Here is a 57,671-nt window from a genome sequence, read left to right as displayed (position 1 = left end):
ATGATCCGTTTCTCGGTCAACATCATGCGCGGCTGCTTCGGCGGCTGCACCTTCTGCTCGATCACCGAGCACGAAGGCCGCATCATCCAGAGCCGTTCCGAGCCGTCGATCCTGCGCGAAATCGAGCACATCCGCGACAAGACCAAGGGCTTCACCGGCATTATTTCCGACCTGGGCGGCCCGACCGCGAATATGTATCGCCTGGCCTGCAAGGACAAGGAAATCGAGACCACCTGCCGCCGCCTGTCGTGCGTCTACCCGTCGATCTGCGTCAACCTGGGCACCAACCACAATCCGCTGATCAAGCTGTACCGTCGCGCGCGCGCCATTCCGGGCATCAAGAAGATTCTGATCCAGTCCGGCCTGCGTTACGACCTGGCGGTGCGTTCGCCCGAGTACGTCAAGGAACTGGTGACCCACCACGTCGGCGGCCTGCTGAAGATCGCGCCCGAGCACACCGAAAGCAATGTGCTGAGCAAGATGATGAAGCCGGGCATCGGCGCCTACGACGAGTTCAAGGCGCTGTTCGAGAAGTATTCGCTGGAAGCCGGCAAGAAGCAGTACCTGATTCCGTACTTCATCGCCGCCCACCCGGGCGCCACCGACGAGGACATGCTGAATCTGGCGCTGTGGCTGAAGAAGAACAACTTCCGCCTGGACCAGGTGCAGACCTTCATGCCGACGCCGATGGCCATGGCCAGCGCCATGTACCACTCGCGCCGCAACCCGCTGCACAAGGTCACCGAGGAATCGGAAGAAGTGTTCACCCCGCGCAGCCTCAAGCAGCGTCAGGCGCACAAGGCGTTCCTGCGCTATTACGATCCGAAGAACTGGCCGATCCTGCGCGACGCCCTGCGCAACATGGGCCGTGGCGATCTGATCGGCACCGGCGAACGTCATCTGATTCCGCCGTACACGGCGGGCGAAGAGAACTTCAAGGCGTCGCAAGGCAAGCGCGCGATGCCGATGCTGGCGCCGGGCGAAGGCCGTCGCGAGCGGGGTGCGCCGGTTGGCAGCCGCGGCAAGCCGAACGCGCTCACCGGTTCGCTGACGGCGCGCGCGACGGTCGAGAGCAAGGCCAAGCCGTCGATCCTGGACACCATCAAGATCAAGAAGGCGCCGCCGGCAGCGGCGCCGGCCAAGGGCGGACGTGGCGCGCCACCGCCGCGCGGCCGCAAATAAATCGACGCGAGTAAGCATACGGAAGTCAGCAAAAGCACCCCGCGGGGTGCTTTTTTTTGCACAAATTCTCAAAAGAAATGTTGTTGAATGACCGTATCGGCTTAATAACGTGGATAATTCAGTTCTGCTCGTGCGATCGTCGTCATATTGACGGGCTACACTATCGGCACCGCAGACCTTCTCTGTGAACTGGAAGACCATGAAAAACTTTAAATTCTCCTCCCTTCTGCTGGTGCCGCTGTTTGCCGTGCTGGCCGCGTGCGGTGGCGGCGGTGGCGGCGGCAGCAGCACGCCCGCCACCGTGACGCTGAAAAGCATCGCCGTTACCATGAATTCGACCACCATCCCGGTCACTACCTTCCAGGATGCAACCGCTACCGGCACCTATTCGGACGGCACCACCAAGGCGCTGACCGTGGCCGGCGGGCTGGCCTGGGCCACCAAGAGCGGCAACGCCAGCGTCGCGTCGGTGGCCACCGCCACCGGCCGCGTCACCGGCGTGACGGTCGGCACCGAAACCATCAACGCCACTCAGGACGGCGTGACCGGTTCGGTCGTCGTCACCGTGACGGCGCCGTGGAAAGAAGTCTCGGCCGGCGGTTTCCAGACCATCGCCCGCCGCGCCGATGGCAAGCTGTACGCCTGGGGCCAGAATATCTGGGGCCAACTGGGCGACAGCAGCACCAGTGACCGCACCGCACCGGTGGTGGTCAGCAATGGCGCCGCCGCCACCGCCTGGACCAAGATCGCTGTCGGCGAACAGTTCGCCGTCGGCCTGCGCGCCGGCAGCGGCACCGCCGCCGGCGGCACGCTGTGGGCATGGGGCCTGAACAGCAACGGCCAGCTGGGCCTGGGCGACCAGGTCAACCGTTCGGTGCCGACCCTGATCGGCAAGGACACCAACTGGGTCGGCGTCTGGGCCGGCAAATACCACGTGGTGGCGCTGAAGACGGACGGCACGCTGTGGGCCTGGGGCCGCAATGCGGAAGGCCAGCTGGGCGACACCTCGGTAGCGATCCGCATGGCGCCGGTCAAAGTTGGCGGCACGGACAAAACCAACACCAATACCTACATCTCGGCCAGCGCCGGCGGTACCCACACGCTGGCGATTCTGAAGGACGGCTCGCTGTACAGCTGGGGCGATAACACTAACGGCCAGCTGGGCAACGCGGCCACCAGCACCACGCCGGTATCGACACCAGCCAAAATCGGCAGTCTGAGTTATGTTGCCGTCTCGGCCGGCGGCAGCCATTCGCTGGCGATCGATACTACCGGCAAGCTGTGGGCCTGGGGTTCCAACAGCTCGGGTCAACTGGGCAATAATAGCATTGGCGGCACCGTCAACGCGCCGGCCCAGATCACCACCGACACCGACTGGACCCTGATCTCGGCCGGCGGCGCGCACAGCCTGGCGGTGCGCAGCAACGGCACGCTGTGGGCCTGGGGCGCCAACAGCGACGGCCAGCTGGGCGATGGCAGCGGCCTGGATCAGAGCATTCCTACCGCTGTCGGCGCCGACCGCACCTGGATCAGCATCAGCGCCGGCGGCGCCCATAGCGCCGGCCTGAAAGCGGACAACTCGCTGTGGACCTGGGGCCGTAACGCCAGTGGCCAGCTGGGCAACGGCAAGACGGTGACGTCGACGGTGCCAGTCAGCATCGCCAACCCGAACTAAGCAGTTTTGCGCCACGCGACGGACGGCAGGCATCAGCCTGGCCGTCCGTTGCTTTTTGTGCCGTTAGCTTGGCATAAAGCAGCGTTGGACCAGGGGAAGCGGCTACACTAGAGCCACTGCCTATCGTCCCGGGAACACTGTGACTGTGCGCTTTTCTGCCCTTGCCGCGCTGTGCGCCGCTGCCGCCTTGCTGCTGGCTGCGGTTCCGGCCTTGGCGCTGGAAAAAGTCACCCTGCAACTCAAGCACGTCCACCAGTTTCAGTTTGCCGGCTATTACGCCGCGCAGGAGCTGGGCTATTACCGCGAAGCCGGGCTGGATGTGCGGATTCTCGAAGGAACGGACGGCAACGCGCCCGAGCGCGATGTGATCGCCGGCAAGGCCGAATACGGCACCGGCAGCAGCAGCCTGCTGCTGGCGCGCATGGCCGGCAAGCCGGTGGTGGTGCTGGGCGTGATCTTCCAGCATTCGCCGTATGCGCTGGCGATGCGCCAGAGCGGCGCCGAGCCCGATATCCGCCGCCTGATCGGCAAGCGCGCCATGATCGGTTCTCTCACCGACGACCTTGGCAACGCCGACGAACTGCTGGCCTATCTGACCAAGGAGGGCGTGCCGGCCACCAGCTTCCAGCGCGTCGAGCACAGTTTCAATCCGGACGACCTGATCAATGGCAAGGTCGACGCCATGGCGATCTATACTACCAACGAGCCGGACACGTTCGACCGCCTCGGCTTTCCATATGATATTTACAGCCCGCGCTCGGTCGGCATCGACTTCTACGGCGACAACCTGTTCACCAGCGAGCAGGAACTGGCCAACCATCCGGTGCGCGTGAGCGCCTTCCGCGCCGCCAGCATGCGTGGCTGGCAGTGGGCCATGAGCCACCAGGAAGAGGCGGCGGATATGATACTCAGCAAGTATTCCCGCCGCAGCGACCGCCAGCACCTGCTGTACGAAGCGCGCCAGATGGTGCCGCTGGTGCAGCCGGTGCTGGTGGAGATCGGCTACATGAATCCGGACCGCTGGCAGCATATCGCCGAGGTCTACGCCGGACTGGGTATGATGCAGCGCCAAGCCCGCTTCGACGGCTTTATGTACCGCGTCGACACCAGCCGCACCAGCCTGGCGTGGCTGTACCGGCTGCTGGTGGCCGTGGTGCTGCTACTGGTGCTGGGCGCGGCCATCCACTTCAGTTTGCTGGCGCGCGAGCGCAAGCGCGCGCTGGAAACCATCCGCCATGGCGAGCAGCGCTTCCGCACCATGTTCGAGGCGTCGCCGCTGGGCATCGCGCTGATCGATTCGATCACCTACGAATACCGCGATATCAATGCACGTTATCAGGAGATACTGGGCCGTTCGCAGCACGAACTGCGGGCGCTGCGCTGGCTGGAAGTGGGCCATCCGGACGATGTGGTGCAGATCAAGGCCCAGATGGCGCTGCTGACCACGCAGCAGATCAGCAGCTTCAAGGCGCTCAGCCGGCTGTTCCGGCCGGACGGCACGGTGACCTGGATCGATGTCTCGGTCAACGCCATCGAGCCCGAAGCCGGCACCCATCCGCACCACCTGTGCATGATCGAGGACGTCACCGCCAAGAAGCAGAGCGAGACGCTGATCTGGCAGCAGGCCAATTTCGACACCCTGACCCAGCTGCCCAACCGCCGCATGTTCCTCGACCGGCTGGCGCACGACATGCTCAAGAGCCAGCGCGACCAGTCGCGCATCGCCGTGCTGTTCATCGACCTCGACCACTTCAAGGAAGTCAACGACACGCTCGGCCACCAGCAGGGCGACGTGCTGCTGATCGACGCCGCGCGCCGCATCAGCGCCTGCGTGCGCAAGTCGGACACGGTGGCGCGCCTGGGCGGTGACGAATTCACCGTCATCCTCACCGAGCTGGAAGCGCCGGACCACGTCGAACGCATCGCCCAGGCCATTCTCAACAGCTTGCTGAAGCCGTTCGACCTGGGCCAGGAGCAGGCGTTTGTCTCGGCCAGCATCGGCATCACGCTGTATCCGGACGACGCGCTGGATATCGACGACCTGCTCAAGCACGCCGACCAGGCCATGTACGCGGCCAAGGGCGCCGGCCGCAACCGCTACAGTTACTTCACGCCGACCTTGCAGGTGGCGGCGCTGAACCGCATGCGCCTGACCAACGACCTGCGCGGCGCGCTCAAGGGCCAGCAGTTCGCGCTGTATTTCCAGCCGATCGTGCACCTGGAAAGCGGCGCCATCCACAAGGCCGAGGCGCTGATACGCTGGAACCACCCGCAGCGCGGGCTGGTCAGTCCGCTGGAATTCATCCCGCTGGCCGAAGCGAGCGGGCTGATCGTCGACATCGGCGAGTGGGTGTTCCACGAATCGGCGCGCTGGGTGCAGCGCTGGCGGCAGCAGGTGTATGGCGAGTTCCAGGTCAGCCTCAACCAGTCGCCGCTGGAATTCCAGCGCGAGGGCAGTTCCTACCAGGGCTGGCTGGCGCATTTGCAATCGCTGGCGCTGCCCGGCCAGTCGCTGGTGGTGGAGATCACCGAAGGGCTGCTGCTGGACGCCAGCAGCGCCGTCAGCAACCGCCTGCTGCAATTGCGCGACGCCGGCATCCAGGTGGCGCTGGACGACTTCGGCACCGGCTACTCGTCGCTGTCCTACCTGAAAAAGTTCGACATCGACTACCTGAAAATCGACCGCTCCTTCACCCGCAACCTGGCGCCCGACTCCAGCGACATGGCCCTGTCGGAGGCGATCATCGTCATGGCCCACAAGCTGGGCCTTAAAGTCATCGCCGAGGGCGTGGAAACGCCCGAACAGCGCGACCTGCTGGCCGCCGCCGGCTGCGATTACGGCCAGGGATACCTGTTTGCCAAGCCGATGCCGGCCGACCAATTCGACGCCTTCCTGCGCGATAATGCTATGCCGCTTGCAGCGTCGATAGTCAAAGCCAATTGAAACTATTGGAACAATCAATTTTGCAAATGGCGTGAAAAGCCTTACACTGGCGTCTCAATGATTCACAACCCAACGAGGAAACCACAATGTCCCTGATCAATACCCAAGTCAAGCCATTCAATGCCACCGCTTATGTCGACGGCAAATTCATCGACCTGACCGAAGAGTCGCTGAAAGGCAAGTGGTCCGTTCTGATGTTCTACCCAGCCGACTTCACCTTCGTGTGCCCAACCGAACTGGAAGATCTGGCCGATTTCCAACCTGAATTCGCCAAACTGGGCGTAGACGTTTATGGCGTGTCGACCGACACCCACTTCGCCCACAAAGCATGGCACGACACCTCGGACGCGATCAAGAAAGTGAACTACCCACTGATCGGCGACCCAACCGGCAAACTGTCGCGTAACTTTGAAGTAATGATCGAAGAAGAAGGCCTGGCACTGCGCGGCACCTTCGTCATCAATCCAGAAGGCTTCATCAAAGTGATGGAAGTGCACGACAACGGCATCGGCCGCGACGCTTCGGAACTGCTGCGCAAAGTGAAAGCAGCTAAATACGTTGCCGAGCACCCAGGCCAGGTTTGCCCAGCTAAATGGACCGAAGGCGCAGCGACCCTGACCCCATCGCTGGACCTGGTTGGCAAGATCTAAGTCTTGAGCAACAAAGCAGCACACAAGTAGTTACCGCGATGCCGGACCGGGCGTCCGGCCCGGCATACGCCTAAATATTTGTAAAGGAAGAAAATCATGTTGGACGCTACCCTCAAAACCCAGTTAAAAGCCTACCTGGAAAAAGTGGTTTATCCACTGGAGCTGGTCGCCTCTCTCGATGACAGCGCCAAAGCCCGCGAGATGAAAGAACTGCTCCTCGAAATTTCCGAGTTGAGCGACAAAATCACGCTGGTCGAGCGCACCGAGGCGGGCGTGCGCGCACCGTCGTTCAGCATCAACCGTGCCGGTACCGATATCGCCGTGCGTTTCGCCGCGATTCCGATGGGCCACGAATTCACCTCGCTGGTGCTGGCGCTGCTGCAAGTCGGCGGCCACACCATCAAATTTGACGAAGCCGTGATCGAGCAGATCCGCAACCTGGATGGCGATTACGAATTCGAAACCTTCATGTCGCTGACCTGCCATAACTGCCCGGACGTGGTGCAGGCGCTGAACGCCATGTCGGTGATTAACCCGCGCATCAAAGTCACCACCATCGACGGCGGCCTGTTCGCCAAGGAAGTGGAAGAGCGCCAGATCCTGGCCGTGCCGATGATGTTCCTGAACGGCCAGCATTTCGGCCAGGGCCGTACTTCGGTCGAGGAAATCCTCGCCAAGCTGGACACCAATGCCGGCGTCCGCCAGGCAGCTGAACTGAGCAAGAAAGACGTGTTCGACGTGCTGATCGTCGGCGGTGGCCCTGCCGGCGCCGCAGCGGCCGTGTACGCCGCCCGCAAAGGCATCCGTACCGGTGTACTGGCCGAGCGTTTCGGCGGCCAGGTGCTGGACACGCTGGCGATCGAGAACTTTATCTCGGTCAAGGAAACCGACGGCCCGAAATTTGCCGTGGCGCTGGAGCAGCACGTCCGCGAATATGAAGTCGACATCATGAATACCCAGCGCGCCAACAAGCTGGTGCAGGTCGGCAAACTGACCGAAATACACACCGCCTCCGGCGCCGTGCTGAAAGCCAAGTCGGTGATCTTGTCGACCGGCGCCCGCTGGCGTGAGATCAACGTGCCGGGCGAGAAGGAATACCGCAACCACGGTGTGGCCTACTGCCCGCACTGCGACGGTCCGCTGTTCAAGGGCAAGCGCGTGTCGGTGATCGGCGGCGGTAACTCCGGCGTGGAAGCGGCGATCGACTTGGCCGGCCTGGTCAAGCACGTGACGCTGATCGAGTTCGGCGCCGAACTGCGCGCCGACGCGGTGCTGCAACGCAAGCTGCGCAGCCTGCCGAATGTCACCGTGATCACCTCGGCGCAAACCACCGAGATCCACGGCGACGGCAAGATCGTCAACGGCCTGAGCTACACCGACCGCAACACCAGCGTGTCGCACAAGGTCGAGCTGGAAGGCGTATTCGTGCAGATCGGCCTGGTGCCGAATACCGAGTGGCTGAAAGGCACGGTAGCCCTGTCGCGTCATGGCGAGATCGAAGTCGATGCGCGTGGCCAGACCTCGCTGCCGGGTGTGTTTGCCGCCGGCGACGTCACCACCGTGCCGTACAAGCAGATCATCATCGCCACCGGCGAAGGCGCGAAAGCGGCACTGTCGGCCTTCGATCACCTGATCCGCTCGGACGACGAGGAAGTCGTCGAAGAGTCGGCCGACAAGCACGCGATGACCGCGTAATTGACGGCTGCATCAAACCAGAACGGGAGCTTCGGCTCCCGTTTTTTTTATACCGTCAGGTCATGGCTGGCCTGCCTGGTGCGCAGGGCGATGGCGTTGCGATGGCGGGCGCGCAGGCGCGGGTCGGTAATCAGGCGACCCAGCGTTTCGCCGATCACCATCACCACGCCCAGCAAGGGCAGCACCAGCATCAGCCCGGCCACGCCGGCCACCGAGCCGCCGATGAAAATCATCAGCACGGTAATTAGCGGATGGATGTGCAGGCTGCGGCCCAGCGTCAGCGGCATGAAGACGAAATCGTCCAGCAGGCGCACCAGGATGAAGACGCCGATGGCCAGGTACGCCACCGACGGCTGCGCCGGCGCATCGGTCGACGCCACCATCACCACCAGCATGCAGCCGACGATCGAGCCGACGTATGGCACCCACGCCAGCAGCGCCGCAATCAGCCCCAGCACCAGCGGCGACGACACGCCGATCGCCCACAAGCCCAGGGCCAGCACCGCCGTATCGAGGATGGTCAGCCGGATCAGGCCCTTGAAGTAGCGGTGCGCGGTCTGGTCGACCTCGTGCAGCAGGCACAGCGTGCGTTCAAAGAAGGCGTTCGGCACCGCCCGCGCCAAAAACTTTTTAAAGCGCAGGCCGTCGCGCAAAAAGAAGAAGGTCAAAAACGGCGCCAGCAGCAGCGACGGCAGCCACTCCACCAGCGTGACCAGAATGTCGGTCAGGTGCGACTGGATAAAGTCGCCCGTGAATTCGCTCATGCGCTGGTTGACGGTGTCGGCCAGCGATACCTGTTTGAGCAAGGGGAACTGCTGCTCCATCGCCACCATCGTGTGGCGCACAAACTCCAGCCCGCCGGCCAGGTAGGTGCCCATCATTTGCTGCCACGAGGTGGTTGGCGCGGACTTCCAGTACACCGCCGCCAGCACCGCCAGCGCCACCAGCAGCAGGGACGCCGTGCCGACCAGGAAGGTGGCGGCGTTCTGGCTGAAGCCGGCGCGGATCAGACGCTGCGTCGGCGGTTGCAGAATGTAGTACAGCACGATGCCGAGCAGGAAAGGCACGGCCAGGAACAGCATCTGCTGCAACAGGAACAGCAGGCCGCAGGTGGCGGCGATGATGCCGCTCCATACCACCGGGCCGCCGCGCTGTTGCCTCGGCAGCAGATTCATAGGGCCTCCAGCTGCGGCTTGCCGGTCATCCAGTCGCGCAGGCGGCGGCCGACGTGGCGCGCCAGGGCCAGCGAGATCTTGTAGCCGATCACGGGATCGGTTTCCATCAGGCCCATGAAGTCGGCGCGGAAGAATACCGCCAGTTCGCAGTTCTCCAGCGCGCGCGTCTGGGCATTGCGCGGCGCGTTGTCCAGCAGCGCCAGGTCGCCGAAGAAGGAACCGGACGACAGTTCCGCCACCACTTCCCGTCCCGCTCCCAGCTGGCGGCTGATGATCACGCGGCCCGACGTCACCAGGTACAGCGCCTGGCCTTCCTCGCCTTCGTCGAAAATGATTTCGTCGGCCAGGTAGCGGCGCTCATGCATCAGGCCGTCGATGATCTTCAGTTCGAGCGGCGTCAGCGAATCGAACAGCGCCGAGTCTTTCAGGCGCAGCAAACGGGGTGACAGGGCGGGGGACTTGAACAGGCCAAACATGAGGCGAAACTCCTGCGGAAATAACGGGGCAGCATCCATTGTCGCCGGTTTTACGGCAGCTGCCGCCACCCAAAGGCAGTTGTTGCTAATTAATCACATGTTTGCCGCCGCCGGGGCGCTGTCAGGCGACGCTTAGAGCTGCACGGTCTGCACCAGCGGCAGTTGCGGTTCCAGATGGCTGGTCAGCAGGATGCACTGGCGCGCCAGCCGTTCCGGCGCGGCCAGTTGCTGGCGCAGGTAGGCGACCGCATCCACATCGAGACCATTGAAGGGTTCGTCAATCAGCAGCAACCGCACCGGCAGCGACAAGGCCAGCGACAGCTGCATCTTCTTGTGCTGGCCCAGCGACAGCGTGGTGACCGGCTGGTCCAGCGTCGGCAGCAGGTGGAAGGCGGCCAGCTCGGCGTTGAGCAACTCGGCATCGGCGCCGGCATACAGCGAGACGTGCATGTCCAGTACCTCGCGCACGGTCAGCCACGGCAGTTGCGGCGTGTCGCCGCCGCAGTAATAGCATTGCAGGCGATACGCCAGCGGCTGCGCCTGCAATTCGAGATCGTCCAGCCAGATGTGGCCGCCGTGCGGCGTCAGCGCACCACCGGCCAGTTTCATCAGCGTGGTCTTGCCGGCGCCATTTTCACCGCGCAGCCACGTGATGCCGTTGCCGAGTTGGAGATTGAACTGGCTGAACAGCGGGTGGCTGGCGTATTCAAAGCTGAGCTGTTCGATTCTTAATTCCATAATTCACTTCCGATTGCGGTCAAGATGAGAATGGCGCTGATCACCAGGCCGACGCGGCCGCGCACGCTGAGCTTGCGCAGCGCGACCACCGCCAGTTGCGCGACGGCGGCAACGCACAGCCAGACGGTGGCGACGGTGTGGCTGTAGCCGCCGGCGTTGCGGCCCAGCGTCAGCACGCCGAACCAGCCGAGCACGGCCATTCCAGGCAGCAGCGTCGCCAGCATGGCGAGGCGATATAACGATTCGGTACGCAGCGGCCAGCCGGCGGCGACCGGACGCAGCAGCGCGATTTGTTCGGTCACGGCCTTGTCGCCGCGGTCGGTCAGCAGCATGGTCATCAACGCGGCGCATGATCCCCACAGCGCGGGCGGCACCACGGGCGGATGCGCCATCCACACGCCGATACTGAGCAGCGCGCCGGCCAGCAACAAGGTTTGCTGTATGCCGATGACATTTTCCGCGCGCCAGAACGGCAGCCAGAACAGCTGATACCAGTAGCGCGCCATGCCACCGCGTTGCGCGATGTATTGAGTCGGTGCGGGCCGGGAGCGGCCTGGCTTGCGCGCGGCAGGCATGCGGTTGCGATGACGCAGTATGAGTGCTGACAACAGCCAGACCAGCAGCAGCGAGACAACAGTGAGCAGCAGTGCTTGCGCTGCGATCGGGCGCAGCCAGTCCGGCCACTGGAAAAACCAGATCGCGGTGGAAAGGGCGTAGACCAGGCTCAGCGGACCGACGATCAGACCGGCGACGGCGGCGTCGGCCTGCCATTTGCTGCGCGGCGAAATCGGCAGCGGCCGGCTCCATAGCATCACCGCCGCCGGATGCAGGCGCTTGCGCAACAGCCAGACCGGCAAGGCACCCAGCAGCGTCTGGCCGGCGAACAGGCTGAGCGCTTGCGGCCACGGCTGGCCGGCGGCAAACAGGCCGGGCAGGGCGATGACGGCGATCAGGCCAATCAGCACCGGGCCAAAGCCGAGCAAAATATATTCGAGGGAGCTTTTCAGGCTGGCGGCGAAATGCAGCAGCGCGTGCCGTGCCAGGCGTAGACGGAAATGGAGATAAGCATTTTTCATTGCCGATCAGCTTACATGCTAATTCTGAAATGCAAATGAAAAAAAGGCCCGATGCGAACATCGGGCCCTTCTTCTGAATATTGGCGGAGCGGACGGGACTCGAACCCGCGACCCCCGGCGTGACAGGCCGGTATTCTAACCAACTGAACTACCGCTCCAATTCGTTGTTTATAAGTTTAGCTGGTGGGTGCTGAGAGGCTCGAACTCCCGACCTACGCCTTGTAAGGGCGCCGCTCTACCAACTGAGCTAAGCACCCAGAAAACTTATCAGCCTTGTTTCATTTAACTGCGACAACTGCTGAACGAGGCCGTATTCTATAGGACGCCGATTCGGTTCCGCAAGGGGTTTTGTAAATAATTTAGAAAATTGTTTTAGCGTGGCGGCGGCAGCGCGTTGAGCAGCTCGCGGGTGCCGTCGGCGAATAACCGGTGCGAAATGTCGGCGCCGAGGTAGCGTTCGTAGAATGTCTGCATGGTGCCGTCGACCACAATCGAACGCAGTGCGTCGGCATAGCGTTGCAAGATGGGCTGCGGTACTTTCTTCGATACGTACAGGCCGACCATCATGCGCGGCGATTCGCTGACCGGGGTCGCGCTCATCTTGGCGGTCAGGCCGAACAGGCGCTGGTTCAGCAGGTGGATGGTGGCCGGGGCCAGCGTGCCTTCGGCGCGGCCGGCCTTGATCTTGCGGAACACCACGCCGAAATCGCTGACATATTCGAGCCGGCCTTGCTGCTGCAGCCGGTCCAGCTGACGCTGCGCGTCGGCGGTGTAGAAGATGCCGCGCGTGATGTTCAGGCGCGCGGTACTGTGCTCGACGAAGTCGGCCAGGCTGCGGAACTTGCCGGCGTCCGTTCCCAGCAGAACCAGTTCGAAGCGGGTCCAGGTGTAAGGCAGCCAGGTGCCGTAGCGGTCACGCTCGGCCGTGCGTAGCGAGGCGCCGGTCATTTCCAGTTCATTGCTTAAGAACAGCGCTTGCTGGCGGCTGCGCGGATACCAGCGCACGTTGAGCTGGCAGCCGCTGCGCAGCTGGATTTCGGCCAGCACGTCGATATTACTGCCGCGAATCACCGTGCCGTCGAGGTAGGATGAATAACCGAGATCGCTGACGCCAACCCGCGCCGGTGGGCAGGCAGGGTCCAGCGGCACCGCCTGCGCAGCAGTGAATGACAGCCATAAAGCTATCAACAAAGTGGACAGGCATCTGGTCATGCAACGAGTGTAGCATTGGCAACTTGCATGCCGGCGATTTTCGGTGGATACTGTACGTATTTACAGTATTATTTGTGTATTATGGCCGACACCGCGCGCCGCATTGCCCATATCGACATGGACGCTTTCTTTGCGTCAGTGGAGTTGTTGCGCTATCCGCAGCTGCGCGGCCAGCCGGTGGTAATCGGCGGCCGCGGCTACGATCCCGAGCAGCGTGACGATGGCTCGTACGTCTTCAAGCGCCTGCGCGATTACGTCGGCCGCGGCGTCATCACCACCGCCACCTACGAGGCGCGCGCGTTTGGTGTCGGTTCGGCGATGGGCATGATGAAGGCGGCCAAGCTGGCGCCGGACGCCATCCTGCTGCCGGCCAACTTTGACTCTTACCGCCATTATTCGCGCCTGTTCAAGCAGGCGGTGGCCAGCATCGCGCCGGATATCGAAGACCGCGGCATCGATGAAATCTTCGTCGACCTGACCCATGTGGATGGCGAGACGCAGGAGATCGGCGCCCGCATCAAGCAGGCGGTGCAGGACGCCACCGGTCTCACCTGTTCGGTCGGCATCACGCCCAACAAGCTGCTGTCGAAAATCTGTTCGGATCTGGACAAGCCGAACGGCCTGACGCTGCTGGGCTTTGACGATATTCCCACCCGCATCTGGCCGCTGGGCGTGCGCAAGGTCAACGGCATCGGCCCCAAGGCCACCGAAAAGCTGGCCTCGCTGGGCATCGAGACGGTGGGCCAGCTGGCGCAGGCCGACCAGGGCTTGTTGCAGGATTATTTCGGCGCGCATTACGCGGCGTGGCTGGCGCGGGTGGCGCAGGGGATTGACGAGCGCGAAATTTCCACCAGCCGCGAGAGCAAGTCGATGTCGCGCGAAACCACCTTCGAGCGCGACCTTCATGCGCGCCAGGACCGGGCCACCTTGTCCGGCATCCTGACGACGCTGTGCGAGCGGCTGGCGGACGATCTGAAGCGCAAGGATTACGTCAGCCGCACCATCAGCATCAAGCTGCGGTACGACGATTTCCAGATCGTCAGCCGCAACGTGACGCTGCCGCAGGCGGTGGCCGAACCGGCCGCGATCCTGCAGGCGGCGCGCGAATGCCTGAAGCGGGTGCCGCTGCAGCGCAAGCTGCGCCTGCTGGGCGTGCGTGCCAGCACGCTCGAACCTCCCGGCGCCATGGCCAGCGCGCAACAGCCGGTGCAGGGCGATCTATTCGCCTGAGACCAGGGCTGCGGCAGCGTGTAAAATGGCGCTCCTTTTGCAATTTCCGAAACAAGGCCAGTCAACTTTATGTGGTTCAAGAATCTACAGATTTACCGTCTGCCGGCCCCTTGGGCCTACACTCCCGAACAACTGGAAGAAGCGCTGTCGTCGAATGCGTTCACGCCGGCCAGCAGCAACGAGCTGCTGCGCCAGGGCTGGGACAAGCCCCGTCCTAACGGCGGCCTGGTGCACGTGGTCAACAAGCAGATGCTGATCGTGCTCGGCACCGAAAAAAAATTGCTGCCGTCCAGCGTCATCAACCAAGTCGCTAAGGCGCGCGCCGCCGAAATGGAAGAAGCCCAGGGCTTTGCGCCGGGCAAGAAGGCCATGAAGGAACTGAAGGAGCGCGTGGCCGACGAACTGCTGCCGCGCGCGTTCTCGATCCGCGGCAACGTCTGGACCTGGATCGACCCGGTCAACGGCTGGCTGGTGGTGGATGCCGCCAGCCCGGCCAAGGCCGACGAAGTCATCAAGCTGCTGTTGAAAGCGGTCGACCGCATGCCGCTGGAAAGCCTGCGCGTGCAGCGCTCGCCGGTGGGCGTGATGACCGAATGGCTGCAAACCGATGAAGCGCCGGCCGGTTTCACGGTCGACATGGACACCGAACTGCGCGCCACCGGCGAGAGCAAGGCGGCGGTACGTTACGTCAAGCATTCGCTGGACCCGGAAGAAGTGCGCCGCCACATCGCCGCCGGCAAGCAGTGCACCCGCCTGGCCATGACCTGGGACAGCAAGATTTCCTTCGTGCTGACCGAATCGCTGGCGATCAAGGGCGTCAAGCCACTCGACGTGCTGAGCGAAAAAGACGCCGGCGTGCGCAATGACGACGAGCGCTTCGACGGCGATTTCATGCTGATGACCGGCGAACTGGCCAAGCTGATGGCCGACGTGGTGGAAGCACTGGGCGGCGAAGCCAAGGCGTAAGCCCTTTTCCTTGCCTTTTAGTTACAAATGCCGCGAAGTCGTTGATTTCGCGGCATTTTTTAGTTGATAAATACGAAAAATATGTGCATTGCCGTGAGGAAAGTACGACAAATTCTGCTATAGTGAAAAGTCTTATCAAAAGAGGAACTTCCTATGAGCGGCCCTGTCGGATTGACCACACTGCAGATCGCCAATCTGACCTCGCAGCAGGTGGCGGCGTGGACCACGGCGGACATCGCCGAGCTCACGCTGGCGCAACTGCCGGCGCTGCGCCCGGCCGTGCTGAATGCCGCCGGCGCCGCCAGCACCGCGCTGATGGCGGCCTTGAGTGCGGACCAGATCGCCGCACTGAGCGTGGTGCAGGTGGCGGCGCTGGGCACGCGCGCCTTCACCAGCCTGGCGCCGGGCGCGATCGCCTCTTTTGAAACCGCCGATATCGCCGCGCTGAGCACGGCCAACATCGCTTCGCTGCAAGCAGCCGACATCGCGCTGATGCAGGCGACCCAATTTGCCGCGCTGAGCGGCGCGCAACTGAACACGTTCTCCACCGCCGACGTGCGCGCCATCAGCGAGGCCGGTTTTGCGCTGCTGACCACGCAGGCCATGGCGGTGCTGGGCAGCACCCAGGTCGCCGCCCTGACCGCCGACCAGACGGTGGCCCTGACCACGCGCCAGGCCGCCACGTGGAATTCGGCCCAGCTGGCCGCCTTGTCGAGCGCCAACCTGGCGGTGCTGCAAGCGGCCGACCTGCGCGCGATGAAAACGTCCGCCATCGCCGGCCTGTCGAGCAGCCAGATGGCGTTGCTGTCGGCCGACCAGCTGGACGGCATGACCACGGCGCAGTTTGCCGCACTGAGCACCGCCCAGGTCGCCGCGCTGAGCAATGCCGCGCTGGCCGGCCTGTCCGGCGCCGACCTGGCCGCACTGAGCACCAGTGCCACTTCTCAGCTGGCCACGGCCTTGCTGGCGCAACTGAGCACCGAACAGCTGGCCGCCTTGACCACCCGCCAGATCGTCGCGCTCAGCAGCGCCCAGTTTGCCGGCCTGACGCCCGAGCAGGTCAGCCATTTGCGCACCGCGCAGCTGGCGGTGCTGGGGTCGCGCCAGCTGGCCGGCCTGTCCAACGCCGATATTGCCGCGCTCGATAGTGGCGACCTGCCATACCTGAACGCGGTAGCGATCGGCGCGCTGACGTCGGCGCAGTTCAGCGTGCTGGGCGGCGACGATTTCAGCGCCATCGCCAGCCTCACCACGGCGCAGATCGGCGCGTTGCGCACCGCCGCGCTGGTGGCGCTGACGGCCGGCCAGGCGGCCGCGCTGAGCACGCGCCAGGTGGCGGCGCTGACCAGCGCACAGGTCAGCGTACTGTCGGTCAACGCCATCCAGGCCTTGCCGGCTGCCGATGTCAGCGCGTTGCGCACCAACGCGATCACCGCCCTGTCGACCCAGCAACTGGCGGTGCTGAGCAGCGAACAGTTCGCCGCCTTCACCACGGCGCAGTTGTCGGCCATGAACAGCCGCCAGTTGGCGGCCATCAGCGACGATACGCTGGCGGGCTTGTCCAGTGGTGCCTTGGCGGCCTTGTCGACCAGTGTGATTTCACATCTGAGCCCGTCGCTGCTGGCGGCGCTCAGCATGACGCAGCTGGCCGGTCTCAGTTCGCGCCAGATTTTCGCGCTGAGCACGGCGCAAGTGGCGGCCTTCGATGCGGCGCAGCTGGCGTCGCTGAGCACCGCGCAGATCGCCGGTCTCAACAGCACGCAGGTGAGCGCACTGAGCGAAGATGATCTGACCACCCTCAGCACCCGCGCGTTGCGGGCGCTGAGCACCGGCGTGATGGCTGCGCTGAGTTCCCAGCAACTGGCTGCCATCGGCGGGCTCGACAACGGCGCCGCCATCGCCGCGCTGAGCACCGGCCAGATCGCCGCGCTGCGCAGCACCGCGCTGGCCGGCCTGACCCACGACCAGCTGATCGCACTGACCACCGCGCAGGCTGCGGCGCTGACCAGCAGCCAGGTCGCGGCGCTGCCCAATGCATTGCTGACGGCGCTGGAAACGGCCGACTTCGCCGCACTGCGCACCAGCGTCATCGCCAATCTCGGCACGGCGGCGCTGGCGCTGCTCAGCAGCGACCAGGTCACCGCCCTGACCACGGCGCAAGCCAGTGTGCTGAGCGCACGCCAACTGGCCGCGCTGTCGGTCGATAGCCTGGCCGGCCTGCAAAGCGCCGACCTCGGCGCGCTGTCCACCGCCACCATTGCCGCCATCGGCGCCGACCGCCTGGCCGCTCTGCATACCGAACAATTGAACGGCCTGGCATCGCGCCAGATCGCCGTGCTCAACAGCGACCAGTTGAACGCGCTGAGCAGCGAACAGATCGCCAGCCTGCGTTCGGCGCAGGTGGTGGCGCTGAACAGCCGCCAGATCGGCGGCCTGAGCCCCGACGCCATCGCCGCCCTCAGCAGCGCCGGCGTGGCGGCGCTCAGCACGGCGGTGATCGCCAGCCTGAGTTCGCAACAGCTGGCGGCGCTGGAGCTGGATGTGGCGGCGCTCAGCACGGGCCAGATCGCCGCGCTGCGCACCAACACGCTGGCGGGGTTGACGGTCGAGGAAATCATGGTGTTCAGCACGCGCCAGGCCGCCGCGCTCAACAGCGCACAGGTGCGGGCATTGTCGACCGAGATCATCCACGCCATCGGTACCGCCGACTTTGCTGCGCTGCGCACCAACGCCATCGCCGCGCTGACCACCTTGCAAATCGGCGCGCTGACCAGCGACCAGCTGACCGCGATGACGCCGGCGCAGTTTGCCGCGCTTGGCACGCAGCAGCGTGGCGCCTTGCCGACCGACGCCATCGCCGGCTTCTCCAGCGACAGCCTGGCCGCGCTGGGCCCGGCCGTGCTGGCCGCCTTGTCGGCCGACCTGATCGCCAGCTTGAACGCCGCGCAGCTGGCGTCGCTGGGTTCGCAACAGGTTGCCGTGTTCAGCAGTGCCCAATTGGCGGCGCTGAGCGCGGAACAAGTGGCCTGGCTCGGTACCCGCCAGGTCGCCGGCCTGACCTCGCGCAACCTGCCGGGCCTGTCGGCCGATGATATTGCCGCGCTGAGCAGCGACGGCATGCGCGGCCTCAGTACGGCCATGCTGCAAGCACTGAGCAGCACGCAACTGGCAGCGCTGGGCGCGAACCCGGATGGCAGCCTGTTCGGCGTGCTCAGCACCACGCAGATCGCGGCGCTGGGCACGCGCGCCATCGGCTGGCTGAGCGTCGAGCAGATTGTTGCCTTGAGCACCTTGCAGGCCAGCGCGCTGAGCAGCACCCAACTGCGCGCGATGAACACCAGCGATATCGCCGCGCTGGAGGCGGAAGACCTGGCGTCGCTGCGAACCGCCGCGCTGAGCGGGCTCACTACCTTGCAGGTGGCGGTCCTCGGCAGCGACCAGGTCGCGGCCCTGACCAGCCAGCAAATCGCCGCCCTGAACGCCGCGCAATTCTCCGCGCTCAGTGCGGACGGCTTGCAGGGACTGGGACTGAGCGATATTCCCGTCCTCAACACCGGCGTGATTGCCGGCCTGGCGACGCGCGCGCTGGCCGCGCTCAGCACCGACCAGATCGCCGCACTGTCGACCCGTCAGATCGTTGCCCTCGGCAGCGCGCAGTTGAACGCGCTGGAGACCGAGCAGATGAACAGCCTGCAGTCGGCGCAGGTGGCGGCGCTGACGTCGGCGCAACTGGCCGGCCTGTCGCTGCGCGAACTGGCCGCCATCAACAGCGAATGGTTGCCGGCGCTGAAGACCGCCGCCATTGCCGCCTTGAATGCAGCCCAGCTGAGCGTGCTGGGCAACGATCCCGCCGGCGGCGACGACACCGCCATTGCCACGCTGACGACGGCGCAGATCGCCGCGCTGCGCACTGCCGCGCTGGCCGGCCTGCGGGTGCAGCAGGCTGCCGCGCTGACGTCCGACCAGGTGGCCGCGCTGAACAGCGCGCAATTGGCGGCCTTGCCGGGCGCCGATCTCGGCGTCTTCGACCTGGAAGATATCGCCGCCTTGCGCACCAGCACCCTGCGGGGCTTGTCTTCGTCGCAGTTGGCCGGCCTCAGCGGCGACCAGTTCGCCGTCTTCACCACCGGCCAGTTCGCCGCGCTGGGCAGTGGTGCGCTGCGCGGCCTGACCGGCGCGCAGGCGTCCGCCATCACCGTCGAGCAAGCCGCCGTGATGAGCAGCGCCCAGATGGTCGGGCTGTCGCTGGCCGCCATCGCGCAACTGGATGCGGAAGACGTGGCGGCCTTGCGCACCAATACCATCGCCGGCCTGACCTCGGCCCAGATCACGGCCATCAACGCGGCCCAGCTGGCAGCCTTGTCCACCGCCCAGGTTGCCGTGCTCAATAGCGCCCAGGCCGGCGCGCTGTCGGCCGCCAACGTGGTCAGCCTGTCGGGCGAACAGCTGGCAGCACTCGGCACGGCGGCGGTCAGCGCCCTGAACACGGCCGGCCTGGCCCAGCTCAGCGCCGACCAGATCCTCAGCTTCACCACACGCCAGATGGCCAGCCTGACGTCGCGCCAGATCGGCGCCTTGCTGCCGGCGCAGATCACCGCCTTGAGCGCCGAACAAGTGGCCGCCTTGCAGGCGCGCCAGATCGCCGGCCTGTCGGCGGCCGACGTGTCGGCGCTGGAAAGCGATGTCGGCGCTCTCAGTACCCAATCCGTGGCGGCCCTGACGGCCGCACAAATCGGCGCGCTGGGCGTGGATGCCAACGGTCAGGCGGTCAATTTCAACCTGCTGACCACGGCGCAGATCGCCGCCATCACCACCCTGGCGCTGCAATCCCTGGGCGCGGCGCAGTTGCAAGCCTTCAGCAGCGACCAGATCGCGGCATTGAACCTGGCGCAGATCAAATCGGTCACGCCGACCTTCCTGCGTGGCCTGAGCAGCATCCAACTGAGCGGCCTCAACACCGCGCAAGTGGCGGCGCTCAGTACCGCCCAGCTGGGTGGCCTGCTGCCGAGCCAGTTCGGCGCGCTGAGCGCGGCCCAGGTGCATGCGCTGACCGCCGCCCAATTCCTCAGCCTGACGGTCGACGATATCGCCGCGCTCAGCACCGACGCGCTGGCAGCCATCAGCGTCGCTGCCATCGCCGGCCTGACGCCGGAACAACTGAACGCGCTGGGTGGGCGAGGCCTCGGCATCGCCGCGCTGGGCACGGCACAGATTGCCGCGCTGACCACGCGGGCGCTGGCCGCCATGAGCACCGCCCAGGCGGCGGCGCTGACCGCAGGCCAGGTGGCGGCCCTGAACGCGGCGCAAGTCGTGGCGTTGCCGCTGACCGTGTTCGGCTCGCTGAACGCCGACGACATCGCGGCGCTAAAGCTGACCGTGGTCAGCGCGCTGAAAACCCAGCAACTGCTGGCGCTGAAGAGCGACCAGATCGCCGCGCTGAGCGCCGAGCAGGTCACCGCGCTCAGCAGCGCGCAGCTGGCCTCGCTGGCGGCATCGCAAGTGGTCTACCTGGACCCGAACGATGTGGCCGGCATCAACCCGCTGTTGCTGAATGCCGCCGCGCGCGACGGCAACCTGCTGGCGGCAATGAACACCGCGCAATTGCAGGCGATGACGGCGGTCCAGTTTGCCGCGCTGAATTCGTCGGCCATCGCGCGCCTGCTGCCGTCGTCGCTGGCGGCGCTGGAAGCGGTCGATATCGCCGCGCTCAGCACCGGCGTGATCAGCGCGCTGAGCGATGCCCAGCTGCTGGCGCTGACGGTGCGCCAGGTATCGGCGCTGACCTTGCAGCAGGTGGCGGCACTGACGCCGCGCGACAGCGCCGAGCAGTTCACCGGCGCGCAAATCGCCGCCTTCTCCGGCGCCCAGCTGGCGGCGATGAGTACCGCCCTGATTGCCGACCTCAGCCCGGCCAACCTGCGCGCCATCGAGGTCGGCGATATCGCCAGCCTGGGCACGCGCCAGATCCGCGCGCTGACGCCATTCCAGATGGCGGCGCTGAACAATGCGCAACTGGGTCAGCTGACCACCACGCAAACCCACGTGATGACGGCGACGCAGTACAACAACCTGTCGACGGCGCAGCAGTCGATCTTTACGGCCGAGCAGAAAGCGGCGATGACCTTCGTCACGCCGCTGGTGCTGGACCTGGACGGTAACGGCGTGCGCACGCTGGGCCTGGAGGCGGGCGTGCAATTCGACTTGGCCGCCAGCGGCGTGCAGCGGACTACCGGCTGGGTCGGTCAGGGCGACGGCTTGCTGGCGCTGGACAGTAATCATGACGGCGTCATCAACGACGGCAGCGAACTGTTCGGCTCGGCCACCAAACTGGCCAACGGCAGCACGGCCGCCGACGGCTACCAGGCGCTGGCATCAATCGACAGCAACGGCGATGGCGTTATCGATGCAAAGGACGCGCTGTATGGCGACCTGCGCGTGTGGGTGGATGTGAATGCGGACGGCGTCAGCCAGCCGGATGAGCTGAAGACCCTGGCCGCCTTGCACATCGCCAACCTCAAGCTGGACGTGCAGCGCAGCAGCGCGCTCGACAACGGCAACCTGATCGGCCTGACCTCGACCTACACCACCGACGACGACCAATCGCACGCAGCGGCCGACGTCTGGTTTGCGCAGGGCCTGAGCGGCAACGTCAGTGGCATGGCGCAAGCGATGTCGAGCTATGCGGATGCGGCAGGCAGCAGCGCTGCGGCGCCGGCCAGTGGCCAGCTGGCGACGCACAGCGCGCGCCTGGCCGAAGCGTTGCAGCACTACAGCGCCACCGGCCTGAGCGTCACCAACGCCGCCCACACCGATGCCGACACGCAGCGCCTCAAAGCCCTGCAAGCCGGCGCCACGCAAGGGCTGCTGGCAGCGCGCTAACGGCGCGCGCGAATTTCCTTTTCCCCCGGCTAGCCGCGTGTGCGGCGGGCTGGGTTCGTCCGCCGGTGTTCCACTTCAGCGCTCGATAAAAAGGAAAATCCATGAGCTTTAACGCTAACTTGACGACCGCGCAGTTTGCGGCCGGAGGCACGCGCTTGATCGCCAGTTTGACCACGGCCGATCTCGCCTCGCTGTCCACCGATTACCTGGTCGCGATGACCACTTCCCAGGCGCGCGCGCTCACCGCCGCGCAACTGTCCGCCTTGCCCGAGGCCAGTATCGCTGCGCTGGAGGAGGCCGATGTCGCCGCCTTCGGCCTGGCGGCGCTGACCGTCGCGTCGCAATCGACCCGCTTCATGTCGGCGCTGACCGCCAGCCAGGTGGCGTCGCTGGCGGCGGCGGAGGTGCTGGTGCTCAACGCCAAAGGCATCGGCGGGCTGGACCCGCAAGCGCTGGCCGCGATGCGCACCGAGCATCTGACCACGCTGCGGCAGGCGCAGCTGACCGCGCTCACCGCTGATCAGCTGCGTGCGCTCACCACCGCGCAGATCGCGGCGCTGACGCTGGTCCAGCTGCCTTATCTGTCGCGGCCGCACGAGGACGGCCAGGATGTCTTCCGCTCCGATCAGATCGCAGCGCTGACCACCCGCCAGGTGGCGGCGCTGAACACGACGTTCATGGCGCGCCTCAGCGCCACCGAACTGGCGGCGATGGAAACCCAGGACATCGCGGTGCTGACCACGCGCCAGCTGGGTGTGCTGAATGTGAACCAGGTGCTGGCGCTGAGCGATGCGCAGCTGTACGCCATCACTAGCCGGCAGATCGGCGCGCTCGGCACCGCGCAGTTCCAGGTGCTGGATGTCCACCGCCTGCAAGCGCTGAGTACCAGCGCGCTGGCCGGCATCGGCAGCCGCCAGTTGAATGCGCTGTCCGACGAGACGTTCGCCGCGCTGGGACAGGACGATCTGTCGGCGCTGGGCCTGGCGGCCATCGGCGGCATCAGCACGCGCTTGCTGGCGTTGTTGGACGCCGACCGCATCGGTGCGCTGACCACGCGCCAGGTCGGCGCTCTCACGTCGGCCAGCCTGAACGCGCTGCGCACCGACCAGTTCCTGGCGCTGAACACGGCGCAGGTGGCCAGCCTCAAGGCGGCCCAGCTGGGCGGACTGTCGACCGAGAATCTGGCCGCCATCCAGCTGGAAAACCTGGGCGCGCTGCCGCTGTCCTTCATCGCTTCGCTGAACTCGGCGCAGTTTGCCGCGCTCGGTGGCGCCGCGTATGACATCAGCTACCTCGCCACCAACCAGATCGTGCAGCTGCGCACCGCCGCGCTGTCCGGCATGACCACCGCGCAGGCAGTGGCGCTGACCACCGATCAAGTGGCGCGCCTGACCGGCACCCAGTTGGGCGCCTTGTCGACGCAGGTGATCGCGGCGCTGGAGCCGGAAGACTTTGCCGCACTCAGCGGCCTGGCGATTTCCGGCCTCAGCGCGCAGCAGTTCGCGGTATTGCAAAGTGACCAGATCCTCGGCCTGACCACCGCCCAAGCCGCCGGCCTGGGCAGCCAGCATCTGGCCGCGCTGAGCACCGATGTGTTGCAGCAGATGCGCGAAGAGGAAATCGCTGCGTTGAAACCGGCCGCCATCACCGGCCTGCGCGTCGATCAGATGCAGGCGCTGTCCAGCGACCAGCTGCGCGCGCTGACCACCACCCAGGTCGCCACGCTGAGCAGCACGCAATTCCGCGCACTGTACAGCGATATGATCGCCAGCCTGGCGACCGATGACGTGGCGGCGCTGAACGCCAGCGTGATCGGGTCGCTGTCGGGCGCTGCGCTGGCGGCGCTCAGCACCGAGCAGATCGCCGCGCTGGGTTCGCGTCAGGTGGCGGCGCTGTCCAGCAGCACGCTCAATGCATTAAGCGATGCGCAGTTTGCCACGCTGAACGCGCAGCAGCTGGCCGGCCTGACATCGCGCCAGTACCAGACGCTGTCCGCGCAGGAGATGGCGGCGCTCAATTCGGCACAATTCGGCGGCTTGTCGACGCAGGTGATTGCCAGCCTGAGCACGGCGCAGGCGGTGGCGCTGACTACCGAGCAGATGGTGGCGCTGACCACCGCGCAGGTTATCGCGCTCAGCAAGACCACGCTGGTGGCGCTGGAGACGGAAGATCTGGCGGTGATGGAAACGGCGGATTTGCACGCGCTCAGCAGCGCGCAGTTGAAAGTGCTGTCGACCGCGCAGCTGGGTGCGTTCTCGGTCACGCAGGCGACGGTCTTCACGACGGCGCAGACGGCCGGCCTGAGCACGGCGCAGCTGGCGGTGTTGACGGCGGCCAAGGAGGCCCAGCAAGCCACGGCCACGGCGATGAGCATGCGGGTGCGCGATCTGGCGCAGGCCATGGCGTCGTACCAGGCCGATGCTGTGCCAGCCGCGCCGGATGCGCCACATCATCAAGCGGCCAGCCACTTGCAGTTGAATATTTACGCGCCGGAGACGCCGCAGCATCTGCTGACGCCAACCCGTAAATAATAAAGTTTTACTGTGAAAGCGTCACAGCGGCTGGAATACGCCAGCCGCTTTATTCTTCTGCACGTTGTCCCAGGCGAAGATCTTGCCGTTCATGGCGACATACACGCCAGGCGGCAGGGTCTGCGCCACGCCGGAGGCGAAGCCGAGGTTGAACAGGGCGTCGGAGTTGGCGATCTCGTAAGGGATCATGGCGCCGGTCAGCACGATGGTCTTGCCCAGGTTGGCCGGGCCCAGCACTTGCGCCGTCTGCGGCATGGTGTCGGTGCCGTGGATGATGACGATGGCTTTTTCGCCGGCCGCGCGGCACGACGCCAGGATGCGCTCGCGGTCGGCATCCACCATGTCCAGCGAATCCATCAGCGGCAACTGTTCCAGCGCCACATCGATGGTCAGGCGGCAACGTTTCAGCAGGTCCGGCACGTGGCTGTCGGCGAAGCCCAGGGTGCCGTTCAGTTCATTGTAGTGTTTGTCGAAGGTGCCGCCGGTGGCCAGGATGCGCAGGGTCATGATAAAAACGTAAGCTAAGGAATGGATGTGCATCATAACCCAAACCTCGCACTGGAAACTTGGGTAGACTATGCCTACACTGGTTTCTTTGTTTGTTCAGCTGATCATGAAAGCGCTCGCTCCCGGCACTGTTATTTTCCACCGCCACCGTGGCTACGGGGTCATCACGACGGTCAATTTGCTGACCGGCTGGATTTCCGCCCGCTTCGGTAGCGAGTCGCGCACGCTCGACCTCAATCTCTCCACCGACGAGGTGCAGTTTGCCGATGGCGAGGCGATCCTGTTTCGCCGCGCGCCGCCCGATCGCATGCCGCACGCGCGGCTGATGGCGATGGTGCGCGCGCTGCATCAGGCCGGCTATCAGAAGCTATACCTGTATTCCTGGCCCAAGCCGTCCGGGCTGCACTGGCGCTGGCATTTGTTCACCGGCCAGCGCGACTGGATGCAGCGGCCGTGGCGCGAAGGCTGGTATGGCTCGGGCGCCGACTACAACAGCAATCCGGTGATGGGCTGGGGCGATACGCCGGGCGCCAGCACCGATGAGCTGATCCACGCGCTGGCCAAATTCGATCCGCAAGGGCTGGCGCAGGCGCTGGGCCGCGATGAAGATCACACCGCCTGGTTCGCCAGCGTGTGCGACGCGCTGCTGCCCGGCTATATGTACAGCCTGGACATGCAGCGTCCGGACGGCGGCCCGCTGACCGACATGCCGCCCGTGCCGGTGATCCCGGTGCGCGCGACGCTGCCGCCCTACGCCGGTCCCGACATCACCTGGCCGCCCGGCTGGGCCGGCCTGTGGAGCAAGGTGCATGTGATGCCGGCCCCACGCATCAATCTGACTGGCGTGCCTGACGAGCGTAGTCTGGATTATTGATGTTGGCCGGCGTGCCGTTGGCGAACGCCACCACGTTCTGGAACGCGTGCTGGAAGTACAGCTCGTAGCTGTCCTGCTCGACGTAGCCCAGGTGCGGCGTCGCCAGCACGGTGGGGATGCGCAGCAGCGCTGAATCAGCCGCCAGCGGTTCCGAGTGGAACACGTCCAGCGCGGCATTGCCCGGCCGTCCTTTCAGCAGCGCCTGCTCCAGCGCATCCTGCTGCACCAGCTCGGCGCGGCTGGTGTTGACGAACAGCGCATCCGGCCGCATGCGCGCCAGATCCCCGGCGTTGACGATGCCACGGGTGGCGTCGTTCAAGCGCAGATGCAGGCTCAGCACGTTGGATTGCTCGAAGAAAGCCTCGCGCGATGCTGCCGCCGTATGGCCGTCCGCCACCGCCTTGTCGCGGCTGGCCTGGCTGCCCCACACCATCACGTTCATGCCGAAGGCGCGGCCGTAGCCGGCCACCGTCTGGCCGATCTTGCCATAGCCCCAGATGCCCAGCGTGCGGCCCTTGAGTACGAAGCCCAGTCCGTTCAGCTCCGGGTTGATCGAGGCGGTCTGCCACAGGCCGTCTTTCAGATTGTTCGCATACGGCACAATCTTGCGCGCTGCCGCCATGATCAGCGCCCACGTCAGCTCCGACGGCGCAGTGGGCGAACCGATGCCCTCGGCAATCGCAATCCCCAGCTCGGTGGCGGCCGCCACATCGACATGGCCGGCCAGCTTGCCGGTCTGCGAAATCAGCTTCAGGTTCGGCAATTTGGCCAGCAGGGCGCGGTTGAAAGCGGTGCGTTCGCGGATCAGCACCAGTGCGTCGTAGGGCGCGAGCCGGATCGCCAGCTGGCCGAGGCCACGGGTCGTGCTGTTGAACACTTTTACTTCGTGGCCAGCCAACAACTCAAAGCATTTCAAACTTGGAGTTGCATTTTGGTAATCATCGAGAATTGCGATTTTCATGGAAGATGAACGATCTTTTAAGAAATTTCGTAGGGAAATAACAGCCCCAGAGATAAGCCAAATAGCCTACTACTTTACTCAACTAATTCTCCTACATTTTCGTATGGAACCTTTGTTGAGGGGTGTACAATCGGCCGAAAATACAAGGTTGGACCACGAGATCCGACCCGCGCCACGACCGCCGTATGACCGCCGACCCATTTCGAATGGACCTCTGAGCGCTAGCCATAAGCTGACGACGATCTGCCGCCACCGAATTCTTTATTAGCATTGGAGGTATCATGAATCAGCCCGTGATGGGAGGCGTTGCACCATTGAACGCACCAGCTTACATCAAACAGCAAAAGCTCATCAATTGGGTGGCAGAAATCGCCGCCCTGACCAAGCCGGACCGTATCTACTGGTGCGATGGCTCGCAGGAAGAGTACGACCGCCTGTGCGCGGAAATGGTTGCCGCAGGCACCATGAAAAAGCTGAACCAGGAAAAGCGTCCGAATTCCTACCTGGCCTGCTCCGACCCGACCGACGTCGCCCGCGTCGAAGACCGCACCTTCATCTGCTCGACCACCAAGGAACAAGCTGGCCCGACCAACAACTGGATGGACCCGGCCGAGATGCGCGCCACCCTGCATCCGCTGTTCGACGGCTGCATGACCGGCCGCACCATGTACGTGGTGCCGTTCTCGATGGGTCCGCTGGGTTCGCCAATCGCCCACATCGGCGTGGAACTGTCGGATTCGCCATACGTGGCAGTCAATATGCGCACCATGACCCGCATGGGCAAGGCCGTGTATGACGTGCTGGGCACCGACGGCGAATTCGTGCCGTGCGTGCACACCGTCGGCGCGCCGCTGAAGGCCGGCCAGAAAGACGTGGCGTGGCCATGCAATCCGACCAAATACATCGTGCACTACCCGGAGACCCGTGAAATCTGGTCGTTCGGTTCCGGCTACGGCGGCAACGCGCTGCTGGGCAAGAAATGCTTCGCGCTGCGCATCGCCTCCAACATGGGCTTCCAGGACGCACAGAACGGTGGCGCTGGCTGGCTGGCTGAACACATGCTGATCCTCGGCGTGGAATCGCCGGAAGGCAAGAAGCACTACGTGGCGGCAGCCTTCCCATCGGCATGCGGGAAGACCAACTTCGCCATGCTGATTCCGCCAGGCACCTTCAACGGCTGGAAGATCACCACCATTGGCGACGACATCGCCTGGATCAAGCCGGGCGCGGACGGCAAGCTGTATGCCATCAACCCGGAAGCCGGCTACTTCGGCGTGGCCCCTGGTACCAACGAAAAAACCAACTACAACTGCATGGCCTCGCTGCGCGAGAACACCATTTTCACCAACGTCGCGCTGACCGACGACGGCGATGTCTGGTGGGAAGGCCTGAGCAAGCCGGCCCCAAGCCACCTGATCGACTGGCAAGGCAAGGACTGGACGCCGGAATCGACCGGCAAGGCCGCGCATCCGAACGCCCGCTTCACCGTGCCGGCCACGCAGAATCCGGTGATCGACGCCGCCTGGGATGATCCGGCCGGCGTGCCGATCTCGGCCTTCATCTTCGGTGGCCGCCGTTCGACCACCGTGCCGCTGGTGACCGAAGCGCGCAACTGGGTGGAAGGCGTCTACATGGCTGCCACCATGGGCTCGGAAACCACCGCTGCTGCTGCCGGTCAGATGGGCGTTGTACGCCGCGATCCGTTCGCCATGCTGCCGTTCATCGGCTACAACATGAGCGACTATTTCCAGCACTGGCTGGACCTAGGCAAGAAAGTGGAGAAAATCGAAGGCGCCACGCTGCCGAAGATCTTCTGCGTCAACTGGTTCCGCACCGACGAGCAGGGCCATTTCGTCTGGCCTGGCTTCGGCGACAATATGCGCGTGCTGAAGTGGATGCTGGAGCGCATCGACGGCGAAGCCGGCGGCGTCGAAAACATCTTCGGCACCACCCCGCGCTTTGGCGACATCCACTGGGACGGCATGCCATTCTCGCCGGAAGAGTTCGAAACGATCACCTCGATCGACAAGGACGCCTGGCGCGAAGAGCTGAAGCTGCATGAAGAACTGTTTACCAAGCTGGCCTACCGCCTGCCGGCAGAACTGACGGCCGTGAAAGCCGAGCTGGAGAAGCGCCTGGTCCGCTAAGCCACGGCAGAGGAGACAAAACGGCGCATAGCAATATGCGCTGTTTTTTTTGCTTGCACTTTCGCACACCTGTGCTAAAGTGCAGTTTATGGATACTCTGACCGCAAAAAGCGAAGCCACCTACGCCGCCATTCTGGAGGCGGCGCTGGATATGGCCGCCACCGACGGCATCGGCAAGCTGTCGCTGGGCGAGCTGGCCAAGCGTACCGGCATCAGCAAGAGCGGCGTGTTTTCGCGCGTCGGTTCGCTGGAATCCTTGCAGGAGGCCGTGCTGGATGAGTACGACCGCCGCTTTGGCGCGGAGATTTTCCTGCCGTCGCTGCAACAGCCGCGAGGCCTGCCGCGCCTGACAGCCCAGGTCAACGCCTGGGCCAGCCGTGTCGCCGATGAGGGCTTGCGTAATTCCTGCCTGTACAGCGCCGGCGCCTTCGAGTTCGACGACCAGCAGGGCCCACTGCGCGACCGCCTGCAACAAGGGGTGATGGCCTGGCGCGCCTCGCTGCGCAAGACCATCCTGCAGGCGATGGAGCTCGGCCAGCTGCGGCCGGATACCGATCCCGGCCAGCTGGTGTACGAGATCTACAGCCTGGTGGTCGGCCTGATCCACGACACCCGCTTCCTGCACGACGACCAGACGCTGCGCCGCATGCAACGCGCCTTCAGCCGCCTCATTTCGACCTACAAGAGTTTTAACGATATGGCCTGAGCCGGCCTTTTTATTCACTTAATTTCGCACGGGTGTGCGAAAGCGGAGTCAATCATGAAAACCATCCTGCTGTTGCTGCTCGTCGTGCTTTGCCTGCTATGGCCGCGACTGGGCCGCACCTTGCGCTCGCTGCCCGACCGTAACGAAGACTTCATCCTGTTTTGAAATACACCGGCATAATGGGGCACCTCACATTGTGCCGGGAACCACTTGAACCGCAAACTCATCATCTTTGATTTCGACGGCACCTTGGCCGATACCCTGCCGGTGTTCTTGCAGGTGTTTGACGACGCCGCCGACAAGTACGGTTTCAAACGCTTCGATCCCAGCCGCCGGCAAGCGCTGCGCGATCTCGACGCGCGTCAGCTCATGGCGCTTCATCAGGTGCCACTGTGGAAGCTGCCCGCCATCGCCAACTTCATGCGCGCCAGCATGGGACGCAACATCGACGGCATCCGCCTGTTCGGCGGCATGGAGGAGGCGCTGCGTACGCTGAAGGCGCAAGGCGTGCAACTGACCATCGTCAGCTCCAACTCGCGCAGCAATGTGCTGACGATTCTGGGGCCGGAGATTTCCGCACTGTTCAGCCAGTTCGAATGCGGCGCCTCGCTGTTCGGCAAGCTGCCGAAGATCCGCAAGGTGCTGGCCACTACGGGTGTCCCGCGTGAGGACGTGATGCTGATCGGCGATGAGATCCGCGACGCCAGGGTGTCGGCCGAAGCCGGCATCGCCTTCGGCGCCGTGGCTTGGGGCTTCAACAATATCGACGCGTTGATCGCCGAGCAGCCGCAGCAGGTATTCCGCCAGGTCGCCGACCTGATCGAAGCGCCCGCTGCCTCCACGACGGTCTAGCGATATTGCGCCGTCTCGCCGAGGATGGCTTTCGGTTCCAGATACGCTTCCAGCCCGTAAGGACCGAACTCGCGGCCGATGCCCGACTGCTTAAAGCCGCCGAACGGCGCGATCAGGTCATCGTGGATGCCGTTGATGTGCACCCGGCCGGCCACGATCTGGTCGGCCACGCGGTTGGCGCGCGCCAGGTTGGTCGAGCTGACGTAGGCTTGCAGGCCGTAGGGCGTATCGTTGGCGATGGCGATCGCTTCCTCTTCGGTCTCGTAAGTCATGATCGACAGCACCGGGCCGAAGATTTCATCCTTGGCGATGGTCATCGACGGCGTCACGCCGGCAAACACGGTCGGCTTGACGAAGTAGCCCGCCTCCAGCCCGGCCGGCTTGCCGAGGCCGCCGGTGACCAGTTCCGCGCCTTCCGCTATGCCCACGCCGATGTAATGCTGCACGCGGTCGAACTGCTTCTGCGTGACGATCGGGCCCAGCGACACCTTGGCGTCGTGCGGATCGCCGACCACCACCGCTTCCGCCGCCGCCTTGGCCAGCGCCTTCACTTCTTCCTGCCGATGCGCAGGCACCAGCAGGCGCGTGCCGGCAATGCAGGCCTGGCCATTGTTCATGTAGCAGGCCGCAATCGCATTCGGAATCGCCTTGGAAAAATCGGCGTCGTCCAGGATCACATTGGCGCTCTTGCCGCCCAGTTCCAGCGTCACGCGCTTCATGGTGTCGACGCCGAGGCGGGCGATCTGCTTGCCGACCGGCGTCGAACCGGTGAACGAAATCTTGTTGATATCCGGGTGCACGCTCAGCTCCGCGCCAACCACGTCGCCGCGGCCGTTGACGATATTGACCACGCCCGGTGGCAGTTCCGCCGCGTGGAAGGCTTCAATCAGGATCTGGTTCTGGCGCGCGCTCAATTCGCTCGGCTTGACCACCACCGTGCAGCCGGCCGCAATCGCCGTGGCCACCTTGTTGGCCACAAACCAGGCGCTAGAATTCCACGGCGTGATAATGCCGACCACGCCCACCGGCACCAGCACCACCTTGGACTTGTTCACGGTCTTCACGTACGCGTGATCGTCCATGACCTTTTTCACATCCAGGAACATATTGGCGGTGTAGCGCGAGCGGGCGACGCTGCTGCTGCGCGGACCGCCGTATTCTTCGATCAGCGCATTGGCCGCATCGTCGGCGCGCGCCAGCACCGCATCGTGCAGACTTTGCAGCATGGCGCCGCGTTCCGCCTTGGTGGTGCGCGAGAAGGCCGGGAAGGCTGCTTTGGCGGCGGCGATGGCGCGGCGCGTGTCTTCCACGTCGCCCAGCCGCACCTGGCCGTCCAGCTGGCCGGTGGTGGGGTTGATAAGGTCGAACATTTCGGTGCCGTGCGGCGTGACGAACTGGCCGTTGATGTAGATGTGATCGATGGTGTGCATGACAGCTCCTTGGGTAGGTTGATGGAGCCATTCTAGGAATTCGCGCGCCGCCGCATCAGTGGGATTCCTGCCGCATGGTTGCCTGATTCTGCATTCCACGCCGGGGTTTTGGCATTTCGTCACAATTGCGCCGCGTCTTGCCGGCGCCGGCGCTACAGTGCACGCTCACCATCTTTTTACGATAGGCCCACATGATCACCACCACCCGCATCGGCGCCGCCAGCGCCCTGTTGTTTGCCCTGTTTTTGGGCGTGGCCCATGCCGACACCACCGCGCCCGACCTGGAAGCGCGCCGTGCGGCGCTGAATAATCTGCTCACCGAACAATGGCAGTACACCATGCGCACCAGTCCCGAATGGGCGTCGCTGCTGGGCGATAAGCGCTACAACGATAAATGGTCTGACTTCTCGCAAGCCGGCATCGACGCCGACATCCAGGCCAGCGCCGCCTTCCTCAAGCGCTTCCAGGCGGTGGATACCACTGGCTTCCCATTGCAGGAGCAGCTGAATCGCGAACTGATGGTGCGCCAGTTGCAGCAGAACGTGGACGGCGCGCGCTTCAAGGACTGGGAGATGCCGCTGGCGCAGAACTCCGGCGTGCATATCGATACGCCGATGATCATCTCGGCGCTGAATTTCGAAACGGTGAAGGACTACGAGGACTACATCCAGCGCCTGCACGCCCTGCCCAAGCTGTTCGACCAGACCCGCGCGCAGATGGAGAACGGTGTACGTGATCACCTGATGCCGCCGCAGTTCCTGATCCCGAAAATCGTCAAGCAGTGCGAGGACGTGGCGGCCATGAAGCCGGCCGACTCGCCCTACGCGGAACCGCTGAAGAAATTCCCGAAAGATTTTTCGGCCGCCGACAAGGCGCGCCTGAGCAAGGAAGTGCTAGCGGCGGTGAAGAACGATGTGGCGCCGGCGTATAAAAAACTGGCGATCTACACCAAAACCAAATACCTGCCATATGGCCGCAAGGACGTCGGCATGTGGTCGCTGCCGGACGGTGCGGCGCGTTACGCCTTCAAGGCGCAATCCTCCACCACCACCGAGATGACGCCGGAGCAGATTCACCAACTGGGCCTGTCGGAAGTGGCGCGCATCGAAGGTCAGATGCTGGCGACTGCGCAAAAGCTGGGCTACAAGGATCTGAAAACCTTCAATAAGGCGGTTGCCGCCAACCCGGCGCTGCATCCGAAATCGCGCCAGGAGATCATCGACCTGTATCAGAAATATACGGACCAGATGTATCTGCAGCTGCCCAACCTGTTCGGTGTGCTGCCGAAGGGGAAAGTCGAAATCAAGCCGGTGGAAGAGTTCCGTGAGAAGGGCGCTTCTGCTGCGGCTTATATGCCCGGTTCTCCGGACGGCAAGCGTCCCGGCCGCGTGATGGTCAACACCGGCGACTTCGCGCACCGCTCCACCATCGACATCGAAACCACCGCGCTGCATGAAGGCGTACCCGGTCACCACATGCAGCTGACCGTGGCGCAGGAAATCCAGGGTCTGCCGGACTTCCGCCAGCAAGGCAACTACACCGCCTACGCGGAAGGCTGGGCGCTGTACTCGGAACGCCTGGGCGAGGAACTGGGATTCTACAAGGACCCATACAGCTATTACGGCCATTTGCAGGATGAGATGCTGCGCGCGATCCGCCTGGTGGTGGATACCGGCCTGCACTCGAAGCAGTGGACCCGCCAGCAGGTGGTGGACTTCTTCCACGCCCATTCCGGCATCGAGGAAGTGGAAGTGCAGAGCGAGACTGATCGCTACATCGTCTGGCCGGGCCAGGCGCTGGGCTACAAGATCGGCCAGCTAAAGATTCTTGAACTGCGCGACTACGCCCGCAAGGAACTGGGCGACCGCTTCGACATCCGTGCCTTCCACGACCAAGTGCTGGGCGCCGGCGCGCTGCCGATGGATGTGCTGGAAGCGCACATCAAACAGTGGGTGGCAAGCCAGAAGCAGGCTTGATGCCCTGAAGCCGGCGCAGGTCGATCCTGGTCACCCACCAGGCGCGGTTCTGGAAGGTGAAGTCCAGAGCGCCGATGGCGATGACCTTACCATCGGCGGCTTGCGCTTCAGCAGGCGGCGGCAGCACGTCGCTGTCGCCTTTGTTGTCGGATAGGTAGTCCAGTGCCTGCATCAGGCGCGGGTCGTCGCGCTTCATGGCTGCGCAGACGCCGTATTGGTCGCAGACCTGCACCGGGAAAGCGATGAAGCGCACCGCACGGTCCAGCATATCGCCGTTGCGCAGATAGTTGAACACCCAGCCGGCGGTGTCGCCAAGATCGCGCGCGCGGGCCAGGATGGCGTCGTTCTCCTGCAGGAGCTCAACCCGCATCGAGCGGTTTTGCGCGAACAGCATGTCGTCCACGCGCCAGCCCTCGTCTCCCTGCACCAGCACATAGCGGATCTGGCGGTCGTAAGCGGTGCCCATGTCGGGATAGACATTGAAGGTAGCTTCCACCACGTTGTCGCCGACGCGGCTGATACGGAAGCTGGAGCGCTCGAAGTCCAGGCTGGGCGAGGCTTCCTGCGCATCGAGGAAGACATCGCTGTCGGCGCCATAGCCGCAGATATCGTCGCTGCGCGACAGGCTGTAGCAAAGCTGATTGTTGGCGTCGATCAGCGCTTCCAATTCCGGCGTGAAGAAGCCAGGCGGCACTTGGCTCGGTTGGCGCTTGTCCGGCCGCGCCAGATGGTCGCGATAGAAATCGGTGATCAGGTCCAGCTGCTGCTGCTTCTCAGACCATGCCTTGTCGGCCAGCAGTCCCACCATGGCAAACACGAACAAGCCTATGCCCAGTGGCAGCAGGCGCTTCTTATTGATCTTCATGGTGCGGTCCGTAGTTTCTTGATGTCCTGCATAGGCGGTGCGCCGAACAGGCGGCGGTATTCGCGGCTGAACTGCGAGGCGCTTTCGTAGCCGACCTTGTAGGCGGCGGTGGTGGCGTCAACTTCGCCGTTCAGCAGCAGGCTGCGCGCCCGTTGCAGGCGTAGCTGCTTCTGGTATTGCATGGGCCCGATATTGGTCACCGCCTTGAAGCGGTGGTGCAGGCTGGAGACGCTCATATTGGTGGCCTGCGCCAGCTCTTCCACCTTGATCGGCTGGTCGTAGTGGTCCTTGAGCCAGGCGATGGCTTTGCTGATGCCGCGGTCCTGCTGGTCCAGCACCACGTTCTGATACAACTGGCGGCCGTAAGGGCCGTTCAGCATGCGGTAGATGATTTCGCGCTTCAGACCCACGGCCAGAAAGGCCGCTTCCGCTGGCGGCGCTTGCAGCAAGCGCACCAGCTGGTATAAGGATTCCTGCAAGGCGTCATCGGTCTGGCCGATAAATGCCCCGCGCTCCGGCTGTTCGGAATCGATGGTGATTTTCGCTTCCAGCACAATGGCCGCAATCTCTTGCGGATCGAGCTCGATGTTGAGCAGCAGGTAGGGCTTGTCGGCCGTGGCGCTGATGATGTGGCCCGAAGCCGGCATGTCGACCGACACCACCAGATATTCGCCGGGGCCGTAGTTCAGCACTTCGTCGGACAGGTGCACGCGCTTGTGTCCTTGCAGGATCACGCAGCACGATGGTTTGAGCACGCCCTTGCTAACGGGCGTGGGATGGGAAGAGCGCAGCAGCGACAAAAACGGGATCGCCGTCGCCACCCGCTGCTCGTCCAGCGTATGCAAGTGGACGATGTCGATCATGTGATCGAGGCGGGTGGGGGCGAGATCCCGTTTCATTTTATTTCAGCAGCGGTACCAGGTATTTGCCGGTGACGCTGGCAGGATTGGCCGCCACTTCTTCCGGCGTGCCGCTGGCGATGATCTTGCCGCCGCCGGCGCCGCCTTCCGGTCCCAGATCGACGATCCAGTCGGCGGTCTTGATCACATCGAGATTGTGCTCGATGATGACCAGCGTGTTGCCCTGGTCGCGCAGGCGGTGGATCACTTTCAGCAGCAGGTCGATATCGTGGAAGTGCAGGCCGGTGGTCGGTTCGTCCAGGATGTACAGCGTGCGGCCGGTATCGCGCTTGGACAGTTCCAGCGACAGCTTGACGCGCTGCGCCTCGCCGCCCGACAGCGTGGTCGCGCTCTGACCCAGCTTGATGTAGCCCAGGCCCACGTCCAGCAGCGTATGCAGCTTGCGGGCGATGACCGGCACCGGCTTGAAGAACTCGTGCGCGTCTTCGACCGTCATGTCGAGGATCTCGGTGATGTTCTTGCCCTTGTAGTGGACTTCCAGCGTTTCGCGGTTATAGCGCTTGCCGTGGCAAACGTCGCATGGCACGTAGACGTCCGGCAGGAAGTGCATCTCGACCTTGATCACGCCATCGCCCTGGCACGCTTCGCAGCGGCCGCCCTTGACGTTGAACGAGAATCGGCCGGCGCTGTAGCCGCGCTCTTTTGCGGTCGGCACGGTGGCGAACAGGTCGCGGATCGGCGTGAACAAACCGGTATAGGTCGCAGGGTTCGAGCGCGGCGTGCGGCCGATCGGCGCCTGGTCGACCGAGATCACCTTGTCGAAGTGTTCCAGGCCGCTGATGGTGTCGTGCGGCGCCGGTTCGGTCTGTGAGCCGTACAGGTGGCGCGACAGCGCCGGGAACAGCGTGTCGTTGATCAGCGTCGATTTGCCGGAGCCGGAGACGCCGGTCACGCAGGTCATCAGGCCGACCGGCAGTTTGAGGTTGACCTTCTTCAGGTTATTGCCGGTGGCGCCGGTGATCACCAGCTGCTTGTCCGGATCGGCCACGTGGCGCTTGGACGGCACTTCGATCTTGCGCGTGCCGCTCAGGTACTGGGCGGTCAGCGACTTCTTGTTCTTCATGATGTCTTTGAGCGAACCGGCGGCGATCACTTCGCCACCGTGCACGCCGGCGCCGGGACCCATGTCGACGATGTAGTCGGCGGTGCGGATCGCATCTTCGTCGTGCTCCACCACCAGCACGCTGTTGCCGATGTCGCGCAGGTGGCGCAAGGTGTCGATCAGGCGGTCATTGTCGCGCTGGTGCAGGCCGATCGACGGTTCATCCAGCACGTACATCACGCCGGTCAGGCCGGAGCCGATCTGCGACGCCAGGCGGATACGCTGCGCTTCGCCGCCCGACAGGGTGTCGGCGCTGCGGTCCAGCGACAGGTAATCGAGGCCGACGTTGTTGAGGAACTGCAGGCGCGAGATGATCTCTTTCACCACGCGGTCGGCGATGTCCTTCTTGGCGCCTTTCAGTTTCAGCTGCTCGAAGAACGACAGCGTTTCGCGCAGCGGCTTCTCGGCGATCTCGTAGATGGCCTTTTCCTGCTTGCCGGTGCCGACCTTGACGAAGCGCGCTTCAATGCGCAGGCGCGCGCCTTCGCACGATGGGCATTTTTTCTCGTTGATGAACTTTGACAGTTCCTCTTTCACCGCCATCGAATCGGTTTCGCGGTAGCGGCGCGCCAGGTTGTTGACCACACCTTCAAAGGTATGTTCCTTGACCACGGTGCGGCCACGCTCATTGATGTAGGTGAACGGGATCGAGGTTTTGCCGGAGCCGTTCAGCACTGCTTCCTGCGCCGCTTTCGGCAGTTTTTCAAACGGCACATCCAGGTCGAAGTCGTAGAACGCCGCCAGATTGGACAGCATCGCGAAGTAGAACTGGTTGCGGCGGTCCCACCCTTTGACGGCGCCGGAAGCCAGCGACAGGTTAGGGAAGGCGACGATGCGCTTCGGATCGAAGAACTCGATGTGACCGAGGCCGTCGCACTCCGGGCAGGCGCCCATCGGGTTATTGAACGAGAACAGGCGCGGCTCCAGCTCCTGCAGCGAGTAGCCGCAGATATTGCAGGCGAACTTGTTGGAGTAGACGTGGGTGGCGCCGCTGTCCATTTCGAAGGCCACGGCGCGGCCGTCGGCCAGGCGCAGCGCGGTCTCGAAGCTCTCGGCCAGGCGCTGCTTGATGTCCGGGCTGACCTTGACGCGGTCGATCACCACGTCGATGGTGTGCTTTTCGGTTTTCTTCAGCTTCGGCAGGTCGTCCACTTCGTAGATCTTGGCGTCGTGGGTGCCGCTCTGCACGCGGAAGCGCACGAAGCCCTGCGCCTGCATCGCTTCAAACAGGTCGGAGTGCTCGCCCTTGCGGTTGGCCACCACCGGCGCCAGGATCATCAACTTGGTGTCGGCCGGCAGGGCCAGCACCGCGTCGACCATCTGCGACACGGTTTGCGCGGCCAGCGCCTGGTCCGGGTGGTTGATGCAATAAGGCGTGCCGACGCGCGCGTACAGCAGACGCAGATAATCGTGGATCTCGGTCACGGTGCCGACCGTCGAACGCGGGTTATGCGAGGTGGCCTTCTGCTCGATCGAGATCGCCGGCGACAGGCCCTCGATCAGGTCCACATCCGGCTTTTCCATCAGTTGCAGGAACTGGCGGGCGTAGGCCGACAGCGATTCCACATAGCGGCGCTGGCCCTCGGCGTACAGCGTGTCGAACGCCAGCGAGGATTTGCCGGAACCGGACAAGCCGGTAATCACAATCAGCTTGTTGCGAGGCAGGTCAAGATTGATGTTTTTCAGGTTGTGCGTGCGTGCGCCGCGGATGCGGATCTGTTCCATGGGATTTTTGGCCTTTAGAGTCAACCCGTCACTATAGCCGGGTTTGATTACTTGCGCCGGGCGCGCGCTGGTTCGTGCGTGCGCAGGCTAACACTGTACATAATACCAGTATTCTCTTGCGCCGTTTCAACTTGCCTGATGCGAACGTTGCTGCAGCGCTTCGCCGATCATCACCAGCACCGGACCCTGCGCGGCATCCAGCCCGTTGGCCAGACCGTCCAGCGTCAGGCGCAGGATGCGCTGGTCAGCGCGGCTGCAATTTTCCACCACCACCACCGGTAGATCGGGCCGGCGGCCCTCGGCCAGCAGACGCGCGGCGGTCGCGGCTGCTTCCCGGCCACCCATGTATTGCACCAGAGTATCGGTTTCCGGCAGCGCGGGATGGTCCGGCTCGTCCGGTGCGGTGCTGGAGGTGAAGAAGGCGACGCTGCGGGCCACGCCGCGGCGGGTCAGCGGCTGTTTGGTGACGGCGGCGGCGGCCAGCGCGGTGGTGATGCCGGGCACGATTTCGACTTCGATGCCTTCCGCTTCCAGCGCGCGCAACTCTTCGTCGGCGCGCCCGAACAGCATCGGGTCACCGCCCTTGAGACGCACCACCAGTTGATATTGCCGCGCGCATTCCACCAGTTGCTGGTTGATCAGCGTTTGCGCGGTCGAGCGCTGGCCGGAGCGCTTGCCGACCGAAATCAGCGTGGCCTGCGCACACAGGGCCAGCATTTCAGGCGTGACCAGTGCGTCGTACAGCACCACGTCGGCCTGCGCCAGCAGACGCGCACCGCGCACGGTGATCAGGTCATCCGCTCCCGGCCCTGCTCCGATCAAATAGACTTTCCCCAGCGCTGCCATACATTCCCTTTTTGACGATTCAGGATGAATGATACCGGCTGCGGGGCGGTTTGGGTTTAGCTTGGCACGCGTCCGGCGGCTAGTGTAAGATGCGACCCTTGGGTGCGCCATTTGTTGTAAAGGCGTTAAACGGGAAACCGGTGTAAATCCGGTGCAGCCCCCGCTGCTGTAAGCCAGACGACTCCGTCTACACGTCACTGCCGTCACACGCGGGAAGACACGGAGAAGGATGAAGGCGAGCCAGAATACCGGCCCAAAAAGTCCAGCACCATTCCCCGGGGTCACGGGAAGCCGCTGTCGACCCCGGCCGCCTGTCCCACGCCCCTCGTCGACCGTCCTCTCTGCTCCCGCCTTGGTGTCCATCCAGCCCATTCGACGGGAGGTTTCGAATGCACATCATGGAAGGCTTTTTGCCGCCAGCGCACGCGCTCGGCTGGGCAGCCGTTTCCTTACCTTTTCTGGCCTGGGGCCTGCGCGCCATCGGCCGCGACCTGCAGGCGCATCCCGAACGCCGCATGCTGCTTGGCGTGGCGGCGGCGTTCGCGTTTCTGCTGTCCGCGCTCAAGCTGCCGTCGGTGACGGGCAGCTGTTCGCATCCGACCGGGGTGGGCCTCGGCGCGGCGCTGTTTGGCCCGGTGGCGATGGTGCCGGTAGGCTTTGTGGTGCTGTTGTTCCAGGCGCTGTTGATGGCGCACGGCGGCCTGACCACACTCGGCGCCAATGTGTTTTCGATGGCGATTGTGGGGCCGTTCGTGTCGTACGGCGTGCTGCGCGCGGTGGCGGCGATGGGCTTTTCACGCTCGGTGGCGGTGTTCATGGCGGCCAGCCTGGGCGATCTGGCGACGTATGTGACCACGTCGGTACAACTGGCGCTGGCGTTTCCGGCGGCGGTGGGCGGGTTTAGCGTGTCGTTCTTCAAATTTGCCGGCATCTTTGCGTTGACGCAGGTGCCGATCGCCATCAGCGAAGGTTTGCTGACGGTGCTGGTGGTGAACGCCATGGTGCGTTTCAACGCGCACGAACTGCGTTCGCTGCCGGTGATGATGCTGGGCGCCCGGAAGGGGGCGCATGAAGGCCCGTACGGTGCTGGTATGGCTGGCCATCGTGGCGCTAACGGTGCTGCCTTTGTGGCTGGTAAGCGCGCCGCCGGCCAATCCGGGCGGGGAAGCGCCGGCGCTGTTTGCCGGTGCGGACGACCGCGCGCAGCGCGCCATCGGCGATATCGCACCGGGCTACAAGCCGTGGTTTGCGCCGGTATTCGAACCGGCCAGTGATGAAATCGCGTCGCTGCTGTTCGCGCTGCAAGCTGCCATCGGCGCGGGCGTGATCGGCTTCTGGCTCGGCCTCTCCGTCGCCCGCGAACGCGTTTCGAAGGCCGCATCGGCGCAGGATCAACGTGCTGATTGAATCGTCGGCTTACGCCAGCCGCTGGCGCGATGTGGCGCCTGCGGCCAAGGCGCTGTTTGCGCTGGCGGGCTTTGTCGCGGCGTGGCTGGCGCGCAGTCCGGTCGCATTCGCCGTGCTGACGGCCATGCTGGTGCTGGCCGCGCTGCTCGGCGCGCGCGTGCAGCTGCGCAGCTACATCGCGGTCGCGCTGCCGCCGCTCGGCTTCCTGCTGCTGTCCTGCCTGACAATGCTGTTTGGCCCGGACGCTAACGGCCATTGGAACCTCACGACCACCATGCTGCCGACCATCGAGCATTTGGCGCTGCGCTCGTTCGCCATGCTGGCCGCCATGCTCGGCCTCGTGCTGACCACTCCATTGCCTGACCTGCTCGCGCTGCTGCGCAAGCTGCGCACACCGGAACTGCTGCTCGATCTGATGGTCCTGTGCTACCGCATGCTGTTCGTCATGCGCCAGGCGTGGGACGAAAGCATCACCGCGCAAACCGCGCGTCTCGGCTATCGCAACTGGCGCCAGGCCTGGCGCTCCACCGGGCTGCTGGCCGGCCAGATGGCGATTCAGGTATGGCAACGCGCCGCCGCCCTGCAAACTGCCGCGGATGCCCGCGTCTACCAAGGCACGTTGCGCTTCCTGCCCGCTGCCTATCCGCAAGCTGGCCGCCAAATTACCTTTTCCGTGTTGGCTGGCGCGCTGATGCTGGCCATCGCCTTGGGAGACCGCCTGTGAGCGCGCCGCTGCTGGAACTGCGAGCCGTCAGCCACGTTTACCCCGACGGCAGCGCGGGCCTGGACGACTGCACGCTGACGCTGCACCGAGGCCGCCGCTACGCCCTGCTGGGCACCAATGGCGCCGGCAAGACCACCGTGCTGCAACATCTGAACGGCCTGCTGCGTCCCACCGCTGGCACGCTGCGCCAGAGAGGCCAACCGTTCGACTACAGCCGCAAAGGCCTGACCGCGCTGCGCACCCGCGTCGGCCTGGTGTTCCAGAACCCGGACCGCCAGCTGTTCTCCGCGCTGGTGGAAGAAGACGTCTCTTTTGGCCCGCTCAATCTTGGCCTCCACGAGTACGAAGTGCGCCACCGCGTCGCCACCGCACTGGATGCGGTAGGCCTGCGCAGCCACGCGCGCCGCGCCGTCCACCAACTGAGTTTCGGCCAGAAAAAACGCGTCTGCATCGCCGGCGTGCTGGCGATGGAACCCGACGTGCTGCTGCTGGACGAGCCGATGGCAGGCCTCGACGCCCCCATGCAAACCGAATTGACAGCACTGCTGGACCGTCTGGCCGCACGCGGCGTCACCATCCTGCTGTCCACCCACGACATCGACTTCGCGCTGCGCTGGGCCGACGACATCCACGTGATGGCGGCCGGCCGCTGCATCGCCTCCGGCCCCGCGCAGCAACTAGCCGCGCAGACCGACGTGCTGCAAGCGGCCGGCCAGCGTCCACCGGCCGCACTGGCGCTGCACGCGGAACTGGTGGCCCTCGGCGTGCTGCCGCCAGGCCCGGCGCCCCGCAGCGTCGACGCCCTGCTCGATACCTTAAGCACGCTGCGCGCACTCAAACAATCAGGAGTAATCACTGCATGACCACCCTTGGAAAAATCTGGTTCGTCGGCGCCGGTCCCGGCGACCCGGAACTCATCACCGTCAAAGGTCAGAAGCTGCTGTCGCAGGCTGGCGCGGTGCTGTTTGCAGGATCGCTCGTCGACCACGCCGTCACGCTGTACGCACCGCCCGGCTGCGCCATCCGCGACTCCAAGGACATGACGCTGGAAGACATGACCGCATGGTTGATCGATCAGGCCAGCCGGCACGCCACCGTGGTGCGCTTGCAGACCGGCGACCCGGCGCTGTACGGCGCGCTGATCGAACTGGCGCGTCCACTGACCGACGCCGGCATCGAATGGTCGGTGGTGCCGGGCGTATCGTCGGCGATGGCGTCGATGGCCGCCGCCGGCGAATCCATGACGCTGCCCGAAGTGACGCAAACCGTCATCCTCACCCGCGTGGAAGGTCGCACGCCGATGCCGGAGGGCGAAGACCTCGCCAGCCTGGCAGCGCACCGCACCACCATCTGTATCTTCCTGTCGATCACTCTGATGCACAAGGTGGAAACCGCATTGCGCGCCGCCGGCTGGGCCGAGGATGCGCCGATGCTGGTGGTGCACAAGGCCAGCTGGCCTGGCGAACAAAAAATCGTCCGCGGCACGCTGGCCGATATCAAACAGAAGTGCCGGGAGGCCGGCATTGCGAGCCAGGCGATGATCGTCGCCAGTCCGACGCTGGGCGCGCTGCACTGGGAAACCCTGGCGCGCTCCAAGTTGTATGACCCTACATTTACCCATCGTTTCAGAAAGGCGAGCGCATGAACCAAGTTTCCAAGGACACGATCCTGATTGTCGGCCACGGTTCCCGCGAGGACTCCGGTAACCAGGAGATTCGTGAATTCACGGAGCAGTGGCGCGCGCGGCGTCCGGATTGGCGCATTGAGTTGTGCTTCATCGAGTTTGCGCCGCCGGAGATGAATGCCGCCTTGCTGAGCGCCGCGCGCAGTTCGCGCCGCGTGCTGGTGGTGCCGCTGATCCTGAACGCGGCCGGTCACGTGAAGATGGAGATTCCGGAAGCGATCGAGCAGGCGCGCCTGGCTTGCCCGCAAACCGAGATTCTGCTGGCGCCGCACCTGACCGCGTGCGATCCGATCCTGGCGATCCTCAAGCGCCGTCTGCGCAAGGCCATGAACGCGCTGGACATGCCGGATCCAACCACCACCGGCGTGGTGGTGCTGGGCCGTGGCTCGTCCGACCGTGGCGCCAATGGCGAAATGGCCAAGATGGCGCGCTGGTTGCTGGAAGAAGGCGATCATGAACTGGTTGACCTGGCGTTCACCGGCATTACCTGGCCGCGCCTGGAGAAGGTGGTGCAGCGCCACGTGCTGCTGGGTATGCGCCAGATTGTGGTGCTGCCGTATTACCTGTACACCGGCACGCTGATGCAGCGCATTCACCGTCAGGTGGAACATCTGCGCGGGCAGTATCCGCAGGTGCGCTTTGCTTGCAGTGAGCATTTCGGCTTTGAGAAAGAGATCTTTGAGTTGATGGACCAGCGAGTGGAAGATCTGCGCGCCGGCGTGCCGGATAGCCGCCTGCCTTGCGATGGTTGTACCTACCGCGTCATCGCCCATGACCTGGGTCACGGCCACTCGCACGCGCATACGCACGATCATGCACCGCATGACCACGCGTCAGGCCAGGAGCACGCACACGAGGATCACGCCCATGCACACGGCGACCACGCGCATGACCACGACCACGATCATGCGCATCATGACCATGCACATGACCATGATCATGGCCACGATCACCCACACGCCAAGCCTGAAAGCCATCCAGCATGAGCACCGTGAACACCGTCACCGAGCAGCTAACGCGCGCCGGCCAGGTTATTGAGCACGACAGCTTCGCCATCATCGACGCCGAAGTCGGCCCGCACACGTACACCGAAGGTCAATGGCCCATCGTGCGGCGCATGATCCACGCCAACGCCGATTTCGATTTCAACGGCCTGACCGACTTCCATGCAGACGCAGTGGAAGCTGGCGTCCAGGCTATGCTAAAAGGCGGCACACCAGTCGTTGCCGACGTTGAAATGATCTGCTCCGGCCTGTCGCAACCGCGCCTCGGCCACTTCGACATGAAGCCCCACCAGTTCATCAGCGACCCGGATGTCATCGAAACCGCCAAGGCCGAAGACACCACGCGCGCCGTGCAGGCGATGCGCAAGGCGCACCGTCTCGGCCTGCTGGACAACGCCATCATCGGCATCGGCAACGCCCCTACCGCTTTGATCGAAGTGGTACGCCTGATCCGCGAAGAAGGCGTGAAGCCCGCGCTGGTGGTCGGCATGCCGGTGGGCTTCGTCTCCGCCGCCGAATCCAAAGACCTGATGGCCGAACTGACCGACGTGCCGTGGATCGTCATCCGTGGCCGCAAAGGTGGCTCCACGCTGGTGGTGGCAACGCTGCACGCGCTGCTGTCGCTGGCCGAAGCACGCCAGAAGGCCACGCCATGAAGGAAAAAACGGCTGCCGAACGTGGCACCCGTACCGGTTTCACCACCGGCGCCTGTTCTGCCGCTGCGGCGCGCGCGGCGGTGCTGGGACTCGTCCATGGCAAGGTGCCGGAAGAAATCGAAAGCCTGCTGCCCAACGGCAGCCGGGTGACGTTCGCCATCCATGACGGCAGCTGCGGCGATGGCCGCGCGCACGCCATGGTCGTCAAGTTTGCCGGCGACGATCCCGATTGTACCGACGGCGCGCACATGACAGTCGATCTGCGCCTGCTGCCCGGTGAAGCCGGCGTGGTCTCGTACGTGGCCGGCGATGGCGTCGGCACCGTCACCATGAAAGGCCTCGGCCTGGAGGTGGGCGGTCCGGCCATCAATCCAGTCCCGCGCAAAAACATCGCCGACAACTTGCGCGAAGCCGCGCCGGCGCTGCTGGCGGAACACGGCATCGAAGTCACCATCAGCGTACCGGACGGCCAGGTGATGGCCAAGAAAACCACCAATGCCCGCTTGGGCATTTTGGGTGGCATCAGCATCCTCGGCACCACCGGCATCGTCAAGCCGTATTCCACCGCCGCCTGGCGCGCGAGTGTGGTGCAGGGTGTGCAGGTGGCCGCCACCGCCGGCTACAACCTGGTCGCACTGACTACGGGAGGACGCACCGAAACCTTCGCCATGACCACGCTGCGCGCCGAACGTCCCGAACTGCCGTCCGCCTGCTTTGTGCAGATGGGCGACTTCCTGCGCTATGCGCTCGATGAAGTGGTCGCGCAAGGCATCGAGCTGGTGGTGATGGCGGTCATGGTTGGCAAACTAACCAAGATCGCGCAGGGCGAAACCATCACCCACGCCAATCGCAGCGAGGTTGATACCGACCTGGTGGCGGAAATCGCCCGCCGCATCGGCGCCACAGAAGAAGACTGCGCCGCCATGGCCGCCGCCGAAACCGCGCGCTTTGGCGCAGAGCTGATGGTGGAACGCGGCCTGGGCGACGCCTTCCACCACGCACTGGCGCAAGCCGCCATCGACACGTTGACCGCGCCAGACCGCTATGGCCGCGCGTTCCAGCTGCGCGTGCTGGTGTGCGATTTCAGTGGCGTGCAGGTAGCGGATGTCTGGTCCGCGCCTGCCGAACCGCACGAACGTCCCGCCAGCGCTGGCCGCACCGGCGTCGATCACTTACCGGAAACCTAAGAATGGAAATCAAAGATCCCAATCCCTGCCGCGTCATCGGCGTGCTAGATGACGGTGTCGCCAGCCTGAACGCCACCGCGCTCGCCTTGCTGCGCAGTGCTGATGTGATCATCGGCGGCGCGCGCACGCTGGCGCTGCTGGAACGCGAATTCAAAACCGGCTCGGTGCGTCACGACCTCACCGGCAAACTGAAAGAAGTGCCGGAGTGGGTCCGCGCCGCGCGGGCCGACAACCTGGCCTGCGTGGTGCTGGCCACCGGCGACCCGCTATGCCATGGCATTGCACCGTATCTGGCGCAGCACCTGTGCGTGGAAGCGCTGGATATCCTGCCCAACCTGTCGACCTTGCAGCTGGCCTGCGCGCGCATAGGCCTGGCGTGGCAGGATGCGCGCATCGTCTCGGTGCACGCCAAGGATGCCGGCGAGTGGCAGCGTGGCGCCAAGCCGGGTCACGGTCTGTACGCGCTGGCGCAAGCCACGCGCCAGCATGCGCGCCTGCTGATCCTGACCAGCCCCGATAACTCGCCCGACCGCATCGCGCGCCTGCTGGTGGCGGAAGGACTCGGCGACGACTTCCTGATGGCGGTGGCGGAAAACCTGCTGCAACCGGAAGAGCGCGTGCTGGCCGAACTGACGCCGCAGCAAGCGGCCGAGATGACGTTCGCCGCGCTCAACGTGGTGCTGCTGTGGCGCATAACGCCAGCCGCGCGACCGGTGCGATTCGGCTTGGCCGACACGGAGTTTGCGCAACGCCAGCCGGAGAAGGGTCTGATCACCAAGCAGGAAGTCCGCGCCGTCAGCCTGGCGCGCCTGCAACTGCATGCGGACAGCGTGGTGTGGGACATCGGCGCCGGTTCCGGCTCGGTGGGGCTGGAGGCGGCGCGTCTTTGCCCGCAAGGCCACGTCTACGCGATTGAAAAGAACGACGCCGATTTCGGCATCGCCGGACAGAATCACGCGGCCTTCGGCATCAGCAACTACAGCCTGCATCTTGGCAAAGCGCCGGAGCAGCTGGACACTTGGCCCGATCCGGACGCTGTCTTCATCGGTGGCTCCGGCGGCGAACTGGCGGGACTCATCGCCGGCACCATCGCGCGTCTGCGTCCCAACGGCACGCTGGTGATGAACTTCGTCACGCTGGAAAACCTCGCCACCGCCACCGCCACGCTGCAAGCGATGGAAGGCGTCAGCTGGGACGTGCTGCAACTGCAAGCCTCGCGCAGCAAGCCTATCCTGCACATGCACCGCATGGCGGCCGAGAATCCGGTATGGATCGTCTGCGCGCGCCGGGAGGCCAATAATGACTGATCAAGCGACTAAGCCCGGCACCTTATGGGGCATCTCGCTCGGCCCCGGCGACCCTGGCCTGATCACGCGCGCCGCGTGGGAAGCGCTTCAACGCCGCGACACCATCTGGGTCTACCCGGCACGCAGCGGCAAGACGCCCAGCTACGCCTTCGATATCGTGGTGCGCTCCGGCGTCACCCCGCCCGATCATCACACGCAACTGCTGTTCCCGATGACGCATGACGGCGAAAAGCTTGGCCGCGCATGGCTGCGCGCCGCCGACACCGTGTTGCCCTGGCTGCGCGAAGGCCGCGACGTGCTGTTCCTGGTGGAAGGCGACGCCAGTACTTACGCCACCTTCGGCCACCTGGCCCGCACCGTCAACGCCATCGACCCGCAGGTGCCGGTGCAGATCATCGCCGGCGTCAACTCTTTCACCGCCGCCTGCGCCAAGGTGCCGGTGCCGTTCTCTGAGCAGGACGACACGGTCGCCATCGTGCCGGCAGCCTACGGCGTTAGCGCGGTGGACCGCCTGCTGCCGGACTTTGACACGCTGATCCTGATGAAGGTAAAACCCATCCTCGACGAATTGATCGACTGGATGCAACGCCGCGACTTGCTGGACGGCGCGCACTTCATCGAACGCGTCGGCGCGCCGGACGAACGCCGGTTCAGCGGCAACGACATCCTCACGCTGCGCGGCACCAAAGTCAGCTACCTGTCGCTGCTCATCATCAAACATCCGCACCGCATTCGCGGTGAACGCATCAAGGGCTGCCTGCGCAAGGATGGCCCACAACCTCACTCCCTGGAGACCACTGCATGAGCACCATCATCAATCAGCCGGCACCGCGCGTATGCCTGGTCGCCATCACCAAGCACGGCGCCGCACAAGCCGCGCGTCTGGCCGTCGACCTGCCGGAAGCGGATATCTGCACCTCGGCCAAATTCGCCGCCACGTTCGCGGAAGCCAGCAACACCGTGCGCGCCTACGACGGCGCACTGCGCGACGAAATCGGCCCGCTGTTTGCCGGCTATGACCAGATCATCTTCTTCGTCTCACTGGGCGCCGTGGTGCGCCTGATCGCGCCGCACCTGCGCAGCAAGGACGAAGACCCAGGCATCATCGTGGTGGACGACGCCGGCCAGTACGTGATTCCGGTGTTGTCCGGCCACGTCGGCGGCGCCAATGAGTGGAGCGAGCGTATTGCCGACCTGCTGGGCGCCGCGCCGGTGCTGACCACCGCCTCCGACGTCGGCCGCACCATTCCGGTCGATATCCTGGGACGCCACCTGGGCTGGAAGGTGGAAGCGCCGAAGATCAACATCACGCGCGTGTCCGCCCACGTGGTCAACGGCGAACCAATCGCCTTCGTGCAGGAAGCCGGCAGCCCGGATTGGTGGACCCGTCCGACGCCGCTGCCGGAGAACATCCACCGCTTCACCAGCTTTGACGAGGTGCCGCTGGACCGCTACGCCGCGCTGCTGTGGGTGACGCACGCCGAGGTGCCGGCCGAACGCTGGACTGCGCTGACCGAACGCCTGGTGGTCTACCGCCCGCCGCAGGACGCATGAGCCCAGCATTCACCATAGGCCTCGGCTGCGACCGCGGCGTGCTGCTGGAGACCGTGCGCGAAGCCGTGCATGCCGCGCTGGCCGCCGCCGGCGCGCAGCCGCAGCAAGTGGTGGCCGCCGCCAGCATCACGCTGAAGAAGGACGAAGTGGCGCTGCTGGCGCTGGCCGAGGAAAACGGCTGGCCGCTGCACTTCTTCGAAGCCGAACAACTGGCCGCAGTCGACGTGCCGCATCCATCCGAGACCGTGCGCAAGTACACCGGTACGCCATCGGTCAGCGAAGCGGCGGCGCTGCTGGCCGCCGGGCCGAATACGCCGATGACCGCGCTGGTCGTCGAAAAACATAAACACAAAGGGACGGACGGCCGCAACGCCACCGTCTCTATCGCAAGGAAAACACCATGAGTGGAGCAGGAAAAATCATGCTGGTGGGGATTGGCCCCGGCAGCGTAGAACACATGACGCAGCGCGCGCGCGACGCCATCGCCGAAGCGGATGTGGTGATCGGCTACGTCACCTACATCAAGCTGGTGGCCGATCTGATCGAAGGCAAGGAGATCATCCGCAAGTCGATGACCGAAGAGCTGGACCGCGCCATCAGCGCGCTGGAAGCGGCGCGCGCCGGCAAGAAGGTGGCGCTGATTTCCTCGGGCGATGCGGGCGTCTACGGCATGGCCGGTCCGACCTATGAAGTGTTGTTCCAGTCCGGCTGGACGCCGGACGATCCGGTGCAGGTGGAAATCATCCCCGGCGCCTCGGCGCTGAACAGCTGCGCCGCGCTGGTTGGCGCGCCGCTGACGCACGATTTCTGCGCGATCTCGCTGTCCGACCTGCTGACGCCGTGGCCGACCATCGCCCGCCGGCTGGACGCTGTGGCCATGGCCGATTTCGTGGTCGCGCTGTACAACCCGAAGAGCGGCCGCCGCACGCGCCAGATCGTCGAAGCGCAGCGCCTGTTCCTGCGCCATCGCCGCCCGGACACCCCGGTGGCTATCGTCAAGAGCGGTTACCGCCGCCGCCAGAACATCGTCTTCACCACGCTCGATTCGATGGCCGAAGCCGACATCGGCATGCTCAGCACGGTCCTGATCGGCAACAGCAACACCTTCGTGCGCCACGGCCTGATGGTGACGCCGCGCGGCTACGCCAACAAGTACGATATGGAAGAGGGCGGCGCCACGCGCGAAGGCGAGAAGGCAGGCCGTTCGCTGTCGACCGGCCTGCTGGGCTGGCTGGAAACGCTGCAGGCCGAACACGCGGCCGGCGACAGCATCGAGACGCTGGCCGCGCGCCACCGCCTGCCGGCCGACTATATCCGCGACACGTTGAATGAACCGGTGGAGGCCGAAGCCGCCGCCAGCGAGGAGAGCGAAGCATGAGTGACGCCGTCATCAAGCCGAAAATCGGCAATTACTACCGCCACATCCTGATCTGCACCGGCCCGCGCTGCGCCCAGGACGGCGCCTCGCAGGCGCTGTTCGACAGTCTGGGCGACAAGTTCAAGGCCGCCGGGCTGAACGAAGGCGAGTTGCGCGTCAAGCGCAGCCGGGTCAGCTGCTTTGCCGCCTGCAAGGGTGGTCCGATCATGTGCGTGCAGCCGGACGGCACCTGGTATTACAACGTCACGCCGGAAAATATGGACCGCATCATCGACGACCACCTGTGCAACGGCAAGCCGGTGGAAGAGCTGGTATTTCACCAGGCGGGCAACACGGATTTTGAGCGATAACAAAATCACTGCGCTCGGATTCTAGGGTTCAAAGTCAAAAGTGAGATAAACTTCTAGTTTGGTCGAACACATTGGAGTTTTAATAAAATGGCATCAGTCAACAAAGTCATCATCGTCGGCAATCTGGGTCGCGATCCTGAAATTCGCTACATGCCTAGCGGTGATGCGATCGCCAACATCGCCGTGGCGACCTCGTATAAATCGAAAGACCGTAACACCGGTGAGCAGAAAGAGCTGACCGAGTGGCACCGTATTTCGTTCTTCGGCCGTCTGGCGGAAATCGTCGGCCAGTACCTGAAAAAAGGTTCGTCGGTCTACGTCGAAGGCCGTCTGCAGACCCGTAAGTACACCGATAAAGATGGCGTAGAGAAATACGCAACCGACATCATCGCGGAAAACATGCAGATGCTGGGTGGCCGCGCAGGTGGCGGCGACGCCGGCATGGACGATGGCAACAGCTACGGCGGTGGCGGTGGCTACGAAGCCCCACCACAGCGCCAGGCTCCGGCCCCGCGCCCGCAGATGGCGGCCCCGGCGCCAGCACCACGCCCAGCCCCGCGTCCAGCACCGAACTTCTCGGACATGGATGATGATATTCCGTTCTAAAGCAGCTTAGCTTTGGAAAATACAAATCCCCATAACTCGTTGAAGTTATGGGGATTTTTTACAATTTAGGGCCGGATCATTTGCAGACGTAGGCCTTGCCGATCCATTCGCTGGTCATGCTGGTGCCTTGCTGCGACCACACCACGTCGGTGGCTTTCAGTCGCACGGCTTCGTTCATGGCTTTGGCCTTGGCGTTCTTGGTGCCGATGCCGGCGCTCAGACCGACAAATACCGAGTCGGAACCGTAGACCGGTCCGGCCAGCTTGCACGACTTCACTTCGCTGTCGTTGACTTCGCGGAGGTTGTTGGGCGTGACGGTGGTGCAGGCGGTCAGGACTGCCAGGCTGCCGAGGCAGGCCAGTACGCGTTTGATGTTGTTCATGATTTCTTTCCGTCAGCGTGATTATTGAGCGGCCTGGCTGGCCAGTACGTTGCCTTTTTTGTCGACCAGCTCGACCTTGAGGATCTGCGCCTGCACCACTTTCTTGCTGACGTCGGCGTCCTGTACATAGCCGTACACCACCAGGTGCATGGACTCGTACTTGCTGCGTAAGCCTTCGATCACGCGCGCCTTGTCTTCTTCCGGCACGTTGAGATAGCGGAAGCTGGCACCGTTGTTGAAACCGATCTTGTAGCTGCTGTTGTCACCAAAGTAGCGGTACGATCCTTTCTCCCACACCGACGAATCGAGCGGGAAGCCTTTTTTCTCGAAGTCGTATTTCTGCACCGGGCTAGGGATGTCCAGCTTGACGTAGCGCTGCTGCGCCGCCTGCGCCACGCCGGCATCGATCTTCAGTTTCAGCGCTTTCAGCAGGTCGTTCTTCTTGAACTCGTCGGAGGCGGTGGCGTAGTCGCGCGAGTAGCTGGTCGCCACTTCGTTGTAGTCGATCGGCATGCCGGCCACGCCGAGGTAGGCGAACATCAGCTGGTTGCCGCTTTCGATGTCGGTGTAGCTGCTGGCCGGCGTGTTCGGATCGCCTTTCGGCAGGGCGGCGCGCGCTTGTTCCTTGGCTTGTTCGGCCATGACGGCGGGTTTGGCGGCGTCGGCCAGATTCGGCTTGGCGTCGGCGCCGGCCGGTGCGGTGGTGGTCTTGTCGCCGCAAGCGGCCAGCAGGGCCAGCGTCAGCAGGCTGGCGGCAGGGAGGAGACGGAATGAGTGGCGCATGGTGTTTCCTTGATCAAGTAGAAGTGGGTTCAAGCCTTGGCGGCGAGGAATTGGATGGCGCTGCGGCCAGCCAGGTACAGGCTGGCGGCCAGCGACAGGTAGCCGCCGATGCCGACGGAGATGGCGCGCATGGCTTCGCGCAGCATTTCGTTGCCGATGTTTTCGGCCATGCGCCCGCCCTGGCCGCCGCCGAACATGCTGGCGGCGCCTTGCGCCTGCTTCAGGCTGTCGCTGATGCCGAGGTAGACCATCAGTGCTACCAGCAGCATGAAGGCCAAGGGCAGCAGGCCGCCCAGGTGCGCCCGCTTGTCCTTCCAGACTTGCGGCGCCAGCGGGGCGATCAGGGCGACGATGCACAGGAAGGCGTAGATGCCGCCGCCAGCGCCGCCGCCGGCGTCGCTAAAGCTGGTCATCAGCGTGGCGGGCGAGTTGAGCACGCCGAGGATTTTCCAGAAGGACAGTCCAACGCGGTAGCTGGACGAGATCTGGATCGCGATGGTGTTGAGGAAGAACCAGCCGGCTACCAGTGCCGCCATGGCGACCAGGGTCGGCACGCCGAAGCGCGCGGTCAGGCCGGCAGCCAGTTCGCCGCCCTTAGCCTTGGCGGCTTGCATCGCCAGCTCCGCCTGTTCCTTGGCCAGTTGGGTGTCGGCCACCGGGATCACCGTGCGCAAGGCGCCGGAATCATCCAGGTCGGCTTCGACCACCAGGCCGACCTTGGGCGGCGTGTCCGATTTCCAGTGGGCTTCCAGCGTGAATGGATGCTGCACGCCGTCGATACTCAGCAGACCGGGGCCGGCGTTGGTGTCCCGCAAAATCTTGCCGCGTTTTTTCATGATGCTGTTTCTCCTCTCCAGTTTCAGTGCCGCACACGCAGCCTGTCGCGGTGTTATTCGTAGGGCTGGAGAGCACGGTTCAAATTATTTTTTGTTTTTTGTATGTTGCCAAAAGATGATGATCTGACCCTATAATGTTTCTCATGATTACCAATCCCAGCGTCATAAAATTTCGTCGGAGGCCCGCTTGAGTACGCCCACGCTGGCGCCCAGCGAGCTGCTGGCGGCCATGGCCGGTGGCGACCAGCGCGCGCTCGATGCGCTGTATCGCGGCTGGTCGCGCAAGGTGCGGGTGTTTGCCCATGCCAGGCTGCTGCGTTGTGGATTGGATGCGGACGCCATCGCCGACGAAGTTACGGTCGATGTGTTTCATGATTTGTGGCGAGCGCCGCTGCGTTACGACGGTCGTATTGAATTCGCCAGCTGGCTGCTCACGCTGACGCGCAACAAGACGGTCGATCAGATTCGTCGCCACGGCAAGCGTCAGGCGGCGGAAGTGCTGCTCGATGAAGAGGGTGAGCTGGAGCAGGCGGCCGCCACCCACTTGGAGATGATGGCGCCGAGTCCGATGGTGTTGCAGGAGAATGCGCAGCGCCGCTCGGCGGTGCTGAATTGCTTGCGCCGGCTGCGCAATCCGCTGCAGCGCGAGAGCCTGACGTTGTGGGCATTGGAAGATATGTCGGTGGTCGAGATCGCCCGCATTCAAGGGACGGTGGAGGGGACCGTCAAGAGCCGGCTGTTCCATGGCCGGCTCAATTTGCGCCAGTGCCTGGAGCGCTGGTTTGTACAGGAAGGTGGCCGTCATGGATGAGCAACAACGTTTGCTGGAGCGCTTGCCCGATTACCTCACCGGTCACGTCACCGGCGAGGATGCGGAGCGTATCGCGGCGTTGCTGGCCAGTGATCCGGCATGGCAGGCGCAGGCCGCCATGCTGGATGATGTGCGCGGCGCTGTCGCGGCGCAGATCGCGGCCATGGACAGCGATACCGGGCTGGATGAACTGCATCGCCGCATCGCTGCCGCGCCGGCAGTCGAGGCCCCTACCGCCGCGCCGCCACAGCCGCAGCGTCCGGCCAGCCCGTCACGCAGCGCCTGGTGGCAGCGGCTGTTTGATCTGCGCCTGATGCCGCAGTTCACGCCGGCCATTGTGGCGTCGCTGGTGGCGGTGTGTGCGGTGCAGGGCTGGATGCTGGGCCACGCGCCGGACACCGATGTGGCCTGGCGCGACGCGCCACTCAACGTCGCCGCCCCAGCCGCCAACGTGCAGGTGCGCTTCGCCGCCGACGCCAGTCTGGCGCAGGTCGAGGCGGCGCTGCTGCAAGCGCATGCCCGCATCGTCAGTGGTCCGCAAGGCGGACAGCGCTATCTGCTGCAAGCCGAGGACGCCGCCGCTGCGCTGGCGCAACTGCGGACCAACGTCGTGGTGGCCGAAGCTAGCGTGATTCCACTCGCACCGGCGGCGCCGCAACCCTGATGCGTGGCCGGCTGCTCGTCTTGTTGTTGGCCGCTGCCGCTGGCATCGGCGCACCAGCGGCGGCAGCCGAGCGCTACGCGCTGCTGGTCGGCGTTTCGGCCATGCCGGCCTTGCCGCGCAGCGCCTGGTTGAACGGGCCGCGTTACGACGTGCCGGCCATGCGCAGCGCGCTGCTGGCGCAAGGCTTCTCCGCTACCCATATCATCAGCCTGGCCGACGGTGTCGACGGCGCGGCAGCACCGACCCGCAGCGCCATCCTCACCCAGTTGACGCAACTCGGCAAAACGCTACGGCCGGACGATGTGCTGGTGCTCTACTGGTCGGGCCACGGCTTGCTGATGCCGGGACAGCCGGGCGTGTGGCAAACACCATCCGGCCAGCAAGTGCATCTGTTGACGCGTGACGCCCGCATCGATGCGCATAACCGGCAGCTGTCGGGCAGCATCAGCAGTGCCGACATCGGCCGCGCTATCGACACGCTGGCGGCGCGCCAGGTGCAGGTGGTGGCGCTGTTTGACAGTTGCTACGCGGCCGGCAGCACGCGCGGTGATCCCGGCCTGGCGTGGCGCGGTCTGTCCAGCGCGGCGCTGGGATGGGCGCCACGGCCGGCCAGTCTGGGCGGTCGGCGTCCGGCCAGTGAGCGTGCAGACATGCCGCCGCCGGACAGCGCGGCCACGCCGCATGAACGGCCATTGTTCATTGGCTTCTTTGCCGCCGAGCCGCAGCAGCGCAGCGCCGAAGCGCTCAGCAGCGACTATGCCGGCCAGGCCCGCGGCATCTTCACGCGCGCGCTGATCGCCGGTTTGGGCGATAGTCCTGCCAGCTATCTGGCCTGGGCCAGCGCCACCAACCAGCACTATCGCGAGGCGCTGGACGCTCGGCAGCTGCCGGCCAGTGCCCGGCCGTCGCCGGTGTATGCCGGCACGCTGGAGCAGGCCTTGTGGACGGCGGCCGGTGCGCCGGTGCTGTGGCCGGTGCGGCAGGATGGACGCGGCTGGTATGTGCCCTATGGCCGTCTTGATGGCTTGCAGGCGGGCGATCTATTGCAGCGTGGCGCCAGCACCTGGCGCATCACCGACGTCAACTGGGGCGAGGCACGGCTGGCCGTCACCGACAGCACGGCAGCAGCCGGCGACGGCGCTAGCAGGTTGCTGGCCAACACCACACTTGACGGCGGCAGCACCGGCCTGCAACGCACCGGCACGATGCCGGCTGGCGGCTGGGCTAGCCGGCTGCCGGCCAACACAGCGGCTGCCAGCGCCGCGCCTGTCGGTACGTCCGCTGGCGCATCTACGGTTGCCGTCCTCGGCCGGCAGGGCGGCGCACGCACGGTCAGCGTTACGCTGCCCGGTCGCGGCGCGGTACGCTTGCGGGTAGCAGACAAGGAACTGCCGGCCCTGCGTGCGCGCGCCGCCAGCCTCGCCGCCTTGCTGGCGCTGCCATCGACCGCCGCCGCCGCGCCGCTGCTGCAAGCCCGCATCGAGATTCAGGCGCCTGGTCAGGCCGCCATCAGCTTGCCGTTTGCCGACCGTGACCTTGGCCTGCTGACGCCTGGCACGCGTTTGCGCGTGGTCGTCGAGAACGGTGGTGAGGATTCGGTCGATGCCGGGATTGTGCATCTGCCCTTGAGCGGCCCGGCCACCCGCGTGTTTCCGCCGTTTGAAGGCGACAGCAACCGTCTGCCGCCCGGCACGCCGATCCAGATCAGCCGCTTTGAGCGCGAGTTCGAGGTGACGGCGCAGGGTGCGGCCGGCGCGCCGGAATGGCTGGCGCTGGTGGCCGCGCCAGCTGCCAGTGGCGCCATGCCGCGCCGTTTCGCGTTGCTCGATGCCTTGCGCAACAACCTTGCCGCACCGGCCGAGCGTGGCGCTTCGCTGGCGGCCGGGCACAATCCAGATCAAGCGCAGGTAGCGCGCGTCAGCTGGCGCGTGGCGACAGGAGGCGGGCAATGAAGCGAAGCTTACTGGCATGGGCCGCGTGGCTGTGTGTGGCGGCTGCCGGATCGCCGGTCGTGGCGCAGACGCCGGCGGTGGCGCCCGGTGCGGGCGCCGCCAGCGGTAGTTGCCAGCCCGCTGCTGACGAATTGTTGGCGATTGGCGACAAGGCGTTCGGGGAAGAGCGCTATCAGGATGCCATTCCATCCTTCGAGGAAGCGCTGCGCCTGTGCCGCGCGGCCGGCGATGTACGCGGCGTCTCGGCGGCCTTATTGGAGTATGGCCAGACGGTCCATCACCTGAACCGCTATGCGGACAGCGAAGCGGCCTTGCTGGAAGGCTGGGCGTTGCGCCAGAAGATCGACAGCAGCGCCACCCCGGATGGCGATCCCGATCGCGAAGGTGTGCATTATCCCGCCGAGTTGATGTATCTGTACCGCCAGTCCAGCCGTTTCGACCTGGCCTGGCAGTGGGGCGAAATAGCACTACGCGTCAAGGCGAAGTCGGAGGGCACGCGCACCAGTTCTTATGGCACCTTACTGTCCAACCTGTCCGGCATCACGCTGATGACGCGCGACTATGCGCGCGGCCTGGTCTACGCCAAGGAGGCGATGGATATCTGGGAGCATACCTCCGGCACCGACAGCACCGACCACGCCTGGGGCATGCGCGACGTCGGCGTGCTGCTGCTCCGCCAGGGCAAGCAACAAGAGGCCTACTACTATCTGGAGCGCGCTTACCGTATCCGTCTGGCCGCTTTCGGCCAGGACCGCACTGAAACGCAGACCAGCACGCAGGATATGGCGGCGTGGTACACCGAAACCGGCAACGATGCGGCGGCACTGACCTTCGCCGAACAGGGGCTGGCCAGCGCGGTGCGGCGTTTCGGTCCCGAGTCGGTGAATTCCACGTATGCGCTGGCGCGCGTATCGGCCATTCACCTGCGGCTGGGCGAGGCGGCAAAGGCAGCCAGCGAGGCGGAACAGGTACTGCGCATCCGTCGCGCAACCTTGGGCGAACACCATGCACAAACCATCAGCGCCTGGCAGGACGTGGCGAGTGCG

Annotated in this window: 47 protein-coding genes, 2 tRNA genes, 1 pseudogene and 1 riboswitch (2 of these 51 cut by a window edge); of the genes and pseudogenes, 33 read left to right on the top strand and 17 right to left on the bottom strand. The window is 64.6% G+C overall.

Going from position 1 to position 57,671, the window contains the following annotated elements; genetic code table 11:
• The 5 genes from HH213_RS10140 to ahpF all read left to right on the top strand — a co-directional run.
• Window positions 1-1,182, top strand: partial view of a YgiQ family radical SAM protein gene (locus HH213_RS10140; RefSeq protein WP_169112176.1) — the end only. 1,218 nt of this gene lie to the left of the window's left edge; the window shows 1,182 of its 2,400 coding nt (coding positions 1,219-2,400); its start codon lies off the left edge, out of view; the stop codon is at window positions 1,180-1,182.
• A 199-nt stretch (window positions 1,183-1,381) separates the two neighbouring features.
• Window positions 1,382-2,857 (top strand): hypothetical protein, encoded by a 1,476-nt coding sequence (locus HH213_RS10135; protein ID WP_169112175.1) that lies wholly within the window; start codon window positions 1,382-1,384, stop codon window positions 2,855-2,857.
• A gap of 145 nt (window positions 2,858-3,002) precedes the next feature.
• Window positions 3,003-5,801, top strand: coding sequence for an EAL domain-containing protein (locus HH213_RS10130; protein ID WP_229263380.1), 2,799 nt, complete (start codon window positions 3,003-3,005; stop codon window positions 5,799-5,801).
• A gap of 86 nt (window positions 5,802-5,887) precedes the next feature.
• Entirely contained in the window at window positions 5,888-6,451 is a 564-nt protein-coding gene (gene ahpC / locus HH213_RS10125; protein WP_110845850.1) for an alkyl hydroperoxide reductase subunit C, read from the top strand.
• Window positions 6,452-6,547: 96 nt separating this feature from the next.
• Window positions 6,548-8,146, top strand: coding sequence for an alkyl hydroperoxide reductase subunit F (gene ahpF / locus HH213_RS10120; protein ID WP_110845849.1), 1,599 nt, complete (start codon window positions 6,548-6,550; stop codon window positions 8,144-8,146).
• Between the two features lie 47 nt (window positions 8,147-8,193).
• Here ahpF and HH213_RS10115 read toward each other — a convergent pair whose 3' ends face one another.
• From HH213_RS10115 to HH213_RS10085, 7 genes are all read right to left on the bottom strand, one after another.
• A complete protein-coding gene (locus HH213_RS10115; RefSeq protein ID WP_169112173.1) occupies window positions 8,194-9,321 on the bottom strand; it encodes an AI-2E family transporter in 1,128 nt (375 codons plus the stop codon).
• Window positions 9,318-9,797 carry a cyclic nucleotide-binding domain-containing protein gene (locus HH213_RS10110; protein ID WP_169112172.1) on the bottom strand — a complete coding sequence of 160 codons (480 nt, stop codon included), beginning with the start codon at window positions 9,795-9,797 and terminating at the stop codon, window positions 9,318-9,320. Before HH213_RS10110 ends, HH213_RS10115 begins: the two co-directional genes overlap by 4 nt.
• 132 nt (window positions 9,798-9,929) lie before the next feature.
• Complete coding sequence (locus HH213_RS10105; RefSeq protein ID WP_110845846.1) at window positions 9,930-10,535, bottom strand: ABC transporter ATP-binding protein; 606 nt, start codon at window positions 10,533-10,535, stop codon at window positions 9,930-9,932.
• Window positions 10,526-11,611, bottom strand: coding sequence for a hypothetical protein (locus HH213_RS10100; RefSeq protein WP_169112171.1), 1,086 nt, complete (start codon window positions 11,609-11,611; stop codon window positions 10,526-10,528). Before HH213_RS10100 ends, HH213_RS10105 begins: the two co-directional genes overlap by 10 nt.
• Window positions 11,612-11,692: 81 nt before the next feature.
• A tRNA-Asp gene (locus HH213_RS10095) sits at window positions 11,693-11,769 on the bottom strand.
• A 23-nt stretch (window positions 11,770-11,792) separates the two neighbouring features.
• Window positions 11,793-11,868 (bottom strand) — tRNA-Val (locus tag HH213_RS10090).
• Window positions 11,869-11,983: 115 nt separating this feature from the next.
• Complete coding sequence (locus HH213_RS10085) at window positions 11,984-12,802, bottom strand: substrate-binding periplasmic protein (protein ID WP_229263379.1); 819 nt, start codon at window positions 12,800-12,802, stop codon at window positions 11,984-11,986.
• Between the two features lie 102 nt (window positions 12,803-12,904).
• On the opposite strand from HH213_RS10085, the gene dinB reads away from it, so the two are divergent.
• The 4 genes from dinB to HH213_RS10065 all read left to right on the top strand — a co-directional run bounded on the left by dinB (window position 12,905) and on the right by HH213_RS10065 (window position 24,429).
• The gene (dinB, locus tag HH213_RS10080; RefSeq protein ID WP_169112169.1) at window positions 12,905-14,053 is read left to right on the top strand and encodes a DNA polymerase IV; all 1,149 of its coding nucleotides are present in this window, start codon (window positions 12,905-12,907) and stop codon (window positions 14,051-14,053) included.
• Window positions 14,054-14,122: 69 nt separating this feature from the next.
• On the top strand, window positions 14,123-15,019 hold the full coding sequence (locus HH213_RS10075) for a recombination-associated protein RdgC (RefSeq protein ID WP_110845842.1): 897 nt from the start codon (window positions 14,123-14,125) through the stop codon (window positions 15,017-15,019).
• 153 nt (window positions 15,020-15,172) lie between these two features.
• Complete coding sequence (locus tag HH213_RS10070; RefSeq protein ID WP_169112168.1) at window positions 15,173-21,898, top strand: beta strand repeat-containing protein; 6,726 nt, start codon at window positions 15,173-15,175, stop codon at window positions 21,896-21,898.
• A 101-nt stretch (window positions 21,899-21,999) separates the two neighbouring features.
• Window positions 22,000-24,429 (top strand): hypothetical protein, encoded by a 2,430-nt coding sequence (locus tag HH213_RS10065; RefSeq protein WP_169112167.1) that lies wholly within the window; start codon window positions 22,000-22,002, stop codon window positions 24,427-24,429.
• Between the two features lie 21 nt (window positions 24,430-24,450).
• Here HH213_RS10065 and HH213_RS10060 read toward each other — a convergent pair whose 3' ends face one another.
• Entirely contained in the window at window positions 24,451-24,936 is a 486-nt protein-coding gene (locus HH213_RS10060) for an asparaginase domain-containing protein (RefSeq protein WP_110846650.1), read from the bottom strand.
• A 106-nt stretch (window positions 24,937-25,042) separates the two neighbouring features.
• Here HH213_RS10060 and HH213_RS10055 point away from each other — a divergent pair, with 106 nt between their 5' ends.
• The gene (locus tag HH213_RS10055) at window positions 25,043-25,810 is read left to right on the top strand and encodes an L-asparaginase (RefSeq protein WP_110846649.1); all 768 of its coding nucleotides are present in this window, start codon (window positions 25,043-25,045) and stop codon (window positions 25,808-25,810) included.
• On the opposite strand, the gene HH213_RS10050 is transcribed toward HH213_RS10055, so the two are convergent.
• Window positions 25,767-26,771, bottom strand: coding sequence for a D-2-hydroxyacid dehydrogenase family protein (locus HH213_RS10050; RefSeq protein ID WP_169112166.1), 1,005 nt, complete (start codon window positions 26,769-26,771; stop codon window positions 25,767-25,769). The genes HH213_RS10055 and HH213_RS10050 overlap by 44 nt on opposite strands.
• Window positions 26,772-27,052: 281 nt before the next feature.
• On the opposite strand from HH213_RS10050, the gene HH213_RS10045 reads away from it, so the two are divergent.
• The 3 genes from HH213_RS10045 to HH213_RS10035 all read left to right on the top strand — a co-directional run bounded on the left by HH213_RS10045 (window position 27,053) and on the right by HH213_RS10035 (window position 30,476).
• Window positions 27,053-28,918 (top strand): phosphoenolpyruvate carboxykinase (GTP), encoded by a 1,866-nt coding sequence (locus tag HH213_RS10045; RefSeq protein ID WP_169112165.1) that lies wholly within the window; start codon window positions 27,053-27,055, stop codon window positions 28,916-28,918.
• A gap of 88 nt (window positions 28,919-29,006) precedes the next feature.
• Entirely contained in the window at window positions 29,007-29,624 is a 618-nt protein-coding gene (locus HH213_RS10040) for a TetR/AcrR family transcriptional regulator (RefSeq protein WP_110845837.1), read from the top strand.
• Window positions 29,625-29,834: 210 nt separating this feature from the next.
• A complete protein-coding gene (locus HH213_RS10035; protein ID WP_169112164.1) occupies window positions 29,835-30,476 on the top strand; it encodes an HAD hydrolase-like protein in 642 nt (213 codons plus the stop codon).
• On the opposite strand, the gene HH213_RS10030 is transcribed toward HH213_RS10035, so the two are convergent.
• On the bottom strand, window positions 30,473-31,906 hold the full coding sequence (locus HH213_RS10030; protein WP_169112163.1) for an aldehyde dehydrogenase family protein: 1,434 nt from the start codon (window positions 31,904-31,906) through the stop codon (window positions 30,473-30,475). The two genes, HH213_RS10035 and HH213_RS10030, sit on opposite strands and share 4 nt — an antisense overlap.
• Window positions 31,907-32,097: 191 nt before the next feature.
• Between HH213_RS10030 and HH213_RS10025 the strand changes: the two genes are divergently transcribed.
• The gene (locus HH213_RS10025; protein ID WP_169112162.1) at window positions 32,098-33,882 is read left to right on the top strand and encodes a DUF885 domain-containing protein; all 1,785 of its coding nucleotides are present in this window, start codon (window positions 32,098-32,100) and stop codon (window positions 33,880-33,882) included.
• On the opposite strand, the gene HH213_RS10020 is transcribed toward HH213_RS10025, so the two are convergent.
• The 4 genes from HH213_RS10020 to cobA form a co-directional block, all read right to left on the bottom strand.
• Window positions 33,848-34,747 carry a hypothetical protein gene (locus HH213_RS10020; protein WP_169112161.1) on the bottom strand — a complete coding sequence of 300 codons (900 nt, stop codon included), beginning with the start codon at window positions 34,745-34,747 and terminating at the stop codon, window positions 33,848-33,850. The two genes, HH213_RS10025 and HH213_RS10020, sit on opposite strands and share 35 nt — an antisense overlap.
• The gene (locus tag HH213_RS10015) at window positions 34,744-35,646 is read right to left on the bottom strand and encodes an AraC family transcriptional regulator (protein WP_169112160.1); all 903 of its coding nucleotides are present in this window, start codon (window positions 35,644-35,646) and stop codon (window positions 34,744-34,746) included. Before HH213_RS10015 ends, HH213_RS10020 begins: the two co-directional genes overlap by 4 nt.
• Window position 35,647: 1 nt before the next feature.
• Window positions 35,648-38,494 carry an excinuclease ABC subunit UvrA gene (uvrA, locus tag HH213_RS10010; RefSeq protein WP_169112159.1) on the bottom strand — a complete coding sequence of 949 codons (2,847 nt, stop codon included), beginning with the start codon at window positions 38,492-38,494 and terminating at the stop codon, window positions 35,648-35,650.
• A gap of 126 nt (window positions 38,495-38,620) precedes the next feature.
• Entirely contained in the window at window positions 38,621-39,340 is a 720-nt protein-coding gene (gene cobA / locus HH213_RS10005; protein WP_110845830.1) for a uroporphyrinogen-III C-methyltransferase, read from the bottom strand.
• An 83-nt stretch (window positions 39,341-39,423) separates the two neighbouring features.
• A riboswitch (cobalamin riboswitch) is annotated at window positions 39,424-39,611 on the top strand.
• 118 nt (window positions 39,612-39,729) lie between these two features.
• Here cobA and HH213_RS10000 point away from each other — a divergent pair.
• The 15 genes and pseudogenes from HH213_RS10000 to ssb all read left to right on the top strand — a co-directional run.
• Window positions 39,730-40,320, top strand: a pseudogene (locus tag HH213_RS10000) (energy-coupling factor ABC transporter permease); the annotation flags it as partial.
• 88 nt (window positions 40,321-40,408) lie between these two features.
• Window positions 40,409-40,747: an energy-coupling factor ABC transporter substrate-binding protein gene (locus HH213_RS09995; RefSeq protein WP_169112158.1), complete on the top strand. Its 339-nt coding sequence runs from the start codon at window positions 40,409-40,411 to the stop codon at window positions 40,745-40,747.
• On the top strand, window positions 40,737-41,471 hold the full coding sequence (gene cbiQ, locus HH213_RS30145; RefSeq protein WP_169112157.1) for a cobalt ECF transporter T component CbiQ: 735 nt from the start codon (window positions 40,737-40,739) through the stop codon (window positions 41,469-41,471). Before HH213_RS09995 ends, cbiQ begins: the two co-directional genes overlap by 11 nt.
• Window positions 41,468-42,334 carry an energy-coupling factor ABC transporter ATP-binding protein gene (locus HH213_RS09985; protein WP_169112156.1) on the top strand — a complete coding sequence of 289 codons (867 nt, stop codon included), beginning with the start codon at window positions 41,468-41,470 and terminating at the stop codon, window positions 42,332-42,334. The genes cbiQ and HH213_RS09985 overlap by 4 nt, the downstream gene beginning before the upstream one ends.
• Window positions 42,331-43,116 (top strand): precorrin-4 C(11)-methyltransferase, encoded by a 786-nt coding sequence (gene cobM / locus HH213_RS09980; protein WP_161051485.1) that lies wholly within the window; start codon window positions 42,331-42,333, stop codon window positions 43,114-43,116. The genes HH213_RS09985 and cobM overlap by 4 nt, the downstream gene beginning before the upstream one ends.
• On the top strand, window positions 43,113-44,141 hold the full coding sequence (locus HH213_RS09975) for a sirohydrochlorin chelatase (protein WP_169112155.1): 1,029 nt from the start codon (window positions 43,113-43,115) through the stop codon (window positions 44,139-44,141). The genes cobM and HH213_RS09975 overlap by 4 nt, the downstream gene beginning before the upstream one ends.
• Window positions 44,138-44,815: a precorrin-8X methylmutase gene (locus HH213_RS09970; RefSeq protein ID WP_169112154.1), complete on the top strand. Its 678-nt coding sequence runs from the start codon at window positions 44,138-44,140 to the stop codon at window positions 44,813-44,815. The genes HH213_RS09975 and HH213_RS09970 overlap by 4 nt, the downstream gene beginning before the upstream one ends.
• Window positions 44,812-46,002, top strand: coding sequence for a cobalt-precorrin-5B (C(1))-methyltransferase (locus HH213_RS09965; RefSeq protein WP_169112153.1), 1,191 nt, complete (start codon window positions 44,812-44,814; stop codon window positions 46,000-46,002). The genes HH213_RS09970 and HH213_RS09965 overlap by 4 nt, the downstream gene beginning before the upstream one ends.
• 2 nt (window positions 46,003-46,004) lie before the next feature.
• Complete coding sequence (gene cbiE, locus HH213_RS09960; protein ID WP_169112152.1) at window positions 46,005-47,309, top strand: precorrin-6y C5,15-methyltransferase (decarboxylating) subunit CbiE; 1,305 nt, start codon at window positions 46,005-46,007, stop codon at window positions 47,307-47,309.
• Window positions 47,302-48,114: a precorrin-2 C(20)-methyltransferase gene (gene cobI, locus HH213_RS09955; protein WP_169112151.1), complete on the top strand. Its 813-nt coding sequence runs from the start codon at window positions 47,302-47,304 to the stop codon at window positions 48,112-48,114. The genes cbiE and cobI overlap by 8 nt, the downstream gene beginning before the upstream one ends.
• Window positions 48,111-48,863: a cobalamin biosynthesis central domain-containing protein gene (locus HH213_RS09950; protein WP_174864403.1), complete on the top strand. Its 753-nt coding sequence runs from the start codon at window positions 48,111-48,113 to the stop codon at window positions 48,861-48,863. Before cobI ends, HH213_RS09950 begins: the two co-directional genes overlap by 4 nt.
• Window positions 48,860-49,267 (top strand): cobalamin biosynthesis protein, encoded by a 408-nt coding sequence (locus tag HH213_RS09945; RefSeq protein WP_169112150.1) that lies wholly within the window; start codon window positions 48,860-48,862, stop codon window positions 49,265-49,267. Before HH213_RS09950 ends, HH213_RS09945 begins: the two co-directional genes overlap by 4 nt.
• Window positions 49,264-50,241, top strand: coding sequence for a precorrin-3B C(17)-methyltransferase (gene cobJ / locus HH213_RS09940; protein ID WP_110845816.1), 978 nt, complete (start codon window positions 49,264-49,266; stop codon window positions 50,239-50,241). The genes HH213_RS09945 and cobJ overlap by 4 nt, the downstream gene beginning before the upstream one ends.
• Window positions 50,238-50,591: a (2Fe-2S) ferredoxin domain-containing protein gene (locus HH213_RS09935; RefSeq protein WP_110845815.1), complete on the top strand. Its 354-nt coding sequence runs from the start codon at window positions 50,238-50,240 to the stop codon at window positions 50,589-50,591. The genes cobJ and HH213_RS09935 overlap by 4 nt, the downstream gene beginning before the upstream one ends.
• An 87-nt stretch (window positions 50,592-50,678) precedes the next feature.
• Window positions 50,679-51,197 carry a single-stranded DNA-binding protein gene (ssb, locus tag HH213_RS09930; protein WP_110845814.1) on the top strand — a complete coding sequence of 173 codons (519 nt, stop codon included), beginning with the start codon at window positions 50,679-50,681 and terminating at the stop codon, window positions 51,195-51,197.
• Between the two features lie 76 nt (window positions 51,198-51,273).
• Here the strand turns inward: ssb and HH213_RS09925 are convergent, their stop codons facing one another.
• From HH213_RS09925 to HH213_RS09915, 3 genes are read right to left on the bottom strand one after another with little or no spacing between them, the layout of a single operon-like run.
• Entirely contained in the window at window positions 51,274-51,579 is a 306-nt protein-coding gene (locus tag HH213_RS09925) for a hypothetical protein (RefSeq protein ID WP_110845813.1), read from the bottom strand.
• Between the two features lie 21 nt (window positions 51,580-51,600).
• Complete coding sequence (locus tag HH213_RS09920) at window positions 51,601-52,362, bottom strand: DUF4852 domain-containing protein (RefSeq protein ID WP_169112149.1); 762 nt, start codon at window positions 52,360-52,362, stop codon at window positions 51,601-51,603.
• Window positions 52,363-52,391: 29 nt separating this feature from the next.
• Window positions 52,392-53,198 (bottom strand): hypothetical protein, encoded by an 807-nt coding sequence (locus HH213_RS09915; RefSeq protein WP_169112148.1) that lies wholly within the window; start codon window positions 53,196-53,198, stop codon window positions 52,392-52,394.
• A 187-nt stretch (window positions 53,199-53,385) separates the two neighbouring features.
• On the opposite strand from HH213_RS09915, the gene HH213_RS09910 reads away from it, so the two are divergent.
• The 4 genes in view from HH213_RS09910 to HH213_RS30140 are tightly spaced (each overlapping or abutting the next) and all read left to right on the top strand, a layout consistent with a single transcriptional unit that may run on beyond the window.
• Entirely contained in the window at window positions 53,386-54,009 is a 624-nt protein-coding gene (locus tag HH213_RS09910; RefSeq protein ID WP_169112147.1) for an RNA polymerase sigma factor, read from the top strand.
• Window positions 54,002-54,673 (top strand): hypothetical protein, encoded by a 672-nt coding sequence (locus tag HH213_RS09905; RefSeq protein WP_169112146.1) that lies wholly within the window; start codon window positions 54,002-54,004, stop codon window positions 54,671-54,673. Before HH213_RS09910 ends, HH213_RS09905 begins: the two co-directional genes overlap by 8 nt.
• Window positions 54,673-56,625, top strand: coding sequence for a caspase family protein (locus HH213_RS09900; RefSeq protein ID WP_169112145.1), 1,953 nt, complete (start codon window positions 54,673-54,675; stop codon window positions 56,623-56,625). The genes HH213_RS09905 and HH213_RS09900 overlap by 1 nt, the downstream gene beginning before the upstream one ends.
• Window positions 56,622-57,671, top strand: partial view of a tetratricopeptide repeat protein gene (locus HH213_RS30140; RefSeq protein ID WP_229263378.1) — the 5' portion only. 369 nt of this gene lie beyond the right edge of the window; only the first 1,050 of its 1,419 coding nucleotides appear in the window; it begins with the start codon at window positions 56,622-56,624; the stop codon falls past the right edge of the window. The genes HH213_RS09900 and HH213_RS30140 overlap by 4 nt, the downstream gene beginning before the upstream one ends.

Origin of the sequence: Duganella dendranthematis (genome assembly GCF_012849375.1) — a bacterium.
GTDB classification, from domain to species: Bacteria; Pseudomonadota; Gammaproteobacteria; order Burkholderiales; family Burkholderiaceae_D; genus Rugamonas; species Rugamonas dendranthematis.
This window is presented reverse-complemented; position numbering and strand designations above follow the sequence as displayed.

Bases quoted from the DNA above. Each gene is read 5' to 3' on its own strand.
- HH213_RS10105 (WP_110845846.1), bottom strand. From the start codon at position 10,535: ATGGAATTAAGAATCGAACAGCTCAGCTTTGAATACGCCAGCCACCCG.
- HH213_RS09920 (WP_169112149.1), bottom strand. From the start codon at position 52,362: ATGCGCCACTCATTCCGTCTCCTCCCTGCCGCCAGCCTGCTGACGCTG.
- HH213_RS10135 (WP_169112175.1), top strand. From the start codon at position 1,382: ATGAAAAACTTTAAATTCTCCTCCCTTCTGCTGGTGCCGCTGTTTGCC.
- HH213_RS10015 (WP_169112160.1), bottom strand. From the start codon at position 35,646: ATGAAACGGGATCTCGCCCCCACCCGCCTCGATCACATGATCGACATC.
- HH213_RS09900 (WP_169112145.1), top strand. From the start codon at position 54,673: ATGCGTGGCCGGCTGCTCGTCTTGTTGTTGGCCGCTGCCGCTGGCATC.
- cobJ (WP_110845816.1), top strand. From the start codon at position 49,264: ATGAGTGGAGCAGGAAAAATCATGCTGGTGGGGATTGGCCCCGGCAGC.
- HH213_RS10030 (WP_169112163.1), bottom strand. From the start codon at position 31,906: ATGCACACCATCGATCACATCTACATCAACGGCCAGTTCGTCACGCCG.
- HH213_RS10110 (WP_169112172.1), bottom strand. From the start codon at position 9,797: ATGTTTGGCCTGTTCAAGTCCCCCGCCCTGTCACCCCGTTTGCTGCGC.
- HH213_RS09995 (WP_169112158.1), top strand. From the start codon at position 40,409: ATGAAGGCCCGTACGGTGCTGGTATGGCTGGCCATCGTGGCGCTAACG.
- cobM (WP_161051485.1), top strand. From the start codon at position 42,331: ATGACCACCCTTGGAAAAATCTGGTTCGTCGGCGCCGGTCCCGGCGAC.
- HH213_RS09975 (WP_169112155.1), top strand. From the start codon at position 43,113: ATGAACCAAGTTTCCAAGGACACGATCCTGATTGTCGGCCACGGTTCC.
- dinB (WP_169112169.1), top strand. From the start codon at position 12,905: ATGGCCGACACCGCGCGCCGCATTGCCCATATCGACATGGACGCTTTC.
- ssb (WP_110845814.1), top strand. From the start codon at position 50,679: ATGGCATCAGTCAACAAAGTCATCATCGTCGGCAATCTGGGTCGCGAT.
- HH213_RS09935 (WP_110845815.1), top strand. From the start codon at position 50,238: ATGAGTGACGCCGTCATCAAGCCGAAAATCGGCAATTACTACCGCCAC.
- HH213_RS09950 (WP_174864403.1), top strand. From the start codon at position 48,111: ATGAGCACCATCATCAATCAGCCGGCACCGCGCGTATGCCTGGTCGCC.
- HH213_RS09970 (WP_169112154.1), top strand. From the start codon at position 44,138: ATGAGCACCGTGAACACCGTCACCGAGCAGCTAACGCGCGCCGGCCAG.
- HH213_RS09965 (WP_169112153.1), top strand. From the start codon at position 44,812: ATGAAGGAAAAAACGGCTGCCGAACGTGGCACCCGTACCGGTTTCACC.
- HH213_RS10055 (WP_110846649.1), top strand. From the start codon at position 25,043: ATGAAAGCGCTCGCTCCCGGCACTGTTATTTTCCACCGCCACCGTGGC.
- HH213_RS10115 (WP_169112173.1), bottom strand. From the start codon at position 9,321: ATGAATCTGCTGCCGAGGCAACAGCGCGGCGGCCCGGTGGTATGGAGC.
- cobA (WP_110845830.1), bottom strand. From the start codon at position 39,340: ATGGCAGCGCTGGGGAAAGTCTATTTGATCGGAGCAGGGCCGGGAGCG.
- cobI (WP_169112151.1), top strand. From the start codon at position 47,302: ATGACTGATCAAGCGACTAAGCCCGGCACCTTATGGGGCATCTCGCTC.
- uvrA (WP_169112159.1), bottom strand. From the start codon at position 38,494: ATGGAACAGATCCGCATCCGCGGCGCACGCACGCACAACCTGAAAAAC.
- HH213_RS10040 (WP_110845837.1), top strand. From the start codon at position 29,007: ATGGATACTCTGACCGCAAAAAGCGAAGCCACCTACGCCGCCATTCTG.
- ahpF (WP_110845849.1), top strand. From the start codon at position 6,548: ATGTTGGACGCTACCCTCAAAACCCAGTTAAAAGCCTACCTGGAAAAA.
- HH213_RS09925 (WP_110845813.1), bottom strand. From the start codon at position 51,579: ATGAACAACATCAAACGCGTACTGGCCTGCCTCGGCAGCCTGGCAGTC.
- HH213_RS10070 (WP_169112168.1), top strand. From the start codon at position 15,173: ATGAGCGGCCCTGTCGGATTGACCACACTGCAGATCGCCAATCTGACC.
- HH213_RS10100 (WP_169112171.1), bottom strand. From the start codon at position 11,611: ATGAAAAATGCTTATCTCCATTTCCGTCTACGCCTGGCACGGCACGCG.
- HH213_RS10065 (WP_169112167.1), top strand. From the start codon at position 22,000: ATGAGCTTTAACGCTAACTTGACGACCGCGCAGTTTGCGGCCGGAGGC.
- ahpC (WP_110845850.1), top strand. From the start codon at position 5,888: ATGTCCCTGATCAATACCCAAGTCAAGCCATTCAATGCCACCGCTTAT.
- HH213_RS10025 (WP_169112162.1), top strand. From the start codon at position 32,098: ATGATCACCACCACCCGCATCGGCGCCGCCAGCGCCCTGTTGTTTGCC.
- cbiE (WP_169112152.1), top strand. From the start codon at position 46,005: ATGGAAATCAAAGATCCCAATCCCTGCCGCGTCATCGGCGTGCTAGAT.
- HH213_RS09905 (WP_169112146.1), top strand. From the start codon at position 54,002: ATGGATGAGCAACAACGTTTGCTGGAGCGCTTGCCCGATTACCTCACC.
- HH213_RS10020 (WP_169112161.1), bottom strand. From the start codon at position 34,747: ATGAAGATCAATAAGAAGCGCCTGCTGCCACTGGGCATAGGCTTGTTC.
- HH213_RS10075 (WP_110845842.1), top strand. From the start codon at position 14,123: ATGTGGTTCAAGAATCTACAGATTTACCGTCTGCCGGCCCCTTGGGCC.
- HH213_RS10060 (WP_110846650.1), bottom strand. From the start codon at position 24,936: ATGACCCTGCGCATCCTGGCCACCGGCGGCACCTTCGACAAACACTAC.
- HH213_RS09915 (WP_169112148.1), bottom strand. From the start codon at position 53,198: ATGAAAAAACGCGGCAAGATTTTGCGGGACACCAACGCCGGCCCCGGT.
- HH213_RS10045 (WP_169112165.1), top strand. From the start codon at position 27,053: ATGAATCAGCCCGTGATGGGAGGCGTTGCACCATTGAACGCACCAGCT.
- HH213_RS10050 (WP_169112166.1), bottom strand. From the start codon at position 26,771: ATGAAAATCGCAATTCTCGATGATTACCAAAATGCAACTCCAAGTTTG.
- HH213_RS09945 (WP_169112150.1), top strand. From the start codon at position 48,860: ATGAGCCCAGCATTCACCATAGGCCTCGGCTGCGACCGCGGCGTGCTG.